We start from the raw sequence: 45,146 nt of genomic DNA, 5'->3' as shown, positions 1-45,146 counted from the left end.
CTCGACATTGATGCAGGGGACGCAACTTGTGAAATACGGTGGTGCCATTGCTGCCGTGGCCGGATTTGCCGATAGTGCCAACTATGTATTAGCGGCTCAAAGAACAGCCTCCCAGGGAGATAACCCATCCACAATATCCTATTATATTGCCGGAGGACTTGCATTTCTCTCAGCAGGTGCAGGTGTAAGCACACTTTACTTTGGCACTGCTTTCCTAGGGCCTGTAGGGTTTGCACTAATACTTGCACTTTCGGCCTACACGTTTGCTTCGATAGCTAAAAAAGATGAATCGTCCCCACTGGAAATCTGGGCACGCCAGTCCAGATGGGGGCTACCCGATTCGAATCGCGAGTGGCAGACCGCCGATGAAAGTGACAACTCCATAGGTGCTCTCAATGCAGCCCTATTGGGTATTACTGCGCACGTTTCAATAGACATAACATTCAAAGAAACACACCCACCAAAAACGATAGAGCCGTTCGTCACGCTGAGGGACAGCTTCTCGATTCCACTCGAAACACGTCTGAACTACACAATAACCATTCCTAACTTTGTTCACGGACAGGCAAGATACGAATGGACGGTGGTAGTTTATTCACCGGGTAGAAACACAGTACCGACAGTGTACTCGGGAGACAGCGACAAGGCAAAAACCGAGTTGCATGAGAGCACCGGTAGTTCAGAGGATAGTTCTCACCAAGGAAAGACTCTAAGAATAGAAGGGAGTACACCAACCGCAGATTTCAAAACTATCGACGCCTTTGAGTTAACAGTCAGCTATTGGCCCGACAAGGACGACACCACAAATTTCGCGAAATTAGTAAAAAAACAAGACAAACTGGACGTAAGGGGATAAAAATGAAAAAACCTATCCTGGTTCCTCCATGCTCAGGCTGGAAAGAGGACTTCCATCCTCCATTCATCTCTTCCAATGTCGCACCATCCCCCACACTATTAAGTGCAAACTACCAAGACGACACCTACCTGGAAGTATCACGACATTCAATAAGTGCTCGAGAGATACTGCTTTTGCTAGCACTAGCCACTATTCCAGTTCTTATCCTGATCACTTACGCAGTAGTCGATAGCGTAATATATAGTCTGTACAATCTTATGCTGGCCGGAATCCTTACACTACTTGCAGGCATATGGCAGACAACTTTATTCCTTCGCGCAGCCAGCATGCCCCCGCGCGATGAACCAATACGTTTCAACCGTGCCCGTCAAAAAATTTACGCCTACAATTTCAATTTCTGTTGGTGGAACCCCTTCATTCCATGGCCAATAAAAATCGTCAGTTACGACTGGAAGGATGTACGCGCAGAACGCTGGAGAAAACAAGCCGTAACCCACCAAGGCTCGCACCTCGTAAAGACAGGGATCATGTTGTCCATCGTGGCGCCAGGCACCAACAACGTCATCGACCGATTCCCCTTGAACAACGCTTACGGTGAAGCATCGATTTGGGCCTATATATGCACTTACATGCAACATGGCCCCTCCGCTGTCCCACCCGCCCCGCTCAATAGAGACCACAACGATATCCTCTGGTGCCAATTCGCCATGCGTCTGGCACCAGAAGTCAAGTGGCCAGAAGCGATAGACCACGAATCGCGAACGGCCCCACAAACCGCTCCACTTGCACAGGTGGAGTCGCCATGAAGCCTGTCGTCCTCGTCGGCCATCGCCAACTTTGCCCTCTCCACGGGGAAGGCACTGTCATCAGTGGCGCGGCCAATGCCACAGTGAATGGTCGTGCAATCGCACGCATGGGGGATGAGCTCAGCTGCGGTGCGGTCATCGAGACTGGTGCCGCGCATACGCTAATTGAGGGCAGCCCCGCGGCGCGCCAGGGAGACAAGACAAGCCATGGCGGCACACTGATAGAAGGTGACCCCACCTGGCTGATCGAATAGGGCTAGTGCTGTGCGGCAGGCTAGCGTCGTCGAGCAAGATCATCATGACGGGCGCCACGCTATTCCCCCTGTGCGTGAAGAAGGGACTGATAACCCGGCCACAAGCAAACACACCTCGGCCTCGCGCAGAAGCTCCTGGCCTTTGCACGTGAATCAGGCCTCGTACGGCAGGAAGACCAGATTACCTATGTGATTTTCATGGCGCTGCTGGGTGAGGGCCTGACGAGCGATCCCGTCTGGCAAGCCGCCATAAATGACGCCCTCGACAAGCAAACGTCGCTTGTCGAGTCGGTAAAAACCTACCTGCATGAACAGCTTCGCTGAGGACATCGGATGTTCGACTTCAACAAATTGCTCGAAATCACTCGACAAAACTGCGAGGCCCTGGAGGCCCCCTTCGCCAGCGGGCCCGCCGTCCATTGCACGCGCACCTTCACTATCCTGCCCCTGCGCTATGCGGCCGTTGGCGGCACTACCGGCCAACGCCTGCGCTTGCCCAGCCTGCCCGATCACCTGCGCCATCCCTACAGCGTTGCCACGCTCCAGCATGCCGACTATGCCATTCGGCCACTGCGCCAAGGCTTCCTGTACGTCATGGAGAAACGCAAGCACAGCGGGCAGCACAGCCTGCACCCGCCCTATCGCATTGCGGCGAACGGTTCATTGTCGCTGGTTGCTCCCGGGCAGTCCGAGCCGGACGCCACAGACGCCCACACCCTGCGCGACATGATTCGCAACACGGCCTTGGCGTTCAATGTCCATGACCTCGAAGACCTGGCTGAACTGCGCCTGTTCTACAGCCCCGACCCGCTGACCGAAGCGGCCCAGCAGCAACTGCTGCGTCGACGCGACAGGCTGCCGCCCGTGGATGTTGCCGCCTTCACCGGCCTTGGCTGCCCGACGCCCAGGCCTTATGTGCTGCGCCATGACCAGCTGGATCTGGTCGCCGATTTCGCTGCGGAAACCGACAGCTCATTGCGCAAGCTGCTGGACAACCAGCTGTTCAGTGAAACCAGCGTCCACTCGCTGACAGCAGCCCGGTACATGCTGGGCCCGGTTGCCGGCAAACCCGAGGCCCGTGGTATCGCGGTGGTGGTGGAGGATGCCATCGGCATCACCCAGCAACTCAATGCCTGGCGCAACGCGGGCATGGAGCACCTGAAGGATTGGCTGGAAGCCACGGAGTCGATCGCGGGAAAACCCGGCCCCAGCAACGAGCGCAAGGTGCTGGTCGCCCAGGCCTTCACCGAACTGCATCAGCAATTCAGTGAGCGCAAGGTCGCCGCGCTGGTCGACCGTCACAAAGAGGCCATGCGCGCCCACCTCGCCGGTGCCGATCAGGGCGCCAACCCGCAGATGGCCGCCTGGTGGGCGCAGGCCAAGGAGGGCATTCTCGATACCGCAGCCGCACTCAGGCGCCAGGACCTTGAGGCCCGGGCGAACAACAGCGAGTTCGCCCGGCAGTTCGAAGCGCGCTACCTGCCACACGTCGACCTCAAGGCCATGCACGACCAGCTTGCCTGGTTCGAATCCCACGGCCTCGAAGCGCAGCGTCTGGCCGACGTGCGGGCCGACGACCATCTCGTCTGGCTGCAATCTGAGCAACTGCTCGCGGCCCTGGCCTACTACGACGAGAACGACCTGCGCAGCGGCCTGTGCTTCGCTCACCAGACCGGGCTCAGCGTGGTCGGCATGGAGGGCGTGTCAGCCGGGGCGCGGCTGCTCGCCCAGTGGTGGCATGCCGACACGCTGACGCCCGACAACCTGGCCCTGCGTTCCTTCGTCTTCAACCAGCGCGCCATTGCCGAGGTGCTGGAGCAGACACGCCAGGCGTTGCAAGCGCTGCCACCGGAATACGATCACTGGCAGCAGGTGGACACCTCGCTCAAGTACGCCAAGGAACTCGCCTCGCAGTTCGGCCGGGTGGACGGCCATCTCGACCAGCTGGCCCAGCACAGCGCCCTCAACACCGCCGGCGCCTTGGCCTGGCTGGGTCAACTGGGGCGCCAGAGCCTGCAGGCCGGCGCCCCCGGCAACATGGATCGCCTGCTGTACCGGCGCCTGGGCACTTACCTCATTGCCTCGCTGGGCGAGCAAGCCATCAACCTGCGCCTGAGTGAACACGCACTCGAGGGTGACACCCCCTCGCGAGGACGGGTGGCGGCCCCCATGGTCCGACGCCTTGATCGCGCCTATGTGGAGACGTTGCAGGGCGCTCATGCTCATTCGTTCTATCGGCTCCGGCTGGCCAGTGGGCTGCTCCTTCTGGAGGCGGGACTGCTCCTGTTGCAGGGGCAGCGGGATGACAAGGACCGGCGCTTCTGGAGCGAGGTGGTGGCCGCAGGATTGGCCAGTGCGGCGGCGGGGTTCGAGCTACTGGCGGTGGGGACCGAACAGACCCTGCTGGGCGTCGGGCGGAACAGCGCGATTGCGCGGGGAGCGGACATCAGCCTGGGGCGTTATCGGCTATGGGGGGCGGGATTGGCGACGGTGGGTGGCGTTGTCAGTATTGCGTGGGACGTTTCAGATGCGAGAGAAGCCGACGTTCGATCTAAATCATTGCTGGCGACGACTTATTGGCTGCGAGCTGGATCTACGACCGCCCTACTTTTGGGGCAGGGAGGAATAGCGTTTTCACAAGCGAGTGCGTTTTTCCAATGGCTATCAATGAGTGCCAACCAAACATGGAGAAGCAGCTTATACGCTACCCTTTCCACTCTTTCCGCACGGCTAGCCGCGAACCGAGCAGCAATGATGTTTCTGAGTCGCTTGAGCTGGATAGGCGGCGCAATTGTACTCGGCACCACTATAACCTTACTCATCATCGATGATGACGCACTGGAGAAGTGGTGCAGCAAATGTTGCTTCCGCCTTAAATCATCCAACAAAGGATACATAAAGGACACCGAAGAACTCGAAGCCTTATTCAGCGCCATGAGTGAGGTCATATAATGTATTTTGTTGAATGGCTTGCATGGCTGGCCGCCATTGACCCCAAAGAAGAACGCGAAGCCTTTAAAAAGCAGAACAGAACAATTAAGAACAGAGGGGTGTACGAAAGCGAAGACGAAGAATACGTTGCAGCCGCAAAAAAATCAGTATGCAAAACCCCAAAAAGCCGTGGCCCAGTCTACGTGTACAACGAGCATGTGCTCGAAATGCGCTGCGGCATGTGGGAGGACAAGCGCGGGCTGATCAGCATATTATCTCTCACCATAATAATGCTGATAATCAGCGGACTAGAAATTGCTTCCCACTCGATAATGATATTGATCGATCTTGCTTCTAATTATCAGGGAGAGCCGTATGGTGAGAGGCTATATCTAGCAGTTTTCTTTCTCAGCACAACCCTCTGCATCTTGTGGTTTTACCTGAAATATGTTTTCCGTTTCACACGCTTTGAAATGTTCACATCACGCCACTTGTTGATACGCTTCAACCGCACCACCCAACAAGTCTACCTCCACCGCCCGCCATACTGCGGAGGGATCGTCACGCTCCCGTGGAACGGCGTATCGTCCAGCGGCTCTGATAAAAAGTATGCTCCGCCAGGTGGCATGGGCATGCCTCTGGAACTCATATGGTCGCCCGTGTTCACTGGCACACTGCGTCCCGAACTGATCTGGGTAGGCAAATCCGCCAATAATTTCGCGGAGCTTCAAGCCGAATGGGAGTTCATCCGTCGCTTCATGGATGAGGGCCCAGAGGGTCTACCGCGCCCCCACATCACCTCGCACTTCCCCTGGCCCTGGCAAGCCTTCACGCCTCAATTCGAAGGCCTGACCCACTACTTCCGCAGTTCCTCACGCGTCCTCAAATGCGGCCTACTGCTGCTCTCTCCTGCCTTCCTAATCATCGGAACAGGCCACTGGGTGAGTCTTCTGCTGTGCTGGAAACCTCGCTGGCCCAGGATCATCCGTGAAGCCGGCCTGCCGGGAAAACCCGTCCCGGCAGTGACCACCGTTGACGATTACCCACCTCATATTCAGGAGAGACTGCGGGAGAACGCCTACCTCTGGACTATACGCCCAGGCAAACGACCGGAGAGGAAACCCCGTGTCTCTAAACGTCGGCCCAAAAGCCAAAGTCAAACTCCCAATATCGAGAAGGATGCGCCCCATGAGGTCGACAGTATCGATCAGCCGTAGACCCAGGCTGTTGGTCGGCATGGAGGGCGTGTCAGCCGGTGCTCGCCAGTGGTGGCGTCCGCCGGCACTCACCCCAGGCCTTGGTGAGCACAGCATCATGGCCGCAATGTTAAACGTCATGTACTGGCCAGACCGAAACTCTCCTGAGGCCTACGCACACTTAGAAATCCAGGCGGTCAACGAATGACTAAAATCAATGAACATCTACCTAGCCACCCCCTAGGTTGGAAATATGATCTAGCTCTTCCCCACGAAGAGCCGACCCAACGATTAAATTCACTCCTACTACCACCCACACCAAACAAAATAAATAATACTTATATAGAGATCCCAAGATCAACACTAAAAATCAGGGGCATCGGCCTCATCGGTGGAAGCATCGCCATGCTGCTGGGTTTACTACCAATCTTAACCTTAGTTCATACCACATTAATCGAAGGAGAGAAAATTGGATTAGACTTCGCAATAATTCTAACCATAATTACCGCTGCCTACTGGGTAACGATACCTCTCGTACGCCTGGACATTGAGCTACCGCGCGACGAGCCAATCCGTTATAACCGGCTCCGACAAAAAGTTTATTTTTACGAGTACCGACAAGACAGGGTTCGGGTACTCAGCAAAAAACACTGGGGGGTACGCCCTGTCGTTTATAACTGGAGCGACCTCATCGCCGAGGTCTATAGCCTTTATGCGCCGATGGGCAACGGCGGACTCGTTGAGAATATCGTCATCGCCGTACGCAAGACAGGTACCAACGAAATAATCGACCGCCTGTTCTTCAGTCATGACCTTGAGGATGGCAAGCAATACTGGGAGATCATCAGACTCTTCATGCAACAGGGCCCCGACGCCCTTCCCACCTTTGTTCGCCCACCCCGCGATTGGGACAATGACTTCGAACTCACCCCCATTCGCCGATTGGCCCCCAGGGTGCAATGGCCGGAAGCGATAGACCGTGAGTCCCGTACTGGCCCTACAGCAGGAGAACCCACATGAAACCAGTCGTCCTTGTAGGCCACCTGCACGAGTGCCCGCTGCATGGCGCGGGTGTGGTGGAATCCGGCAGTGAAACCTATCAGTTCAATGGCAAACCCGTTGCCCGGGTCGGGGACCGTATCAGCTGTGGGGCGCTGATCGAGACAGGGGCCGCGCACTTTCTCATCGATGGCAAGTGCGTTGCACGCCAGGGCGATCGCACCAGTCATGGTGGCACGCTTGTCGAGGGGGACTCGGGGTGGCTTCTCGACTGACAGGTGCTTGTGCCTTGGGGCAAGAGACGCCATGCACCTGCAACCACCAAATCCCAGGCACAAAAAAAGAGGCCTTTCGGCCTCTTCTTTGTGATCCCAGCGACGCACTGTGGATCGAATTTGGAGCGGGAAACGAGACTCGAACTCGCGACCCCGACCTTGGCAAGGTCGTGCTCTACCAACTGAGCTATTCCCGCGTCGGGATGGGTGCCATTCTAGCGATTTCCAGAACGGCGTCAACCCCTTGATTCAAAAAAACTTTTACTTCTGCTCCGAACCTTCGCGCAGGTGCGGCCAGGCGGCCAGCAGGTAGTGCACCATCGAGATCAGGGTCAGGCCCGCCGCCACCAGCAGCAGCCCATAGCCCAGCACCACCCAGAAGGTCAGCAGCGGCGGGTTGGCCAGCAGGATCACCAGCGCCAGCATCTGCGCGGCGGTTTTCCACTTGCCCAGGTTCGACACCGCCACGTGGGCGCGGGCGCCGAGCTCGGCCATCCACTCGCGCAGCGCCGAGACGACGATCTCGCGGCCGATGATCACCGCCGCCGGCAGCGTCAGCCAGAAGTTGGCGTGCACCTGCACCAGCAGGACCAGGGCCACGGCGACCATCAGCTTGTCGGCCACTGGGTCGAGGAAGGCGCCGAACGGGGTGCTCTGCTGCAACCGACGCGCCAGGTAGCCGTCGAGCCAGTCGGTGGCGGCGGCGATGGCGAACACCGTGCTGGCGGCCATGTAGCTCCAGTGATAGGGCACATAGAACAGCAGGATGAAGATCGGGATGAGCAGGACGCGTAGAACGGTGAGCAGGTTTGGAATATTCATCGGTACGACTGGCTGCGAGTTGAACCCGGCATTCTACTCGCTATGCAGGCTGGCATAAATCGACTCGGCAAGCTTTTTACTGATGCCGGGGGCTTTGGCGATCTCGTCGATACTGGCGCGGTTGAGCTCCTGCAGGCCGCCGAAATGTTTCAGCAGGTCGCGACGGCGCTTGGGGCCGACCCCGGCGACGTCCTCCAGGCTCGAGGTGCGCCGGGCCTTGCCGCGCCGGGCGCGGTGGCCGGTGATGGCGAAGCGGTGGGCTTCGTCGCGGATCTGCTGGATCAGGTGCAGGGCCGGCGAGTCGCCCTTGAGGGTGAACTCGTGGGCCACGTCGTTAAGGTACAGGGTCTCGAAGCCGGCCTTGCGGGTCACGCCCTTGGCCACCCCCAGCAGCGTCAGGTCAGCAAAGCCCAGTTCCTGCATCACGTCGCGGGCCATGTTCAACTGACCCTTGCCGCCGTCCACCAGCAGCACGTCAGGTAGCTTGCCCTCGCCGTCCTTGATCCGCCCATAGCGGCGCTGCAAGGCCTGGTGCATGGCCGCGTAGTCGTCGCCAGCGGTGACGCCCTCGATATTGAAGCGGCGGTAGTCGGACTTGAGCGGGCCTTCGGGGCCGAACACCACGCAGCTGGCCACAGTGGCTTCGCCGCTGGAGTGGCTGATGTCGTAGCACTCCAGGCGCTGCGGCACCTCGTCCAGGTCGAGCACCTGGGCCAGCGCCTCGAAGCGCGCGGCCATGTGCTGGCGGTTGGCCAGGCGGGCATTGAGGGCCTGCTCGGCGTTGGTCACCGCCAACTGCTGCCAGCGCGCGCGGGTGCCGCGCACCCGGTGGCTGATGCTGATCTCGCGGCCGCGCAGGGTCTGCAGCGCCTCGCTGATGGCGGCGAAGTCATCGTGCACCACGTTGACGATCAGCTCGCCCGGCAGCTCGCGCTCGGCGTTACCCAGGTAGTACTGGGAGAGGAACGCGGCCATGACTTCGGCCACCTCTTCCTCGATGCCCACCTGCGGGAAGAAGTTCTTGCTGCCCAGCACCCGGCCACCACGCACGCTGATCAGGTGCACGCAAGCGCCGCCCGGGTTGACGAAGGCCGCCACCACGTCGACATCACCCGAACCGCCTTCCATGTACTGCTGGTCCTGGACCCGGCGCAGCAGGGCGATCTGGTCGCGCAGCTCGGCGGCCTTCTCGAAGTTCAGGGCCATGGCGGCCTTTTCCATCTCGGCGCTGAGCTCGTTGCCCAGCTGCTGGCTGCGGCCTTCGAGGAACATCACCGAGTGGCGCACGTCCTCGGCGTACTCCTCGGCGGCGACCAGCCCCACACACGGCCCCTTGCAGCGCTTGATCTGGTACTGCAGACACGGGCGGGTGCGGTTGGCGTAGTAGCTGTCCTCGCACTGGCGCACCGAGAACGCCTTCTGCAACAGGCTCAGGCTCTCGCGGATGGCACCGGCGCTGGGGTACGGGCCGAAATAACGGCCCTTGGCCTTCTTCGCGCCACGGTGGATGCCCAGGCGCGGGAACTCACCGTCGGACAGGAACACGTACGGGTAGGACTTATCGTCACGCAGCAGGATGTTGTAGGGCGGCCGCCATTCCTTGATCAGCGTCTGCTCGAGCAGCAGCGCCTCGGTCTCGTTGGCGGTGATGGTGGTTTCGACCTGGGCGATGCGCCCCACCAGGGCAGCCGTCTTCGGCGCCAGCCCGGTCTTGCGAAAATAGCTGGCCAGGCGCTTCTTGAGGTTCTTGGCCTTGCCCACGTACAACAGCCGGGCCTCGGCGTCGAACATCCGGTACACGCCCGGGCGACCGCTGCAGGTCGCCAGGAACGCGCTTGCATCAAAAGGTTGTGACATGAGGTGTGCTTACAGACTTGCGTCGACCATACCGTGGCGGACGGCCAGCAAGGTCAGTTCGACGTCGCTGGTGACCGAGAGTTTTTCGAAGATTCGATAACGGTAAGTATTGACGGTCTTGGGGGACAGACACAACTTGTCAGAGATGATCTGTACCTTCTGGCAGCCGACGATCATCAGCGCAATCTGGATTTCCCGCTCGGACAGCGCATCGAACGGCGAGCCCTGGGGCTGGAACGACTTGAGCGCCAGCTGCTGGGCGATCTGCGGGCTGATGTAGCGCTGGCCGGCAAAGGCCAGGCGGATCGCCTGGACCATTTCGTCGAGCCCGGCGCCCTTGGTGAGGTAGCCCGCGGCCCCCGCCTGCAACAGGCGGGTGGGGAACGGGTCTTCCTCGCACACGGTCACCGCGACCACCTTGATGTCCGGATGACTGCGCAACAGCTTGCGCGTGGCTTCCAGACCACCGATCCCTGGCATCTTCACGTCCATCAGGACCACGTCCGGCTTGAGCTCACGGGCCAGCTTGAGGGCGGACTCGCCGGAGTCCGCCTCCCCCACCACCTGCAGCCCGTCGATGTCGGCCAGCATGCGTGTGATGCCGGTACGCACCAGATCGTGATCGTCGACCACCAGGACCCTAATCAAGCAGACACCTCGTCAGTGGGGCGATTGGATCCCGCCACCTTAACAAAATTTTTCACAACGAACCTAGCGCAAAGCGTCATGGAAATATGCCTGCCGGTCAGGCCGGCGCATGCGCAGCACATCCGAACCGCCCTCTTCGCCCGCCAGGCGGTTGAGCAGGTGCCAGACCGCGGCCTGGTCGGCCGGGGGCAGCCGGCGAAAGGCGCCGAGCAGCCGGTTCTCGTCGGACGTAAGGCTATCCAGCGGCGCGGGGGTGTGCACGCCGCTCAGCACATAGAGTGCATCGACGCCCTTGCTGGCAACCGCCGCGAGGTAGTCCATGCGCGGCGTGCGTTCGCCGCTCTCGTACTTGCCCTGGGCGTTGGGCTCGACACCGCCGATATCGCCAAAGATACGCTGGGTCAGCCCCAGGCGTTCGCGCTCTTCTCTGAGTCGCGGACCGAATCCGTTCATCTGCTTGCCTCCTTTGCATGAATGGAAGAAGGGTGCATCCCGCACCCGAGTGAATGCCTGTGCAGTCCTCCGGCACTATGCCAATTGGATCCAATCCTTGCAAGCCATCATTGCGCCACGGTCCGACGACAGGGGGACACGGGAGCGTCCGACGACAACTGGAAACAGCCCTAGCCAACATCTGCAACTACTAACAAAGGCAACGGAAAAGCGTATATCGAAGCGCCACCAAAGCGGCGTAGAAAGTGGTGAAAACCACCATTTTGACGTCATTTTATCGACACTAACATGGATATAGATTTTTTGACGCCTAACTTTCATCCAACTTTAACTTATTGTTTTTGAATGATTTTTTAACTTTCATACAGAACTTTTAGAATTTTCAAATCTCACAAGACAACAACACTTGCCGAACTATCGGAAAACTCCTTAGGATATAAAAAGACCACCAAGAAACAGCCTGCATCGCTACCGTTCTAGCGCGGCTTGATCCTGCGCGTCTGGCATTTCCATAACTTCTTGAACTGAGTATCTCGGCCGGCCTTGCGCCGCGCCTGGGGAGAGGGATCTATGAACATCAGTATCTTCGGACTTGGCTATGTGGGGGCGGTCTGCGCCGGCTGCCTGTCGGCACGCGGACACCAGGTACTGGGGGTGGACGTCGCCCAGGCGAAGATCGACATGATCAACCAGGGCCGCTCGCCCATCGTCGAGCCGGGCCTGGAGCAGCTGCTGCTCGACGGCGTGCGCCAAGGCCGCCTGCGCGGCACCACCGATGTCCAGGCGGCGATCCTGGCCACCGAGCTGTCGCTACTGTGCGTCGGCACGCCGAGCAAGGCCAACGGCGACCTCGACCTGGTGTACATGGAAGCGGTGTGCCGGGAGATCGGCGCGGCCCTGCGCGACAAGGCCAGCCGCCATACCGTGGTGGTGCGCAGCACGGTGCTGCCGGGCACGGTGAAGAACGTGGTCATCCCACTCCTCGAACAGGCCTCGGGCAAGCAGGCCGGTCGTGATTTCGGCGTGGCGGTCAACCCGGAGTTCCTGCGCGAGAGCACGGCGATCCAGGACTACGACTTCCCGGCCATGACCGTGATCGGCGAGCTCGACAGCCGTTCGGGCGACCTGCTCGCCGCGCTGTACGAAGGCCTCGACGCCCCGGTGATCCGCAAGTCGATCGAGGTCGCCGAGCTGATCAAGTACACCTGCAACGTCTGGCACGCCACCAAGGTCAGTTTCGCCAACGAAATCGGCAACATCGCCAAGGCCTCGGGGGTCGACGGCCGCGAAGTGATGGACGTGGTCTGCCAGGACTACAAGCTCAACCTGTCGCGCTACTACCTGCGCCCGGGCTTCGCCTTCGGCGGCTCGTGCCTGCCCAAGGACGTGCGCGCCCTCACCTACCGCGCCAGCCAGCTGGACGTGGCGCACCCGCTGCTGGCCTCGATCATGGACAGCAACCGCAATCAGGTACAGAACGCCTTCGACCTGGTGACCCGGGCCGGCAAGCGCCGCATCGCCCTGCTCGGGCTAGCCTTCAAGGCCAACAGCGACGACCTGCGCGAAAGCCCGCTGGTAACCCTGGCCGAGCAGCTGATCGGCAAGGGCTACGACCTGCGCATCTTCGACGCCAACGTCGACCACGCCCGTCAGTTCGGCGCCAACCGCCAGTACATCGAGCAGCAGATCCCCCACATCAGCGCCCTGCTGCGCAGCGACCTGCAGCAGGTGATCGACGAGGCCGAGGTGATCGTGCTGGGCAACAACGACGAGCGCTTCGTCCAGGCCCTGGACGTCGGCAACGGCAAGCAGGTGATCGACCTGGTCGGCTTCATGGCCGGCAGCAGCGACGCCCAACGCCACGGCATCTGCTGGTAAGGCACGCCGCCGCCCGCCGTCACGGCGGGCCCCGACCCAAGGAGCTACAACGCCATGGAACGACAGCAACAGCGGCCTTTCGCGGCCCCGGGGTACATGCGCGCGGCGGCCGGTTTCTGCGCCTGGGCGCTGCTCGCCGGGCTGATAGCCCTGGCCGCGCAGATGGTCGCGCCACAGTACCTGGACCCCGGCCACCACCAGTTCATCTTCATCATCGGCACCCTGGGCATGTGGCGCTATGGCAACGCCATCGTCCACTACCTGCGTGGCATGTACTTCCTGCACTGGCGCTTCCCGCGCCTGCGCCGCCGGGTCGAGCGCCTGGGTGACGCGGCCTTGCCGTCGCACATGTTCATGGTGGTGACCAGTTTTCGCATCCCCACCCACACCACCTTCAAGGTGTACCAGTCGGTGTTCCAGGAGGTGCAGCGGCTGAAGGTGCCGTGCACGGTGATCGCCTCGATCGTCGAGAAGGGCGACGAGCAGTTCATCAAGGACATCATGCGCGACGAGGTCCGGGGCCGCGACGATATCGGCCTGGTGATCGTCCGCGCCCGCGGCACCGGCAAGCGCGATGGCCTGGCCCACGCCTTCCGCGCGCTGTCGCGGCAGATGCCGCTGGACGACGCGGTGGTCGGCGTGGTCGACGGCGACACCATGATGCTGCCCGGCTGCGTCGAGCGGGCGGTCAAGCTGTTCGCCGTGCTGCCCGACGTCGGCGGCCTGACCACCAACGAGTTCTGCGAGGTCGAGGGCAGCCGCTGGATGCGCCAGTGGCACTCGATGCGTTTCGTCCAGCGGCACATCAACATGTGCTCGATGGCCCTGTCGCACCGGGTGCTGACCCTCACCGGGCGGCTGTCGTTCTTCCGCGCCGGGGTGATGACCGACCCGGACTTCATCCGTGACGTCGAGGCGGATTTTCTCGAACACTGGCGCCTGGGCCGCTTCCAGTTCCTCACCGGCGACGACAAGTCGAGCTGGCTGAGCCTGATGCGCGCCGGCTGGGACACCTTCTACGTGCCCGACAGCCACACCCTGACCGTCGAGCACCCACCCAGCGACAGTTTCTGGGTGGCCACCCGCCAGTTGATGTTCCGCTGGTACGGCAACTCGCTGCGGCAGAACTTTCGCGCCACCGCCCTGCTCGGCCGCGCGCGCCTGGGGCTGTTCACCCTGTACGTGCTGCTCGACCAGCGGGTGTCGATGTGGACCTGCCTGATGGGCCTGACCGCCTCGGTGCTGGCCGGCCTGGTGTTCGGCATCCAGTACCTGCTGGTGTACCTGTTCTGGGTGCTGGTCTCACGCAGCCTGGTGACGGTGCTGTTCGTCTTCGCAGGGCACCCGGTCAGCCCGATGTACCCGTTCGTTCTCTATTACAACCAGATCGTCGGTTCGCTGATGAAGGTCTACGCGATGTTCCACATGGACCAGCAACGCTGGACGCGGCAGAAGACCACCCTGGCCACCGGCAGCGTCGACTTCGACGCCAGCCTCAACCGCTGGTCCTCGAAGGCGATGCTGTGCTCCTCAATCGCCATCTTCTTCGGGGTCATCACCGTTCTCCTGGAACTCACGCAACGTTAAGGAAAGGCGCCTGCACATGAGTACTTCGAATACCCCGGCGGCCCCGGGCAAGACCGCGGCCAACATCGTCCACGAGGCCATCGACGAGCGTCAGTACGTGCGCACCCGCATGCACGCCCGGGTGCGCCTGTCCGGCGCCGGACGCGAACCGTTCGAGGCCGACCTTGCCGATATCTCGCTGGGCGGCATCGGCCTGCTGCACGAGGCGCAGCTGAGCGTCGGCGCGCTGTACGACGCCTCGATCCAGCTGCGCCTGAACCAGGTGGACCTGTCGATCGATGGCAAGGTGCGCATCGTCTCCCAGCGCGGCAAGGAGGTCGGCGCGCAGTTCGTCGACCTCGACGCGCAGAAGCGCGACATCCTGCGCTACCTGATCAGCGCCTACCTGTCGGGCGAAGTCGCCGACATCAACGGCCTGTTTAACGTGATGCAACGCGAGAACTACATCAAGGCGCGCAAGCACCAGCAGGCCAGCGCCCGCACCCCGGGCGAGCGCCTCAAGGCCGTGGCCGGCACCGCGCTGTACGCCGCCGCGGGCCTGGCCGCCCTGGGCTTCGTCGGCTACAAGGGCTACCTGCTGTTCTTCCGTGTTCCGGCGCTGCAGGCCACGGTGGCCGGCAATGCCCAGGTCATCAGCATGCCGGACAACGGCTACGTGAAGTACCTGCTTCCGGCCGGCGCCACCGAGGTGCAGGCCGGCCAGCCGCTGGCGAACATCTCCACCCAGCTGGCCACCAGCTTCACCAGCCCGGCTGACATGAAGGCCCTGGCCGACCTCGCCCCGGGCGACCTTCAGGCGCTGCTGGGCCGCGCCAGCGTCGAGACGGTGATCAACAGCCCGTGCGACTGCCAGGTCTGGTACCCGGCGCCGCCGCTGGACGGCTATGGCTACAAGGCCGCGCCGATGATGCACCTGCTGCCGAAGAACGAGGGCTTGTTCGTGCGCGCTAACGTGCCGTTCGACAAGCTCGCCGATGTCAGCCGCGTGCGCTCGGTGGACATGCAGGTGTTCGGCCTCGACCAGCACTTCAGCGGCACGGTGGTCGACGCCCGATCCGACGAGCTGAACCACAACCTGGCGCTGACCATCCAGCCGGACAGCCCGCTGCCGGCGGCGGCCTACCAGAAGGCCGTGGCGGTCGACCTGTACCTGGGCCTGCCGTTCGGCAGCGGCAACTGAGGGCCGCACATGAACGCCAAGAACGCCCCGCGCCTGTTGCTGGCCGGCCTCGGCCTGGCCTGGGCCGGCAGCGGCTGGGCCGGGCAGAGCCTGGAGCAGATCCGCTACGCGCTGTACAAGGACCCGAGCGCCGACGTCACGAGCGACCTGCGCGCCCTCGCCGAGCGCGGCGACCTGGCCTCCAAGCAGCTGCTCGGCGATGTGCTGGCCAACAGCGACAGTGCCAACCGCCAGGATATCGTGAGCCTGTACCAGGAGGCCTTCGCCGACGGCCACGGCCAGATCCCGGCGCTGGCCTCGCTGGCGCGCCTGCTCGACCGCACCCCGCGCCTGCAGCGCAGTCACGAAGCATGGGTGCGCCAGGCCCTGACCCGCTACCCCAACGACCGTGATCCGCGCAGCACCAGCACCAGCCTGGAGGTGTTCCTGGTGTATCCGCAGCAGTTCCCCGGCGAGCGCGCCGGCGAACTGCTGGCGCTGTACGAACAGAGCTGCCTGCTCAACTGCCGTCCCGAGCTGTACCGCGCCGTGGTCGCCGAGCGCCAGGGCGACCGCGCCGCAGCCGAGCGCTGGTACCGGCAGGCGGCACGCATTGACCCGCGTGGCATCGAGCGCTACTACCGCTTCCTCGGCGAGCGTCAGGACCCGGCCTTCCTCGCCTTCGCCCGCAGCCTGGAGCCGGAGATGGCCAGCCTGCCGGTGGAGGTGGTGCAGCGCATCGGCGCGCTGCTGGACAGCATCCATGGTACCACCCGCGCCGAGCTGGACGCCGAGCGCGAGCAGCGCCAGAGCCGCGCCATGGGCCCCAAGGTCGAGCCGACGCCCGAGCAACTGGCCCGCGACAAGGCCAACGAGCAGCTGCGCGCCGACGGCATCGCCGAGGCCCAGCGCTGGCTGGACAACGCCGTTGCCCGTGGCTACCTGCCGGCACAGGTGTCCAAGGCCAACTTCATGATCTCCAACCCCACCGAGCACAACGCCGAGCAGACCCAGGCGCTGATCGCCCAGGTGCGGGCCAAGGACCCGACCCGGGCCAAGGCGCTGGACGCGGCGTTCTACATGGTCAACAACTGGCTGACCCTGGATCCGCAAAAGTCCCAGGCGCTGATCGACGAACTGATCGCCGCCCATTACCCCGACGCGCAGCTGCTGCTGGGCGACCTGTACAGCAAGGGCGGCCTCGACCAGCCCGACCAGGAACGCGCCCTGACCATCTGGCAGCGGCAGGCCGAACAGGGCTCGACCGCGGCCTGGTACCGCATGGCCACCGTGCACCTGCGCGGCCGGGCCATCTGCCACGACCCGGTCAAGGCCTACACCTATGCCCGCATCGCCCTCGACCTGGGCGAGACCCGCGCCCGCGGCCTGATCAAACGGCTGGACAAGACCTTGCCCAAGGATGACATCGAGCGCGCCCTGGCCGCGCGCAACGATCTGTTGAAGGAGGCCACCCTGTGAAAGCCCACCCATCCCTGCTCGGCGCCCTGCTCGCCCTGGCGCCCTTGGCGGCGCCGGCGGGCGAGGAAGTCACCGGCCCCGAGGCCGACAGCAGCGCGCCGGTGCGCGTCGCGACCCTAGACGGTAGCGAGCCGGTGATCACCTCGGAGTTCTTCAACAAGCTCACCGTGCAGACCGGCTACGGGCCGCAGGACTCCCAGGTCGGCCGCGACCGCGAAAGCTTCTACAGTCTGCGCTACGAGCCGTCGTTCGCCTGGTACTCGCCGGAAAAACGTTGGGCCAAATGGATGGTCTATGGTCGCCTGTGGCTGAACTACGACTCCAGCCAGTCGAGCAACCTGGCCAACGAGTCGACCAACAACAACGAACGCGAGCAACCCGAGGGCTGGTACGCCGAGCTGCGCGAGCTGTACGTCAAGCGCAACCTGATCGGCGACGACCCGCGCTTCTCGCTGTCGATCGGTCGCCAACGGTTCTACGACGACTACGGCATCTGGTGGGACGACAGCCTGGAGTCGCTGCGCTTCAACTACCAGGACACCTTCAGCGACGCCTTCGTCGCGGTCGGGCAGAAATTTCGCAACTACAACACCGACGTCAACTCGCTGGCCGCAAGCGAAGCGCGCACGCTGTACCTGATGGGCCAGTACGCCTATCGCTGGAGCCCGAACAACCAGGTCGGCGTGCGCCTGATGCAGGAGAACGACCGCAGCGGCCACGACGCCGACGACCGCTACGACTTCACGGGTTGGCGCTACGGGTTGTTCTTCAAAGGCGACAACCTGCCGCTGGCCAGCGACTACCACCTGGAACTGGCGGCGCTGGACGGCACGATGGACAACACCGCCGGCAACGGCGTCACCAGCAGCGGCCACGGCAGCCGCGGCTGGGCAGCGCTGGGCGAGGTCGGCACGCGTTTCGAGACATTGCCCTGGACCCCGCGCGTGGCCCTGCGCGGCGGCCTGACCGACAAGCCGGACGACGACAACGACGGCTTCCGGCTCAACCCGATCCAGTCCGACCGCATCACCCGCCAGGGCTCGTACAGCACGCGCCTGACCAGCTCGTTCGTCGCCCTCGACCTGCGCAACCTGAGCTACTACGGCTTCGCCCTGGAGACCCGGCCCACGTCGCGCAGCGCCCTGGATCTGCGGGTGACCCAGCTCAACCTGCGCGATGAAGCCGGCGCCCTGCCGATCCGCATGGCCGCCGATGCCCGCGCCCGGCGCCAGAGCGACCTGAACGCCGGCCGGCACGGCAAGGGCGACAACGTCGGCCAGATGATCGACCTCAACTACTACTGGAAGATGTTCCCGGTAGCCCTCGACGGCAAGCACCTGGACGTCAACACCCTGGTCAGCGCCAGCTACCTCAACGCAGGCAACGCGCTGGACACCGGCGACGACTACCAGCTGAGTGTCGGCGTGGTGATCAGCTACTAAGGACCGGCCAGCATGATCTTCGCCTCCAACGTCTTCCTGTTCCTCTATCTGCCGCTGTTCCTGGCCATCTACTACCTGGCTCGGCCGCAGTGGCGCTCGCTGGTGATCGTCGCCGCCAGCTACGTGTTCTACGCCTGGTGGCGCCCGGACTTCCTGCTGCTGTTCGTCGCCATCACCGCCTGGAACTACGGCTTCGGCCTGTTCATCAAGGCGCGCCTGGACGCCGGCGACAAACGCCGCGCCCTGCGCCTGCTGTGGCTCGGCGTGGCCGGCAACCTGGCCACGCTCGGCTACTTCAAGTACGCCAACTTCGGCGCCGAGGTGCTGGCCCTGCTGCTGGCGCCGCTGGGCATCAACACCTGGACCCTGGAGAACATCTTCCTGCCGCTGGGCATCTCGTTCTATGTGTTCCATGCCCTGAGCTACATCGTCGACATCTATCGCAAGGACGCCACGCCCACCCGCAGCTTCATCGACTTCGCCGCCTTCGTCGCGCTGTTCCCGCACCTGGTGGCGGGGCCGATCCTGCGCTACAGCCAGCTCGCGCCGCAGCTGCACCAGCGCAACCACTCGCTGGAGCTGTTCTCGCTGGGCGTGTGCCGCTTCATGCTCGGTTTCATCATGAAGGTGCTGATCGCCGACCGCCTGGCGCCGATCAACGTGCTGTTCGTCGGCGAAGGCACCCTGCAGTTCAGCGATGCCTGGTTCGGCCTGGTGGTCTCGACCCTGCAGCTGTACTTCGACTTCGCCGGCTACAGCCACATGGCCCTGGGCCTGGCGCTGATGATGGGTTTCCGCTTCCCGGAAAACTTCAACCAGCCCTATGTGTCGCAGAGCATCACCGAGTTCTGGTCGCGCTGGCACATGACCCTGGCGCATTTCCTGCGTGACTACGTGTACCTGCCGCTGGTGCGCAAGCGCGTGGCCGGTGCCCTGCCGGCGCTGGTGTGGACCATGCTGCTGTCGGGCCTGTGGCACGGGGCCAGTTTCGCCTTCATCTGCTGGGGGCTGTTCTTCGGCATCGGCATGGTGCTGGAGCGCAGGTTCAACCTGGCGACCAAGGTCAGCACGCCCTACCACCTGGGCCGCAACCTGCGCACCGCGCTGCTGATCATCCTGAGCATGCCGCTGTTCTTCACCATGGACCTGCGCCACAGCCTGCAGATCTACCAGGCGCTGCTGGGCCTCAACGGTCTCGGTTCGCTGGAGCTCTACGTGCTCGGCGCCTCGAAGATGGCCATGGCCTTCGCCTTGGTGGCGGTCGCCTGGCTGATCCTGGCCGGGATCAACAACGTGCGCTTCTACGCCGGCAACAAGGAAGGCTACTTCATGCGTCACGTCGGCGTGCTGCACAGCCTGCTGCTGTGGGGGGGCTTTCTGCTGGCGTTGAGCAGCCTGGCGGCCAGTTCGTTCTCGCCGTTCCTGTATTTCCAGTTCTAGGAGAGTGCCATGTACCCGGTGATGAATTCGGCCGGCAAGGCCAACGGTGTGGTCTTCGCCCTGGCGCTGGCGGCGATGTTCGTCTACTCGCTGCCGCCGGTGCTGAACTTCGCCCGCGCCCAGACCGACAGCTGGAACCTGTTCGTCGACGGCAAACTGCTGCGCAAGTTCGAACAGGTCTACGACCAGCGCCTGTTCCTGCGCGAGCCTTCGCAGCGACTGTGGGCCGACGCCCAGTTCCAGCTGTTCGGCGAGGGCACCAAGGGCGTGGTGCTGGGCAAGGACGGCTGGCTCTACACCAACCAGGAATACCGCGTGCCCAACGACCTGGACGCCAGCCTGGCGAGCCAGCTGGAGCAGATCGTCAAGGTCCAAAGGCAACTGGCCGAGCACGGCAAGCACCTGGTGCTGCTGCCGCTGCCGATGAAACTGGATATCTACGCCAGCCACGCCGCGCACGCCTTCGATCCGCGAGTGCACAGCCTCTACGACCGCTTCGTCGCCGACCTGCAGCTACGCCGGCTGGACGTGGTGCCGCTACGCGACGCCTACCTGCGCAACCTGGCCGGCCCACGGCTGTTCCTCAAGTCCGACACCCACTGGAGCCCGGACGGCGCGCGCCTGTCGGCCTATGAACTGGCACGCCAGCGCCCGCAGTTGCTCGGCGACCAGGTGTACGTGTCGCGCAAGGCCGGCGACAAGACGGTCAAGGGCGACCTGATGAACTACCTGCAGTTCGACCACGCCCGCCTGGCGCCGCAGTTCGGCCCCAACCCGATCGAGCTGTACGAGACCCTCCAGGCCGAACAGGACAGCGACGCGCTGTTCGTCGAACAAACGCAAAGCCTGCTGCTGGTGGGCACCAGCTACAGCAAGATCGACGACTGGAACTTCGTCGGGTTCCTCAAAGAGGCGCTCAACCGCGACCTGCTGTCCATCGCCGTGGAGGCCCGCGGGCCGTTCGAGGCGATGAACCAGTTCCTCGCCGGCGACCAATTGCAGAACCCGCAGATCGACACCGTGGTCTGGGAGTTCCCCCTGCGCACCCTGTTGGCCCACCGTCCCGGCGCGCTGGCCCGCAGCGCCCAGCCCGGGCATTTCTGACGTCCCTAGGAGAACCTGATGAAGCTTTCGCCCCTGTTCACAGCCCTGGCCCTGGCCACCGCCAGCCACGCCGCCCTGGCCGCCGAAGGCAATGCCGACCTGTACGACGCCGTGGCCCCGGCCGATTCTGCGTTCGTGCGCGTGCTCAACCTGTCCGACGGCAACGTCGAGGTGGCCCTCAGCGGCAAGCTCAACCCGCAGAAGGTCGCCCCCGGTCAGCTCAGCGGCTACCGCTTCGTGCCGGCCGGCGTGCACAGGATCGGCATCGGCGCCAAGGCCATCGAACCGACCCTGGCGGCCAACGCCGCCAGCACCGTGGTCTACGACGGCAAGCAGCTGCAGTTGATCGCCGACCAGTACGTCAACGAGCCGAAGAAGGCCCAGGTGGCTTTCTACAACCTGACTCCAACCCAGGCCACGCTGCGCACCGCCGACGGCAAGCACGAGGTGGTCAAGGCCCTGGCCAGCGGCCAGACCGGCGCGCGCATGGTCAACGAAATCAAGATAGATTTCGCCGCCTATGTCGGCAGCCAGGAAGTGGCCAGCTTCGACGAGCTGTTCCTCAAGAAGGGCCGCTCGTACAGCTATGTGCTGCTGCCAGGCAACCGCAGCCTGAGCCTGGCCAACAGCATCGACCCGACCGAGTGACGCCGTGCCGCACGCAAGGATGACTGGCCCATGAACACCCTCCTCCCCCTCGGCCTCGCGGCCACACTGGCCCTGCTCGGCACGCAGGCAAAGGCCGCCGAGCCCGCCCGGCCCGGCTGCGAAAACCTGCAGTGCATGGTCTGCCCGGCCCTGGCCGAACCGCAGCACTATGCCGAAGGGCGCATGAAGCTGATGCGCCAGATCGTCCCCGGCAAGGAGCGCTGGCTGTTCCGCTCGATGGTCGACCTGACCAATGACTTTGGCATTCCCGCGCCCATGCGCCCGGAGTTCGCCCGGCTGATGGACGCGTTCCACCGCCAGGGCATCCAGGTGGCCATGGCGATCCAGCCGACCCGCGGCCTGATGCACCGCGACAAGCTCTATGCCGAGCAACTGCACGGGTTCGACTTTGCGCGTGCCAGCCGCAACCTCGACAGCTACTTGGGACAACTGCGCCAGGCCGGCGCGGTGGTGGCGCCGATGATGCAGCTGGTGCGCCAGCCGCCCCAGGCTGAATACTTCTTCCGCCGCGACCACCACTGGACCCCGGCCGGCGCCGAGGCAACGGCCAGGCTCATGGCCGAGGAGATCCGCCGCCAGCCGTTCTACGACAGCCTGACCAGGAAGCGCTACAGCACCGAGCCCGGCGTGATGGTACCCAAGGACGGCACCCTGAACCTGGCCCTGAGCTACATCTGCGGCAACAACTACGGTTTCCAGTACGTGCGCGGCTACCAGACCGTGCCGGTGGCCGACAGCAGCGACGCCCTGTTCGACGAGGCGCCCGACCCCGAGGTGATCCTGGTCGGCGACAGCAACGCCGCGGCCCGCGAGGACGAGAGCAAGCAGTTCAACTTCGACGGCTACCTGAAGCAATACCTGGAGGCGGATGTCCTCAACTACGCCCTGCCCGGCGTGGGCGAGGACGGCTCGCTGCTGGAGTACCTGCTGTCCGCCGACTACAAGCCCGAGGCGCCGCCCAAGCTGATCGTCTGGGAACTGCCGGCCAACTACCGACTGGATTCACCGTTGATGTACCGCCAGTTGATGCCGGCGATACACGGCGGCTGCAAGGCGTCCAGGGAAATCCTTGGCACGAAATTGCAGCGTCCGCCACTCAAGGTCGGCGAGCGCATAGAGTTGCTGAGCAATGCCGGCGGCGCCCGACAGGCCGTGTCCAAGGGCTTTCTCGATATCCGCCTGAGCGACAGGAGCGTCAAGGACTTCTACATCATCGTCTATTACGACAATGGCGCCCGCGACAAGGTGTGGTTCCGCCGCGAGGCGGCCGTAAGCGGTGGCCAGTACTACCTGGAACTGAGCAAGGCCCCCGAGTTCGCCGGCGCCAACCTGCTCTCGGTGTTCCTCGAACCGACCAAGGCCGGCACCGCCGCCACCGACGTGGAGACCCGCCTGTGCCTGTGAAACCGGCCCCTGGGGTGCTCCTGCTACTTGCAATCGCCCTGCTGCCCCTCCCCACCCACGCGGCTCAATCGATCTGGCCCGCCCGCGCCACCGCGCAATCGGCCATGATCGCCGACTACCGCACCCTCACCTGCAACAAGGCGCCGCCACCGCCCTACACCGCCAGCCTGCACCTGCAGAGCAAGTACGACCCGCGCGACGCCAGCAAGTCCACCCTGCGCGCCAGCCCCGACGCCGACAGCGAGCGGGTCGCCCGGCAGCTCAAGCAGTTCGTCGGAGGCCTGATCCAGGCCGGCAAGCGCTTCCAGAGCGCCAGCAAGCCGCAGCAGGCCAACATGGCCCTGGCCTGCCAGGACCAGTGGCTGGAGCACTGGGCGCAAGCGGGTGCCCTGCTCGACCCGGACGCCAGCAACACCGGCATGGCCGCGCGCAAGTGGGCCCTGGCGGCCATGGCCGGCGCGGTACTGCTGACCCAGGCCGCGGCCGACGGCAAGACGCCGCTCAGCCCCGTGCAACGACGCTGGTTCACCCAGCTCGGCGAGCAGGTGATTCGCGAATACGACCCGCGCCGCCAGTCCACCACGGTCTACTTCAACAACCACGACTACTGGGCCGCCTGGGCGGTGGCCGCCGCCGGCATGCTGGTGGACCGCGACGACTTCATCCGCTGGGCCGACGGCAACCTGCGCCGGGGCCTGGCCCAGGCCGTGCGCAGCGGTGACCAGGCCTACCTGCCGCTGGAAGTGGCACGCAGCAAGCTGGCCGCCAACTACAGCCAGTACGCCCTGGTGCCGCTGGTGCTGCTCGGCGAATCGGCCCGGGCCAACGGCCTGGCCTGGAGCGAGGACGACCAGCGCACCCTCGACCAGCTGGCCACCTTCGCCGCCCGCAGCGTGCTCGCCCCGGACTCCCTGCCCCAGCTCAAGGGTCAGCGCCAGGCCGACGTCGCGCCCTACAAGCTGGCCTGGCTGATCCCGTTCCTGGCCCGCCGGCCCGGGCATGCCCTCGCCCGCCAGCTCTACGACAGCGAGGACGGCGAAGTGGACAACTACAGCCAGATCGGCGGCCCGCTCAAGCCGGCCTACCCCAACCTGCCTTGATCAAGGACGCTCCCATGGCACCGTTCAGCCGCATTTCCCTCACCTGCCTGGCCGCCCTGCTGCTGGCGGCGACCGCCCAGGCCGCGCCGGTGCTGGACACATTGCCCCAGGCGCAGTATCAGCAGCAGCTGGAGCAACTGCGCCACCAGGCCCGCCAGGCGGTGACCTTCGAGCAGGCGCGCCGCCCGCCACCCGCGGGCCGCGCCAGCGTCAGCCTGCAACCGATGTTCTCGTCCCAGGCCGGCAGTTGGCCGTTCGAGCCGTTCGTCAACAACGGCCTGTTCCGCGCCATCGCCGGTTACCAGGCGCATCACCCGCAGGCCGTGGTGCTGCGCGGTGGCAGCATCACCCTGGCGCAACTGCACGATGCACTGCACGACCCTCGGGTCCTCAAGCGCTACAAGGACGGCTACCTGCTCAGCTACCCGTTGATGATCGGCGCCGATGCGGGGCTGCTGCTAGAGGGCACGAGCCTCTACCTGTACAGCTTCTCCGGCACCGCGCTGATCAACCAGGGCTGGCTGGGCCTGAACCAATCGACGCTGGAGAGCCTGGCCGGCGACAAGCCCGGCAACACTGACCGCGCCTGGCGGCCCTTCGTGGTGGCCTGGGCTGGCAGCCATACGCAGGTGATCGGCTCGACGCTCAAACGCCTGGGCTACAACGCCAACCTGTCCCGCGGCCTGAGCACCGCGCTCAGCCCCCAGCAGCCGGCCAGCACGCGCCCCACCACGCTGCTGGTGGAGGCCAGCCACTTCAGCGAGCTGTCCAGCGCGGTGGAGTTGCAGCACAGCCAGGCGACCGTCGTCGACAGCCGCTTCGAAGGCTCGCAGCAGTACGCCATCGACGCCCGCGACAGCCAGCTGAGCCTGCGTGGCAACCAGCTGCGCGGCGTCGACAACAACAGCGGCGTGCGCCTGCGTGGCCAGACCCGGGCATTGGTCGAAAACAACCTGATCCTCGGCGCCGCCAAGGCCGCCATCGAGATCAGCGACCAGCGCGGCGCCGTGCTGCTGACCGGCAACCGTATCGGTGACAGCCGTGGTCATGGCATCCAGCTGCGCAACCTCGCGCCGACGGCCGAAGCCCCGTTGCTGATCGACGACAACCTGCTGGCCAGCAGCCAGGGCAGCGCGGTGGACGCCAGCGAGGTCACGGGCCTGACGCTGGTGGGTAACCGGATCGGCAATACGCCGGAGTACGCCATCAGCCTGCGCAACACTACGCCACAGCCCGGGCCGCTGGTGATCAGCGACAACCGTCTGGGACAGGTGGGCAAGGCGGTGGTGCGGGTCGAGGGGGTGCGCGAGGTCGAGCTGGGGGGCAACCGCTTCGATGGCAAGGCGCTGCTGCAGAACCTGCTGGCCGGCGACCTGCTGGCGTTGCAGGGGCCGGTGCTGGAGGCGATGCTGGTTCAGGGGCGGATGGTCAGGGTGCGCCAGAACTGAAATACACCGCCCCCTGTAGGAGCGGCCTTGTGCCGCGAAAGGGCCGCAACGCGGCCCCGGCGATCTTTGCTTCAACGCTGAAATCCTGGGGCCGCTGCGCGCCCCTTTCGCGGCACAAGGCCGCTCCTACAACGGATCGCGTCAGGGCACCGGGCGCTGCATCCGCACGAAACACTCGTCCATACCGACCTCGACGAACCCTCGGCGCTGGTACAGGCGCCGCGCCGGGTTGCTGCTGAACACCATCAACCGCAGCCAAGGCAACCCGCGCTGCGCGGTCCAGCCAGCCAACTGCTCCAGCACCCAGCCGCCCACGCCCCGGCCGCGCTGCTCGGGCAACAGGTGCAACTCGCGGATATACAGCGCCTGGCGGTCCTGGCTCAGGCTACAAAAGCCCAGCACCCGGTCGTCCTCGATCACCAGCCACTGTTCGCGCCAGCCCCAGGCTTCGTCGAAGGCTTCCTCGATCCACAACAGATCGAATTCACGGTAATACGGCAACATGGCGCGGCGCGTGAGGTCACGGGCCAACGTGAGGTGTTCGTCGCTGGCGGGGATCAGCTCAAGGGGCATAGCACACCGGCGAACTGGCCGGGCCACGGCGTTCCAGTTCGTCCTCCAGCCACCGGGCCAGGACCTGGGCGTTGTTGTGCTCGGTGTCCTTGCCGGCGTACAGCAAGGTCAGGTCGCCTTTGCCGGCCAGGTCCAGCAGCGGGTACCAGTGCTCGGGGTGGGCGGCCAGTTCCTGCTGGTAGCGCCGGGTAAAACCGGCAAAATCGAATTCGCCAGCATGATAAGCCTTGCGCAGTGCGTCGGACGGCGCCACTTCGCGTAGCCACTGCCCGTGCAGGTCTTCCTTGCGCGTGTTGCGAGGCCACAGGCGGTCGACCAGCACACGTTGGCCATCGCTCGCCATGACGGGATCGTACACCCGCTTGCAACAGATCATCGGAAACTCGCTTGGCAGTTGCGTAGTGCCTTCTAGACTAGAGGTTCCGTTGACCGAGGTCACGCGGGAGTAACAGATTGTTTCTAGGATAGGAAACCTTCCCTTTCTCCGTCGAAGCCCCCGGAGCCATCATGACAACTCCCTTGCTGGTCAGCCAGGATGCGCTGCCCAAGCTCGACTCCCGCCCCCATCTGTCCCACCGCCCCGGACGCGCCACCCTCACCCTGTTCTTCAGCCTTCTGCTGGCCGGCCTGGCCTACACCTTCTGGAGCCTCAAGCAGGATGTCAGCGCCAGCGGCACCGTGGTCACCACCGTCACCCCCTTCCTGCTGCTGGGCCTGGCCCTGCTGATCGCCCTGGGCTTCGAGTTCGTCAACGGCTTCCACGACACCGCCAACGCCGTGGCCACGGTGATCTACACCCATTCGCTGCCAGCGCCGGTGGCGGTGGTCTGGTCGGGGTTGTGCAATTTCCTCGGCGTGCTGCTCTCCAGCGGCGCGGTGGCCTTCGGCATCATCGCCCTGCTGCCGGTGGAACTGATCCTGCAAGTCGGCTCGTCGACCGGCTTCGCCATGGTCTTCGCCCTGCTGCTGGCGGCGATCATCTGGAACCTCGGCACCTGGTGGCTGGGCTTGCCGGCATCGTCCTCGCACACCCTGATCGGCTCGATCATCGGCGTCGGCGTGGCCAACGCGCTGATGCACGGGCGCGACGGCACCAGCGGCGTGGACTGGACCCAGGCCAGCAAGGTCGGCTACGCGCTACTGTTCTCGCCGCTGATCGGCTTCGCCTGCGCTGCCTTGCTGCTGCTCGCCCTGCGCGCGCTGGTCAAGCGCCGCGAGCTGTACCAGGCACCGGAAGGACAGACGCCGCCGCCCTGGTGGATCCGCGGGGTGCTAATTCTCACCTGTACCGGCGTGTCGTTCGCCCACGGTTCCAACGATGGCCAGAAAGGCATGGGCCTGATCATGCTGATCCTGGTCGGCACCCTGCCGATGGCCTATGCGCTGAACAAGACCATGCCCAACGAGCAGGCCCTGCAGTTCTCGGCGGTCGCCGAGGTCACCCGCCAGGCCCTGGTGCGCGCAGCGCCAGCCCCCGCGCCGGTCGATCCGCGCCAGGTGCTGACCGCGTTCATCGGCGAGCCCAAGGCCAGCGCCGAGCTGGTCCCGGCGCTGGCCGCGCTGACCGGCATGATCGGCGAGGAGGTCAAAGGCTACGGCTCGCTCAAGCGCGTGCCGGCCGAGGCCATGGCCAACGTGCGCAACGACATGTACCTGACCAGCGAGGCGATCCGCCTGATCGACAAGCACCAACTGGCCCGCTACGACGCCGACACCAGCCGCCATGTGCAGCTGTTCAAGCGCCAACTGGACGACGCCACCCGCTATATCCCGCTGTGGGTCAAGGTGGCGGTGGCCATCGCCCTGGGCCTGGGCACCATGGTCGGCTGGCGGCGCATCGTGGTGACGGTGGGCGAGAAGATCGGCAAGACCCACCTGAGCTATGCCCAGGGCGCTTCGGCCGAGGTGGTGGCGATGTGTACCATTGGCGCGGCGGACATGTTCGGCCTTCCGGTGTCGACCACCCACGTGCTCAGCTCCGGCGTGGCCGGAACCATGGTGGCCAATGGGTCGGGGATTCAACGCAAGACGCTGGTCAACCTGCTGATGGCCTGGGTGCTGACCTTGCCGGCGGCGATGTTGCTGGCGGGTTGCTTGTACTGGTTGCTGAACCAGATTCTCTGAATGTCGCTGAATCTGCAGGCGATCGCGCAGGAAACAAAGTTGTAAACATTACCAGCGTGGGAGCGGGCTTGCCCCGCGATAGCGATACTGAATTTTCCGACGCTATCGCGGGGCAAACCGCTCCCACAGATCCCCTGTCAGGCCGGGATCTTCAAACCGCGCTGGACCGCCGGGCGCTCGAGGAACTTGGCCAGCACCCGCTGAACTTCCTTGAACTCGTCGAACCCCACCAACTCGCGCGCGTTGTAGCGCTCCACCAAATTGCGCACCCAAGGAAAGATGGCGATATCGGCGATGCTGTACGCATCGACCATCCACTCCCGCCCCTGCAGGTGCCGGTCAAGCACGCCCAGCAGGCGCCTGGACTCATTGACGTAGCGGTCACGCGGCCGCTTGTCCTCGTACGCCTTGCCGGCAAAGAAGTGGAAGAACCCCACCTGGCCGAACATCGGCCCGATGCCGCCCATCTGGAACATCAGCCACTGCAAGGTCTGGTAGCGCTGGGCAGGATCCTGGCTGAGCAACTGCCCGCTCTTCTCGGCCAGGTACTGCAGGATCGCCCCCGACTCGAACAATGGCAGCGGCTGGCCACCTGGGCCATTGGGGTCGAGGATTGCCGGAATCTTGTTGTTGGCGCTCAGGGAGATGAACTCGGGGCTCAGCTGGTCGTCGTTGTCGAAACTGATCTTGTGCACCTCGTAAGGCAGGCCGATCTCTTCGAGCATGATCGAGACCTTGACGCCGTTGGGCGTGGCCAGCGAATACAGCTGCAGGCGCTCGGGATGCCGGGCCGGCCATTTGCGGGTGATGGGGAATACGGAAAGATCGGTCATGTTCGCGCCCTGAAGGTTGAGGGACTCAATTTAAAAACTGCCGGGCGCCCTGACCATCACCCAGTCTCGGTGCCGCTCGTCACCGCAGGGAAAGATCGCCTCGCCCACCTTGCGAAAGCCATTGCGCCCGTAGAACCGGATGGCCCTGGCGTTGAGCTCGTTGACGGTCAGGCGAACCGGACCACGGGTGTGGGCCAGGGTAGCCTCGAGCAGTGACTGCGCGGCGCCTGTGCCGTGAGCGGCGGGCAACAGGTAGCAGCGGGAAATCTCCACCAGATGATCGGCAGCGGCGATACCCAATTCGCCGGGCGCCAGGTCGAGCATGCTGTAGCCCAGCACCTGGCCGTCCTGCTCGACCACCAGCAGGCGCTTGTGCGGGTGGCACAGGTGCGCCTGGAAATGCTCCGGCTGCAGGTTGTGGGCGATGTAGTGCTGCTGCGCCGCCGGAGCGCTGTCGGGCGGGCTGGCCAGGGCGAAGGTGGCCTGGCCGATATGGCTCAGGGCTGTACAGTCGTCGCTGCGGGCCGGGCGGATCTGGTAGGGCATGGCAACATCCTGTCGGGCAGCCGGATCGCCCTCGACAATGCCAGCCCCTCCCGGCCAGTGCAAGGCTCAAGCGTCGCCGTGGGCCTGGCGCTTGAGCTTCTCGGTATCGACCCGCACGAACACCGAGTCAGCGGTGACGGTCAGCACATCCCCGGCCCAGACCTCGCAGATCACCCGGCTCTTGCGCCCCACCTCACCCTCGACTCGCGCCTTGAGCAGCAGCTCGACGCCCATCGGGGTGGGTTTGAGGTAGGTCAGGCTCAGTTGACCGGTGACGCAGTCGATACGCGGCAGGCTGCCGGGCTCGCGGCCTTCGGCGCGATAGTGGTGGGCCATGGCGGTCCAGTTGGAGTGGCAATCGACCAGCATGGCCAACAGGCCGCCGTAGACCAGGCCGGGCCAGCCGATGAAGGTCGGATCAGGGGAATGACGGCACAGCAGGTGGACGCCATCATCATCCCAGTGACTCTGCACGTGCAGGCCGCTCGGGTGGGAGCACCCGCAGCCATAGCAGGTGCCATCAGGGGCGGCCAGTTGTTGCAGGGAGAGGGTTTGCTCGGTCATACGCGTCCTTGGCTTGTTGGAGTTAGGAAGGAGGCTGACTGCCGATGGTAGCGCCCTGCCCGCTCCACGCCAATGAGCGCGGCCCCGAGGGCGGCACAGGCTACCCATCAAGATCAGGAAGAAAACGAATGACGGCAATCGAATAATTCGTTTGCGGGATGTATCCCCGCCACGCTTGGATACGATCTGACTCGAACAACAGGCCGCGTGCAGATGAATCAGGAAAGTATCAGCCAGTCCATCGCCATCGTTCACCCGATCACCCTTTCCCACGGCCGCAACGCCGAAGTCTGGGACACCGCCGGCAAGCGCTACATCGACTTCGTCGGCGGCATCGGCGTGCTCAACCTGGGCCACTGCAACCCGGCGGTGGTCGAGGCCATCCAGCAGCAGGCCGCGCGCCTGACCCACTACGCCTTCAACGCCGCGCCCCACGGCCCGTACCTGGAACTGATGGAGCGCCTGCGCCAGTTCGTCCCGGTCAGCTACCCGCTGGCGGGCATGCTCACCAACAGCGGCGCGGAAGCAGCGGAGAACGCCCTCAAGGTCGCCCGCGGCGCCACCGGCAAACGGGCCATCGTCGCCTTCGACGGCGGCTTCCACGGCCGTACCCTGGCCACCCTCAACCTCAACGGCAAGGTCGCCCCGTACAAGCAGCGCGTGGGCGATCTGCCCGGCCCGGTCTATCACCTGCCCTACCCCAGCGCGGACACCGGCGTGAGCTGCGAGCAGGCGCTCAAGGCCATGGAGCGCCTGTTCAGCGTGGAGCTGGCGGTGGAGGACGTGGCCGCGTTCATTTTCGAGCCGGTGCAGGGCGAAGGCGGCTTCCTCGCCCTCGACCCGGCCTTCGCCCAGGCCCTGCGCCGGTTCTGCGACGAGCACGGGATCCTGATCATCATCGACGAGATCCAGTCCGGTTTCGGCCGCACCGGCCAGCGCTTCGCCTTCCCCCGGCTGGGTATCGAGCCGGACCTGTTGCTGCTGGCCAAGAGCATCGCCGGCGGCATGCCGCTGGGCGCGGTGGTCGGACGGCGGGCGATCATGGACGCGCTGCCCAAGGGCGGGCTGGGCGGGACCTATTCGGGCAATCCGATCGCCTGCGCGGCGGCGCTGGCGAGCCTGGCGCAGATGACCGACGCGAACATCTCCACCTGGGGCGAACGGCAGGAACAGGCCATCGCGGCGCGTCATGCGCGCTGGAAAGCGTCTGGAAGGTGCGCCGCGCTCGGGCGCCTGACCGGCACAGGGGCCATGCGCGGGCTGGAGCTGGTCAACCCGGACGGCAGTCCGGCACCGGCGCAACTGGCCAAGGTGCTGGAGGCGGCGCGCGGCAAAGGTCTGCTGCTGATGCCCAGCGGCAAGGCGCGGCATATCATCCGCCTGCTGGCACCGCTGACCATCGAGCCCGAGGTGCTCGAGGAAGGGCTGGATATCCTCGAGCAGTGCCTGATGGAGCTGGGCTGAGGGTTACAGACCCAGTTCTTCAGGGGTGGGCATGTCGCACTCGAAGGCGATCCAGCCGCCTTCGAGCTCGGCGTGGCCGTTGACGATCGGGCCGTAGTAGCTCAGGCCGTTCTCCAAGGTGACGCAGATGTGCGTGGCGCCTTTCTCCGGCGCCCCGAGTGTACCGACGAAATGCACTTTCTTCAGCACCTCGGTCACCGCCTCAAGGCCCACGCGCATGTTGGTGTTCTCCGAGGCCTCGGTATCGCCCCCACGGTCTTCGGCGCTGATGGTCACGGTGGCGGTGTACGGGTACTTGGTACTCAAGCGGGGTTACCTCAACAGGTGTATTAGGCGTATGGCCGCGTAGAGTACGGCAGGCGTTCCCGGTTGTCTCTACCGACCTCATCGCGGGGCAAGCCCGCTCCCACGCCCGCCATCGAGCATGGCCTCCCCTGCCCTGATCTGTTAGGGTGCCCGGCGATGCACGCCACACCACGCGAGGATACCGAGTGAGCGCCGAACAACCCCTGATCGCCGACCTGTTCGAGGTCGACAAACGCTTGACCCTCAAGCCCGTCGTGGACTTCAACGCCTACCTGCGCAACGCTTTCGGCGACGGCCCCTGCCGCTGCCACCGTTGCGTAGAGGGCAATGGCGACGAGAACGGCTACGAGCACCGTCACAGCTTCGAACTGGAAGGCCGCACTCTGCACCGGCGCTTCGCCAGCACCGCCGGCAGCGACGTGCTGATGGCGCTGAAGAAGGCCTGGCTGTCCTACACCAAGGCCGAGCTGATTACCGTCGGTACCCTGGACATGACCACCCTCAAGTCGTTCACCGATACCGCCCTGCACGAGCGTCTGCTGGCCCTGCTGCCGGCCAGCGGCCTGGCCCGCGAAAGCGAAGGCCAATGGCAACTGCAGGTACTCGCCGACTGACGGTCGCCCCGGCAGGATTCTCCCGCTCTGCTACCTTGGGAGAATCCTCACCCACAGGTGATCCGACCATGGCCCGCACGACCCCCATCGAGCTGTACCGCAACATCGGTATCGTTGCCCACGTGGATGCCGGCAAGACCACCACCACCGAGCGGATCCTGTTTTACACCGGGGTCAACCACAAGATGGGCGAGGTGCACGACGGCGCCGCGACCATGGACTGGATGGCCCAGGAGCAGGAGCGCGGCATCACCATCACCTCGGCGGCCACCACGGCCTTCTGGCAAGGCTCGACCAAGCAGTTCGAGCACAAGTACCGCTTCAACATCATCGACACCCCCGGCCACGTCGACTTCACCATCGAGGTCGAGCGCTCGCTGCGCGTGCTCGATGGCGCGGTGGTGGTGTTCAGCGGCGCCGACGGCGTCGAGCCGCAATCCGAGACCGTATGGCGCCAGGCCAACAAGTACCATGTGCCGCGCCTGGCCTACATCAACAAGATGGACCGCCAGGGCGCCGACTTCCTGCGGGTGGTGAAGCAGATCGACCAGCGCCTGGGCCACCATCCGGTGCCGATCCAGCTGGCCATCGGCAGCGAGGAAAACTTCATCGGCCAGATCGACCTGGTGAAGATGAAGGCCATCTACTGGAACGACGCCGACCAGGGCACCAGCTACCGCGAAGAAGCGATTCCCGCCGAGTTACAGGCCCTGGCCGACGAATGGCGCGCTCATATGATCGAGGCGGCGGCGGATGCCAGCGAAGAGCTGACCCTGAAATTCCTCGACGGCGAAGAATTCACCACCGAGGAAATCAAGGCCGCCCTGCGCCAGCGCACCATCGCCAACGAGATCGTGCCGACCATCCTCGGCTCGTCGTTCAAGAACAAGGGCGTGCCGCTGATGCTCGACGCGGTGATCGACTACCTGCCCGCCCCCAGCGAGATCCCGGCGATCAAGGGCACCGACCCGGACGACGATGAAAAACACCTGGAACGCCACGCCGACGACAAGGAACCCTTCTCGGCCTTGGCCTTCAAGATCGCCACCGACCCGTTCGTCGGCACCCTGACCTTCGCCCGGGTGTATTCCGGCGTGCTCAGCTCCGGCAACGCCGTGCTCAATTCGGTCAAGGGCAAGAAGGAACGAATCGGCCGCATGGTGCAGATGCACGCCAACCAGCGCGCCGAGATCAAGGACGTATGCGCCGGCGACATCGCCGCGCTGATCGGCATGAAGGACGTCACCACCGGCGACACCTTGTGCGACATGGACAAGCCGATCATCCTCGAACGCATGGACTTCCCCGACCCGGTGATCTCGGTAGCGGTGGAGCCCAAGACCAAGGGCGACCAGGAGAAGATGGGCATCGCCCTGGGCAAGCTGGCCCAGGAGGACCCCTCGTTCCGGGTCAAGACCGACGAGGAGACCGGCCAGACCATCATCTCCGGCATGGGCGAGCTGCACCTGGACATCATCGTCGATCGCATGCGCCGCGAGTTCAACGTCGAGGCCAATATCGGCAAGCCGCAGGTGGCCTACCGCGAGAAGATCCGCAACACCTGCGAGATCGAAGGCCGCTTCGTCCGCCAGTCCGGCGGGCGTGGCCAGTACGGGCATTGCTGGATCCGCTTCGCCCCGGGAGACGAGGGCAAGGAAGGGCTTGAGTTCATCAACGAGGTCGTCGGCGGCGTGGTGCCACGCGAGTACATCCCGGCGATCCAGAAAGGCATCGAGGAGCAGATGAAGAACGGCGTGCTCGCCGGCTATCCGCTGATCAACCTCAAGGCGGCGGTGTATGACGGCTCGTACCACGACGTCGACTCCAACGAGATGGCCTACAAGATCGCCGCGTCCATGGCCACCAAGCAGTTGTCGCAGAAAGGCGGCGCGGTGCTGCTGGAGCCGGTGATGAAGGTCGAGGTGGTGACGCCCGAGGAGTACCAGGGCGACATCCTCGGCGACCTGAGCCGGCGCCGGGGGATGATCCAGGACGGCGACGAGACCCCGGCCGGCAAGGTGATCCGCGCCGAGGTGCCGTTGGGCGAGATGTTCGGCTACGCCACCTCGATGCGCTCGATGACCCAGGGGCGGGCCAGTTTCTCGATGGAGTTCACCCGCTATGCCGAAGCACCGGCGAGCATCGCCGATGCCATCGTGAAGAAGAATCGCGGGGAAGCCTGAGTTCAGCGGCCCCTGTGGGAGCGGCCTTGCGTCGCGAAAGGGCCGCAAAGCGGCCCCTGCAATTCATGCATCACCACCGAAAACCTGGGGCTGCGTTGCAGCCCTTTCGCGACGCAAGGCCGCTCCCACAAAGACTGCGCCCGCGGCCGGCATTCAGTGCTGCTCACCCGCCCGCTTGAGCAGCTTCTTGCAGCGCTCCGACAGGTGCACCACCCGCAACTGCTTGCCCGCCTTGGCATACCGCTCGCGCAAGGTCTGCAACGCAGCTATCGCCGAGTAATCGACAAAGCTCAGGTGCTGGCAATCCAGGGTAACCCTGGCCGGATCATTGGCCGGATCGAACTGGTTGAGAAACGGCGTGGTCGAGGCGAAGAACAGCGTGCCATGCACCTGGTACTGCTTGGTCCCCTCGGCGTCCACATGACTGTCGGCGTACAGTTCCCGCGCATGCTGCCAGGCAAAGTTGACCGCGGCGATGACGATGCCAAACAGCACCGCCGTGGCCAGATCAGTGAACACCGTGACCACGGTCACCGCGATGATCGCCAGCACATCGCTCACCGGCACCTTGTGCAGCACCCGTAGCGAGGCCCAGGCGAAGGTCTGCTGCGCCACCACGAACATCACCCCCACCAGCGCGGCCAGCGGAATGCGCTCGATCAGCGGCGACAGGAGCAGGATGAACAGCAGGATCATCACCCCGGCCACCACGCCCGACAGGCGCCCACGGCCATTGGAGCTGAGGTTGATCACGGTCTGGCCAATCATCGCGCAGCCGCCCATGCCGCCACACAGCCCCGAGACCATGTTGGCCGCGCCCAGGGCCACGCACTCGCGGTCCGGATAGCCCCGGCTCTCGGTGATCTCGTCAGTGAGGTTCAGAGTCAGCAGGGTTTCAAGCAGGCCGACCATGGCCATCAGGAATGCGTAAGGCGCGATGATCTTCAGGGTCTCGAGGTTCCAAGGCACCTCCGGCAGGGTCAGGTGCGGCAAGCCACCGGCGATATGGGCCATGTCGCCGAGGGTACGTGTCGGCAGGCCGAGCAGGTAGACCAGCAGGCCGACACCGAGGATCGCCACCAACGCCGGCGGCACCGCACGGGTCAGCTTCGGCAGGATGTAGACCACCAGCATGGTCAGGGCCACCAGGCCGATCATCAGGTACAGGGGCGTCCCGCTGAGCCAGTGCTCGCCATCCTTGAAGTGCTCCAGCTGGGCCAGGGCGATGACGATGGCCAGGCCGTTGACGAAACCGAGCATCACTGGATAAGGCACCAGGCGCACCAGCTTGCCCAGGCGCAACGCGCCGAACAGGATCATCACCACCCCGCCGAGCAGCACCGTGGCCAGCAGGTACTGGGCGCCGTGCTGCACCACCAGGGCGACGATCACCACCGCCATGGAGCCGGCGGCGCCGGAGATCATGCCGGGACGGCCACCGAACAAGGCAGTCAGGGTGCAAATGATGAAGGCGCCGTACAACCCCATCAACGGATTGAGGTGCGCCACCAAGGCGAAGGCGATGCACTCAGGTACCAGGGCGAACGAAGTGGTGAGGCCGGCGAGCAGGTCGGCACGTAGTCGGGCGGGTTTCATGAAGGTCCTGTAAACAACCTCAAGCGCCCACGCTGTGGAGACTTGAGTAATAAGCCTGAAAATCGAGGGCGCGATGTTACGGAATTTGTCTGACAGCAGCCACCGTCAATCCGCACGGCAAGTTGCACGCAAATTTGCCATCATGTCCATTCCACCCGCGGAGATCATGGACATGCCGCTACGCCCCCTGCTCGCCTCCCTGCTGCTGGCCGCCAGCCTCACCGCCCAGGCCGCCACCGAGGTCATTCCCCTGCAACACCGCGGCAGCGCCGAACTGCTGCCTGCCGCCCAGTCGTTCCTGGGCAAGGACGGCAGCGTCAGCACCTTCGAGGACAAGCTGATCGTCAACGCCAGCCAGGAACGCATCGACGACCTGCGCGCCCTGCTGCAACAGCTCGACACCGCGCCCAAACGCCTGCTGATCAGCGTCGACAACAACGACAGCAACTTCCAGGACAACCGCGGCAACGCCCGCGTGATCCGCTACGGCACCGCCAACCGCGAAGGCGGCATGCAGCAGGTGCAGGCCAGCGACGGTCAGCCGGCACTGATCCAGGTGGGCCAGAGCATCCCCGTCACCAGCACCGCCACCGACGGTTACGGGCGCATCCAGAGCAACACCGAATACCGCAATGTGACCCAGGGCTTCTACGTCACGCCACGCCTGAGCGGCGACACGGTTCGTCTGCAAATCAGCACCAATAATGATCGAATGAGCCAGGAACGTGCCGATGTAGTGAAAGTGCAGAGCACCGACACGACCGTCACCGGCAAGCTCGGCGAGTGGATCACCCTGGCCGGGTTCAACCAGCAGAGCCAATCCGAACGCAGCGCGTCAAGCCTCAGTTACAGCACCCAGCGCGGTGAAAACATGACGTTGCGGGTAAAAGTCGACCTTCTCGACTGAACCCAGGCAATTCAAGGCCTCGACCCAAGGCCTTGAAACTGACCGCCAAGTCGCATTAGACCAAATATGTAGTAAGCCGAAAAAAGCACTACAAAACATTTGACAGGCTCTTTTCGGCAAGGGCATGATGGCCTCGCTCCCGCTAATCAGAGGCCCTGGCAAGGGTCTTCGAGGTGCGCTCCTCCCACCGTGGAGGCACCTCGTGTCCATACGGCCCACAAGGCGGTTCGACGGGATTGCGACTGCAACGAAGAAGTTGTCCCGAGGGACGGAAGCGCATCACCGCAGTTCTGGCAATCGCGTCGCACCGCAGCAAGGCAACCACGAGCCGACCTGCAGGGCACACCTTCGCCTGGCCTGCACAACCCTTCCCCTTCGAGCCTCCTGCGTTCGCCGCCGCACTCCCCCGGACAGGACAGCCGCCTGGCTTCTGATCCGCGTATCCGAGCATCAGCACAATTACACTCAAGATCGATGCGACGAGGTTTATTTCCATGGCACTGACACGCGAACAGCAAATTGCAGCCCTCGAGAAAGACTGGGCCGAAAACCCGCGCTGGAAAGGCGTGACCCGTACCTACACCGCCGCTGATGTCGTTCGCCTGCGTGGCTCGCTGCAGCCAGAGCACACCTTTGCTCGCCAAGGCGCAGAAAAACTGTGGAAGCTGGTCACCGAAGGTGCCCACCCGTCCTTCCGCCCAGAAAAAGATTTCGTCAACTGCATGGGCGCCCTGACCGGTGGCCAGGCAGTGCAGCAGGTAAAAGCCGGCATCCAGGCCATCTACCTGTCCGGCTGGCAGGTTGCCGCCGACAACAACTCGGCCGAGTCGATGTACCCCGACCAGTCGCTGTACCCGGTCGACTCGGTACCGACCGTGGTCAAGCGCATCAACAACGCCTTCCGCCGCGCCGACCAGATCCAGTGGAAAGCCGGCAAGAACCCGGGCGACGATGGCTACATCGACTACTTCGCACCGATCGTGGCTGACGCCGAAGCCGGTTTCGGCGGCGTGCTGAACGCCTACGAGCTGATGAAGAACATGATTGAAGCGGGCGCCGCCGGCGTGCACTTCGAAGACCAGCTGGCCTCGGTGAAGAAATGCGGCCACATGGGCGGCAAGGTCCTGGTACCGACCCAGGAAGCCGTGCAGAAGCTGGTTGCAGCGCGTCTGGCTGCCGACGTTTCGGGCGTGCCGACCATCATCCTGGCCCGTACCGACGCCAACGCCGCCGATCTGCTGACCAGCGACTGCGACCCGTACGACCAACCGTTCGTGATCGGCGAGCGTACCCGTGAAGGCTTCTACAAGGTGCGCGCCGGCCTCGACCAGGCCATCGCCCGCGGCCTGGCCTACGCCCCGTACGCCGACCTGATCTGGTGCGAAACCGCCAAGCCGGACCTGGAAGAAGCCCGCCGCTTCGCCGAGGCGATCAAGAAGGAATACCCGGACCAGATCCTGTCGTACAACTGCTCGCCTTCCTTCAACTGGAAGAAGAACCTGGACGACGCCACCATCGCCAAGTTCCAGCGCGAGCTGTCGGCCATGGGCTACAAGCACCAGTTCATCACCCTGGCCGGCATCCACAACATGTGGCACGGCATGTTCAACCTGGCGCACGACTACGCCCGCAACGACATGACCGCCTACGTGAAGCTGCAGGAGCAGGAATTCGCCGACGCGAGCAAAGGCTACACCTTCGTGGCGCACCAGCAGGAAGTCGGTACCGGCTACTTCGACGACATGACCACCGTGATCCAGGGTGGCGCCTCGTCGGTGACCGCACTGACCGGTTCGACCGAGGAAGAGCAGTTCCACTGAGTTCGGTGAGCTGTTGAGCAAGGCCCGGGATTCGCGAGGATTCCGGGCCTTGTTCATTTTCAGGCCAAGCCCAGCCCCTCTGTAGGAGCGGCCTTGTGCCGCGAAAGGGGTGCGAAGCGGCCCTAGGGGTTCAGCGTTGACGCAAAGATCGCTGGGGCCGCCTTGCGGCCCTTTCGCGGCACAAGGCCGCTCCTACAGGGATCGCGCCACCAGCAAAACTGCAGATCAGGTCTAAGCTTGTGGCTACCCCACAGCAAGGACTGCCCATGCCCCGCCCTGGCCACCTGCTCATCGCCGCCGTCGCAGCCGCCGCCTTCTATCTATATGCGCTGGCCAGCGACAACGCCCTGCTTGGCCTGCTGGTCAAACCCATTCCGGTGCTCGCCCTGATTGCCTGGCTGGGCACCTTCCCCGCCACACCCTATCGCCGCTGGATCATCCTCGGCCTGGCTTTCTCGGTGCTCGGCGACATTCTCCTGGCGATCCCCCGGGACTTGTTCGTGTTCGGCCTTGGGGCGTTTCTCTGCGCGCACCTGGCCTACCTGCGCGGCTATTGCAGCCTCACGCGGCGTCCGGCCTACCCGGCCCTGGCCTTCGCCGTGTTGATAGGCGGTTCGCTGTTCGGCCTGCTCGCCGGCCATGGCCTGGGCCCACTGCTGATCCCAGTGGCACTGTACGCCCTGACCATCGGCGCCATGCTCTGGCGCGCCTTGGCCTGCGGCGGACTGGCCGCGCTGGGCGCCTGCGCTTTCGTGTTCTCCGACAGCGTCATCGGCATCGACCGCTTCGTCAGTCCGTTCGCCGCTGCCGAGTACCTGATCATCCTCTTCTACTGGCTCGGCCAGTGGCTGATCGCCGCGTCGGTCAGCCGCGACGCAAGCGACAAAGTATTGATCCAGAGCGGTACGCACAGTGCCGGAAGCTGCTAGAACGAGAGTTTTTCGCATTTGCAAGAGGGGCGCTCGGCAGATGAACTTTGCAAGGGCCAGAACAGCTAAAACATTACAGCTCAGGTTAAATGATATTAATTATCATTACGCAACTAGCCCGTCATTACGCGGGGTAAGAAACATAATTAACAAATCCGCGCGCAATGCCCGAAACTCAAGGGTTTCAGCCAGTTACGAAAGATTTTTGTTCTTAAACCTACGAATAAATTTGCAACGGAAATTTTACTTGCACTGGGTTTACCCATAAAATCAGCGCGATTGATTCAGCTGCGACATTTGGTCACTGCGTCTGCGACACCACGTCGCCGCTCTACTTTATTTCAGACTGCAGAGCTGGGTCTCTGTATAAGGATTTCTAGCATGTCCGATTCGGCAGGACTCATCGCCCACAACTGGGGCTTTGCCATCTTCCTCCTGGGTGTCGTCGGCCTGTGTGCCTTCATGCTCGGCCTGTCCAGCCTGCTCGGTAGCAAGGCCTGGGGTCGCGCCAAGAACGAACCCTTCGAATCCGGCATGCTGCCCGTCGGCAGCGCCCGTCTGCGCCTGTCCGCCAAATTCTATCTGGTCGCGATGCTGTTCGTGATCTTCGATATCGAAGCCCTCTTCCTGTATGCATGGTCTGTGTCCGTCCGCGAAAGCGGCTGGACCGGATTCGTCGAAGCTCTCATTTTCATAGCAATTCTGTTGGCAGGTCTTGTCTACCTATGGCGCGTCGGGGCGCTCGATTGGGCTCCCGAAGGTCGCCGCAAGCGGCAAGCGAAGCTGAAACAATGAGGCTTTGGCATGCAATACAATCTCACCAGAATCGATCCGGACGCACCCAACGAGCAGTATCCGGTCGGTGAGCGGGAAACCGTCACCGATCAACTGCTGGAAGACCAGGTCCACAAGAACATCTACATGGGGAAACTCGAAGATGTGCTGCGTGGCGCGGTCAACTGGGGTCGCAAGAACTCCCTCTGGCCGTACAACTTCGGCCTTTCCTGCTGCTACGTGGAAATGACCACGGCCTTCACGGCGCCCCACGACATCGCCCGCTTCGGCGCCGAAGTCATCCGGGCCTCGCCGCGCCAGGCCGACTTCATGGTCATCGCCGGTACCTGCTTCGTCAAAATGGCGCCGATCATCCAGCGCCTGTACGAGCAGATGCTTGAGCCCAAGTGGGTCATCTCCATGGGTTCGTGCGCCAACTCCGGCGGCATGTACGACATCTACTCGGTCGTTCAGGGGGTCGACAAGTTCCTCCCCGTGGACGTCTATGTGCCTGGCTGCCCGCCGCGCCCCGAGGCATTCCTGCAAGGCCTGATGCTGCTGCAGGAGTCGATCGGCCAAGAACGACGCCCGCTTTCCTGGGTGGTTGGTGATCAAGGCATCTACCGTGCCGAGATGCCCGCCCAGAAAGACCTGCGTCGTGAACAGCGCATTGCGGTAACCAACCTGCGCAGCCCCGACGAAGTCTGATCCAGCGACCTGCCGCCCGCTCCCGAAGGAGCCGGCGGCCTGGCTTCATTCTTAACGCTGACCCAAAGCGACCGAGACCATGACAGCGGACAACGCTATTTTTATTCCGCCCTACAAGGCTGACGACCAGGATGTGGTCGTCGAACTGCACAACCGTTTTGGCGCCGACGCATTCGTCGCCCAGGAAACCCGCACCGGCATGCCGGTACTGTGGGTAAAACGTGCCCAGCTCAAGGAAGTGCTCAGCTTCCTGCGCGGCGTCGCCAAGCCGTACAGCATGCTGTACGACCTGCACGGCGTCGACGAGCGCCTGCGCACCCAGCGCCGTGGCCTGCCCGCCGCCGATTTCAGCGTGTTCTACCACCTGCTGTCGGTCGAACGTAACAGCGACGTGATGATCAAGGTGTCGCTCAGCGAAGGCGACCTGAACCTGCCGACCGTGACCGGCATCTGGCCGAACGCCAACTGGTACGAGCGCGAAGTCTGGGACATGTTCGGCATCGACTTTGCCGGCCACCCGCACCTGAGCCGTATCATGATGCCGCCGACCTGGGAAGGTCACCCGCTGCGCAAGGACTACCCGGCCCGCGCCACCGAGTTCGACCCCTACAGCCTGACCCTGGCCAAGCAGCAGCTTGAAGAGGAATCGGCGCGCTTCAACCCGGAAGCCTGGGGCATGAAGCGTCACGGCGCCAACGAGGACTACATGTTCCTCAACCTCGGCCCGAACCACCCTTCGGCCCACGGTGCCTTCCGTATCGTCCTGCAGCTGGACGGTGAAGAGATCGTCGACTGCGTACCGGACATCGGCTACCACCACCGTGGTGCCGAGAAGATGGCCGAGCGTCAATCCTGGCACAGCTTCATTCCGTACACCGACCGTATCGACTACCTCGGCGGGGTGATGAACAACCTGCCGTACGTCCTGGCGGTAGAAAAGCTGGCCGGCATCCAGGTACCACAGAAAGTCGACGTGATTCGCATCATGCTCGCCGAATTCTTCCGTATCACCAGCCACCTGCTGTTCCTGGGTACCTACATCCAGGACGTCGGCGCCATGACCCCGGTGTTCTTCACCTTCACCGACCGCCAGCGCGCCTACACCGTGATCGAGGCGATCACCGGTTTCCGCCTGCACCCGGCCTGGTACCGCATCGGTGGCGTCGCCCACGACCTGCCGCGCGGCTGGGACAAGCTGGTCAAGGACTTCGTCGAATGGCTGCCCAAGCGCCTCGACGAGTACACCAAGGCGGCCCTGCAGAACAGCATCCTCAAGGGCCGTACCATTGGTGTCGCCGCCTACAACACCAAGGAAGCCCTGGAATGGGGCACCACCGGTGCCGGCCTGCGCTCCACCGGTTGCGACTTCGACCTGCGTAAGGCACGCCCCTACTCCGGCTACGAGAACTTCGAGTTCGAAGTGCCGCTGGCCCACAACGGCGATGCCTACGATCGCTGCATGGTCCGCGTCGAGGAGATGCGCCAGAGTATCCGCATCATCGACCAGTGCCTGCGCAACATGCCGGAAGGCCCGTACAAGGCGGACCATCCGCTGACCACGCCGCCGCCGAAAGAGCGCACCCTGCAGCACATCGAGACCCTGATCACCCACTTCCTGCAAGTCTCGTGGGGCCCGGTCATGCCGGCCAACGAGTCGTTCCAGATGATCGAGGCGACCAAGGGCATCAACAGTTACTACCTGACGAGCGACGGCGGCACCATGAGCTACCGCACCCGGATCCGTACCCCGAGCTACCCGCACCTGCAACAGATCCCTTCGGTGATCAAAGGCAGCATGGTCGCGGACCTCATCGCGTACCTGGGCAGTATCGACTTCGTTATGGCTGACGTGGACCGCTAAGCATGAACAGCACGCTTATCCAAACCGACCGTTTCGCCCTGAGCGAAACCGAGCGCTCGGCCATCGAGCACGAGATGCACCACTACGAGGACCCGCGCGCGGCGTCCATCGAAGCCCTGAAGATCGTCCAGAAAGAGCGCGGCTGGGTGCCGGACGGCGCCATCTACGCCATCGGCGAAGTGCTGGGCATCCCCGCCAGCGACGTCGAGGGCGTGGCCACCTTCTACAGCCAGATCTTCCGTCAGCCAGTCGGCCGCCACATCATCCGCGTGTGCGACAGCATGGTCTGCTACATCGGTGGCCACGAATCGGTGGTCAGCCAGATCCAGAGCGAGCTGGGCATCGGCCTCGGCCAGACCACAGCAGACGGGCGTTTCACCCTGCTGCCAGTGTGCTGCCTGGGCAACTGCGACAAGGCCCCGGCGCTGATGATCGACGACGACACCTTTGGCGACGTGCAGCCTGCCGGCGTCTCCAAGCTGCTGGAGGGTTACGTATGACCATCACTTCCTTCGGCCCGGCCAACCGCATCGCGCGTTCGGCCGAAACCCACCCGCTGACCTGGCGCCTGCGCGACGACGGCGAGCCGATCTGGCTGACCGAGTACGAGTCGAAGAACGGCTACGCCGCTGCCCGCAAGGCACTGGCCGAGATGTCCGCCGACGACATCGTCCAGAGCGTCAAGGACTCCGGCCTCAAGGGCCGTGGCGGCGCGGGCTTCCCCACTGGCGTGAAGTGGGGCCTGATGCCCAAAGACGAATCCATGAACATCCGCTACCTGCTGTGCAACGCGGATGAAATGGAGCCGAACACCTGGAAGGACCGCATGCTGATGGAGCAACAGCCCCATCTGCTGGTCGAGGGCATGCTGATCAGCGCCCGCGCCCTGAAGGCCTACCGTGGCTACATCTTCCTGCGTGGCGAATACACCACCGCGGCGAAGAACCTCAACCGCGCCATCGACGAAGCCAAGGCCGCAGGCCTGCTGGGCAAGAACATCCTCGGTTCGGGCTTCGATTTCGAGCTGTTCGTGCACACCGGTGCCGGCCGCTACATCTGCGGTGAAGAGACCGCGCTGATCAACTCGCTCGAAGGCCGCCGCGCCAACCCGCGCTCCAAGCCGCCCTTCCCTGCCGCCGTCGGCGTGTGGGGCAAGCCGACCTGCGTGAACAACGTCGAGACCCTGTGCAACGTGCCGGCCATCGTCGCCAACGGCAACGACTGGTACAAATCGCTGGCCCGCGAAGGCAGCGAGGACCACGGCACCAAGCTGATGGGCTTCTCCGGCAAGGTGAAGAACCCGGGCCTGTGGGAACTGCCGTTCGGCGTCACCGCCCGCGAGCTGTTCGAAGACTACGCCGGCGGCATGCGCGACGGCTTCAAGCTCAAGTGCTGGCAGCCAGGCGGCGCCGGTACCGGCTTCCTGCTGCCCGAGCACCTCGATGCGCAGATGTACGCCGGTGGCATCGCCAAGGTCGGCACCCGCATGGGTACGGGCCTGGCCATGGCGGTCGACGACAGCATCAACATGGTCTCG

General features: G+C 63.9%; 41 protein-coding genes, 1 tRNA gene and 1 pseudogene (1 of these 43 running past the window's edge). 31 read left to right on the top strand and 12 right to left on the bottom strand.

All coding sequences use genetic code 11. From position 1 onward, the window contains the following. The 8 genes and pseudogenes from V0R62_RS09550 to V0R62_RS09515 all read left to right on the top strand — a co-directional run. Nucleotides 1-856 (top strand): annotated as a pseudogene (locus V0R62_RS09550) (hypothetical protein); the annotation flags it as partial. Nucleotides 857-858: 2 nt separating this feature from the next. After that, entirely contained in the window at nucleotides 859-1,662 is an 804-nt protein-coding gene (locus V0R62_RS09545; RefSeq protein ID WP_330103554.1) for a DUF6708 domain-containing protein, read from the top strand. Continuing rightward, the gene (locus V0R62_RS09540; protein WP_330103553.1) at nucleotides 1,659-1,916 is read left to right on the top strand and encodes a PAAR domain-containing protein; all 258 of its coding nucleotides are present in this window, start codon (nucleotides 1,659-1,661) and stop codon (nucleotides 1,914-1,916) included. Before V0R62_RS09545 ends, V0R62_RS09540 begins: the two co-directional genes overlap by 4 nt. A gap of 198 nt (nucleotides 1,917-2,114) precedes the next feature. Next, nucleotides 2,115-2,240, top strand: a complete 126-nt coding sequence (locus V0R62_RS09535) for a hypothetical protein (RefSeq protein WP_330103552.1) — start codon at nucleotides 2,115-2,117, stop codon at nucleotides 2,238-2,240. A gap of 9 nt (nucleotides 2,241-2,249) precedes the next feature. Continuing rightward, nucleotides 2,250-4,868 (top strand): T6SS effector BTH_I2691 family protein, encoded by a 2,619-nt coding sequence (locus V0R62_RS09530; RefSeq protein WP_330103551.1) that lies wholly within the window; start codon nucleotides 2,250-2,252, stop codon nucleotides 4,866-4,868. Next, complete coding sequence (locus V0R62_RS09525; protein WP_330103550.1) at nucleotides 4,868-6,064, top strand: DUF6708 domain-containing protein; 1,197 nt, start codon at nucleotides 4,868-4,870, stop codon at nucleotides 6,062-6,064. The genes V0R62_RS09530 and V0R62_RS09525 overlap by 1 nt, the downstream gene beginning before the upstream one ends. Before the next feature lie 183 nt (nucleotides 6,065-6,247). Next, nucleotides 6,248-7,063: a DUF6708 domain-containing protein gene (locus V0R62_RS09520; protein ID WP_330103549.1), complete on the top strand. Its 816-nt coding sequence runs from the start codon at nucleotides 6,248-6,250 to the stop codon at nucleotides 7,061-7,063. After that, nucleotides 7,060-7,317: a PAAR domain-containing protein gene (locus tag V0R62_RS09515; protein ID WP_330103548.1), complete on the top strand. Its 258-nt coding sequence runs from the start codon at nucleotides 7,060-7,062 to the stop codon at nucleotides 7,315-7,317. The genes V0R62_RS09520 and V0R62_RS09515 overlap by 4 nt, the downstream gene beginning before the upstream one ends. Nucleotides 7,318-7,438: 121 nt before the next feature. On the opposite strand, the gene V0R62_RS09510 is transcribed toward V0R62_RS09515, so the two are convergent. The 5 genes from V0R62_RS09510 to V0R62_RS09490 all read right to left on the bottom strand — a co-directional run bounded on the left by V0R62_RS09510 (nucleotide 7,439) and on the right by V0R62_RS09490 (nucleotide 11,097). Beyond that, a tRNA-Gly gene (locus V0R62_RS09510) sits at nucleotides 7,439-7,514 on the bottom strand. Nucleotides 7,515-7,578: 64 nt separating this feature from the next. Next, entirely contained in the window at nucleotides 7,579-8,139 is a 561-nt protein-coding gene (pgsA, locus tag V0R62_RS09505) for a CDP-diacylglycerol--glycerol-3-phosphate 3-phosphatidyltransferase (protein WP_028692524.1), read from the bottom strand. Between the two features lie 33 nt (nucleotides 8,140-8,172). Then, the gene (uvrC, locus tag V0R62_RS09500) at nucleotides 8,173-9,996 is read right to left on the bottom strand and encodes an excinuclease ABC subunit UvrC (protein WP_198745421.1); all 1,824 of its coding nucleotides are present in this window, start codon (nucleotides 9,994-9,996) and stop codon (nucleotides 8,173-8,175) included. A gap of 9 nt (nucleotides 9,997-10,005) precedes the next feature. Continuing rightward, on the bottom strand, nucleotides 10,006-10,644 hold the full coding sequence (gacA, locus tag V0R62_RS09495; RefSeq protein ID WP_028692526.1) for a response regulator transcription factor GacA: 639 nt from the start codon (nucleotides 10,642-10,644) through the stop codon (nucleotides 10,006-10,008). 63 nt (nucleotides 10,645-10,707) lie between these two features. Continuing rightward, nucleotides 10,708-11,097, bottom strand: coding sequence for a helix-turn-helix domain-containing protein (locus V0R62_RS09490; protein ID WP_330103547.1), 390 nt, complete (start codon nucleotides 11,095-11,097; stop codon nucleotides 10,708-10,710). Between the two features lie 570 nt (nucleotides 11,098-11,667). Between V0R62_RS09490 and V0R62_RS09485 the strand changes: the two genes are divergently transcribed. The 11 genes from V0R62_RS09485 to V0R62_RS09435 are packed head-to-tail and all read left to right on the top strand — an operon-like array spanning nucleotide 11,668 to nucleotide 25,807. Continuing rightward, entirely contained in the window at nucleotides 11,668-12,975 is a 1,308-nt protein-coding gene (locus tag V0R62_RS09485) for a nucleotide sugar dehydrogenase (protein ID WP_330103546.1), read from the top strand. Between the two features lie 54 nt (nucleotides 12,976-13,029). Next, entirely contained in the window at nucleotides 13,030-14,562 is a 1,533-nt protein-coding gene (locus tag V0R62_RS09480; RefSeq protein ID WP_330103545.1) for a glycosyltransferase, read from the top strand. A gap of 16 nt (nucleotides 14,563-14,578) precedes the next feature. Next, nucleotides 14,579-15,742: a PilZ domain-containing protein gene (locus tag V0R62_RS09475; protein WP_330103544.1), complete on the top strand. Its 1,164-nt coding sequence runs from the start codon at nucleotides 14,579-14,581 to the stop codon at nucleotides 15,740-15,742. A gap of 9 nt (nucleotides 15,743-15,751) precedes the next feature. Continuing rightward, nucleotides 15,752-17,200: an SEL1-like repeat protein gene (locus V0R62_RS09470; RefSeq protein ID WP_330103543.1), complete on the top strand. Its 1,449-nt coding sequence runs from the start codon at nucleotides 15,752-15,754 to the stop codon at nucleotides 17,198-17,200. Continuing rightward, nucleotides 17,197-18,642, top strand: a complete 1,446-nt coding sequence (locus V0R62_RS09465) for an alginate export family protein (protein ID WP_330103542.1) — start codon at nucleotides 17,197-17,199, stop codon at nucleotides 18,640-18,642. The genes V0R62_RS09470 and V0R62_RS09465 overlap by 4 nt, the downstream gene beginning before the upstream one ends. A 12-nt stretch (nucleotides 18,643-18,654) precedes the next feature. After that, complete coding sequence (locus V0R62_RS09460; RefSeq protein WP_330103541.1) at nucleotides 18,655-20,082, top strand: MBOAT family O-acyltransferase; 1,428 nt, start codon at nucleotides 18,655-18,657, stop codon at nucleotides 20,080-20,082. Between the two features lie 9 nt (nucleotides 20,083-20,091). Next, nucleotides 20,092-21,186, top strand: coding sequence for an alginate O-acetyltransferase (locus tag V0R62_RS09455; RefSeq protein WP_330103540.1), 1,095 nt, complete (start codon nucleotides 20,092-20,094; stop codon nucleotides 21,184-21,186). An 18-nt stretch (nucleotides 21,187-21,204) separates the two neighbouring features. Further along, a complete protein-coding gene (locus V0R62_RS09450) occupies nucleotides 21,205-21,834 on the top strand; it encodes an alginate O-acetyltransferase AlgF (protein ID WP_330103539.1) in 630 nt (209 codons plus the stop codon). 30 nt (nucleotides 21,835-21,864) lie between these two features. Continuing rightward, nucleotides 21,865-23,259: an alginate O-acetyltransferase AlgX-related protein gene (locus tag V0R62_RS09445; RefSeq protein ID WP_330103538.1), complete on the top strand. Its 1,395-nt coding sequence runs from the start codon at nucleotides 21,865-21,867 to the stop codon at nucleotides 23,257-23,259. After that, complete coding sequence (locus tag V0R62_RS09440) at nucleotides 23,250-24,359, top strand: polysaccharide lyase (protein ID WP_330103537.1); 1,110 nt, start codon at nucleotides 23,250-23,252, stop codon at nucleotides 24,357-24,359. The genes V0R62_RS09445 and V0R62_RS09440 overlap by 10 nt, the downstream gene beginning before the upstream one ends. A gap of 14 nt (nucleotides 24,360-24,373) precedes the next feature. Further along, nucleotides 24,374-25,807 carry a right-handed parallel beta-helix repeat-containing protein gene (locus tag V0R62_RS09435; RefSeq protein ID WP_330103536.1) on the top strand — a complete coding sequence of 478 codons (1,434 nt, stop codon included), beginning with the start codon at nucleotides 24,374-24,376 and terminating at the stop codon, nucleotides 25,805-25,807. Between the two features lie 141 nt (nucleotides 25,808-25,948). Here the strand turns inward: V0R62_RS09435 and V0R62_RS09430 are convergent, their stop codons facing one another. Beyond that, nucleotides 25,949-26,380: a GNAT family N-acetyltransferase gene (locus V0R62_RS09430; protein ID WP_330103535.1), complete on the bottom strand. Its 432-nt coding sequence runs from the start codon at nucleotides 26,378-26,380 to the stop codon at nucleotides 25,949-25,951. Further along, nucleotides 26,370-26,756, bottom strand: coding sequence for a DUF488 domain-containing protein (locus V0R62_RS09425; RefSeq protein WP_330103534.1), 387 nt, complete (start codon nucleotides 26,754-26,756; stop codon nucleotides 26,370-26,372). Before V0R62_RS09425 ends, V0R62_RS09430 begins: the two co-directional genes overlap by 11 nt. Nucleotides 26,757-26,887: 131 nt before the next feature. On the opposite strand from V0R62_RS09425, the gene V0R62_RS09420 reads away from it, so the two are divergent. Then, nucleotides 26,888-28,504 carry an inorganic phosphate transporter gene (locus V0R62_RS09420; RefSeq protein ID WP_330103533.1) on the top strand — a complete coding sequence of 539 codons (1,617 nt, stop codon included), beginning with the start codon at nucleotides 26,888-26,890 and terminating at the stop codon, nucleotides 28,502-28,504. A 137-nt stretch (nucleotides 28,505-28,641) separates the two neighbouring features. Here V0R62_RS09420 and V0R62_RS09415 read toward each other — a convergent pair whose 3' ends face one another. From V0R62_RS09415 to V0R62_RS09405, 3 genes are all read right to left on the bottom strand, one after another. Further along, nucleotides 28,642-29,337, bottom strand: coding sequence for a glutathione S-transferase N-terminal domain-containing protein (locus V0R62_RS09415; RefSeq protein ID WP_330103532.1), 696 nt, complete (start codon nucleotides 29,335-29,337; stop codon nucleotides 28,642-28,644). 30 nt (nucleotides 29,338-29,367) lie between these two features. Further along, nucleotides 29,368-29,883 carry a GNAT family N-acetyltransferase gene (locus V0R62_RS09410; RefSeq protein ID WP_330103531.1) on the bottom strand — a complete coding sequence of 172 codons (516 nt, stop codon included), beginning with the start codon at nucleotides 29,881-29,883 and terminating at the stop codon, nucleotides 29,368-29,370. A gap of 66 nt (nucleotides 29,884-29,949) precedes the next feature. Further along, a complete protein-coding gene (locus V0R62_RS09405; protein WP_050704732.1) occupies nucleotides 29,950-30,447 on the bottom strand; it encodes a PaaI family thioesterase in 498 nt (165 codons plus the stop codon). A 213-nt stretch (nucleotides 30,448-30,660) separates the two neighbouring features. Between V0R62_RS09405 and V0R62_RS09400 the strand changes: the two genes are divergently transcribed. Then, nucleotides 30,661-31,911, top strand: a complete 1,251-nt coding sequence (locus tag V0R62_RS09400) for a 2-aminoadipate transaminase (protein ID WP_330103530.1) — start codon at nucleotides 30,661-30,663, stop codon at nucleotides 31,909-31,911. A gap of 3 nt (nucleotides 31,912-31,914) precedes the next feature. Here V0R62_RS09400 and V0R62_RS09395 read toward each other — a convergent pair whose 3' ends face one another. Next, complete coding sequence (locus V0R62_RS09395; protein ID WP_062359438.1) at nucleotides 31,915-32,217, bottom strand: hypothetical protein; 303 nt, start codon at nucleotides 32,215-32,217, stop codon at nucleotides 31,915-31,917. Between the two features lie 185 nt (nucleotides 32,218-32,402). On the opposite strand from V0R62_RS09395, the gene V0R62_RS09390 reads away from it, so the two are divergent. After that, nucleotides 32,403-32,831 carry a hypothetical protein gene (locus V0R62_RS09390; protein WP_330103529.1) on the top strand — a complete coding sequence of 143 codons (429 nt, stop codon included), beginning with the start codon at nucleotides 32,403-32,405 and terminating at the stop codon, nucleotides 32,829-32,831. 68 nt (nucleotides 32,832-32,899) lie between these two features. Then, nucleotides 32,900-35,014, top strand: coding sequence for an elongation factor G (fusA, locus tag V0R62_RS09385; RefSeq protein WP_330103528.1), 2,115 nt, complete (start codon nucleotides 32,900-32,902; stop codon nucleotides 35,012-35,014). Between the two features lie 153 nt (nucleotides 35,015-35,167). Here fusA and V0R62_RS09380 read toward each other — a convergent pair whose 3' ends face one another. Next, nucleotides 35,168-36,610, bottom strand: a complete 1,443-nt coding sequence (locus tag V0R62_RS09380) for a SulP family inorganic anion transporter (protein ID WP_330103527.1) — start codon at nucleotides 36,608-36,610, stop codon at nucleotides 35,168-35,170. A gap of 142 nt (nucleotides 36,611-36,752) precedes the next feature. On the opposite strand from V0R62_RS09380, the gene V0R62_RS09375 reads away from it, so the two are divergent. From V0R62_RS09375 to nuoF, 8 genes are all read left to right on the top strand, one after another. Then, the gene (locus tag V0R62_RS09375; RefSeq protein WP_330103526.1) at nucleotides 36,753-37,517 is read left to right on the top strand and encodes a secretin N-terminal domain-containing protein; all 765 of its coding nucleotides are present in this window, start codon (nucleotides 36,753-36,755) and stop codon (nucleotides 37,515-37,517) included. Between the two features lie 494 nt (nucleotides 37,518-38,011). After that, complete coding sequence (aceA, locus tag V0R62_RS09370; protein WP_050706488.1) at nucleotides 38,012-39,337, top strand: isocitrate lyase; 1,326 nt, start codon at nucleotides 38,012-38,014, stop codon at nucleotides 39,335-39,337. Nucleotides 39,338-39,603: 266 nt separating this feature from the next. Beyond that, on the top strand, nucleotides 39,604-40,266 hold the full coding sequence (locus V0R62_RS09365; RefSeq protein WP_330103525.1) for a lysoplasmalogenase: 663 nt from the start codon (nucleotides 39,604-39,606) through the stop codon (nucleotides 40,264-40,266). 381 nt (nucleotides 40,267-40,647) lie between these two features. Further along, on the top strand, nucleotides 40,648-41,061 hold the full coding sequence (locus V0R62_RS09360; RefSeq protein ID WP_028692461.1) for an NADH-quinone oxidoreductase subunit A: 414 nt from the start codon (nucleotides 40,648-40,650) through the stop codon (nucleotides 41,059-41,061). Between the two features lie 9 nt (nucleotides 41,062-41,070). Then, on the top strand, nucleotides 41,071-41,748 hold the full coding sequence (locus tag V0R62_RS09355; protein ID WP_008096180.1) for a NuoB/complex I 20 kDa subunit family protein: 678 nt from the start codon (nucleotides 41,071-41,073) through the stop codon (nucleotides 41,746-41,748). 79 nt (nucleotides 41,749-41,827) lie between these two features. After that, nucleotides 41,828-43,609, top strand: a complete 1,782-nt coding sequence (nuoC, locus tag V0R62_RS09350) for an NADH-quinone oxidoreductase subunit C/D (protein ID WP_167069927.1) — start codon at nucleotides 41,828-41,830, stop codon at nucleotides 43,607-43,609. Between the two features lie 2 nt (nucleotides 43,610-43,611). After that, a complete protein-coding gene (gene nuoE / locus V0R62_RS09345) occupies nucleotides 43,612-44,109 on the top strand; it encodes an NADH-quinone oxidoreductase subunit NuoE (protein WP_012313767.1) in 498 nt (165 codons plus the stop codon). Then, on the top strand, nucleotides 44,106-45,146 hold the 5' portion of the coding sequence (gene nuoF / locus V0R62_RS09340; protein WP_330103524.1) for an NADH-quinone oxidoreductase subunit NuoF. Its footprint extends 327 nt past the window's final position; only the first 1,041 of its 1,368 coding nucleotides appear in the window; its start codon is at nucleotides 44,106-44,108; its stop codon lies beyond the right edge, outside the window. Before nuoE ends, nuoF begins: the two co-directional genes overlap by 4 nt.

This window comes from Pseudomonas carassii (assembly GCF_036324045.1).
In the GTDB taxonomy this organism is placed as follows: domain Bacteria; phylum Pseudomonadota; class Gammaproteobacteria; order Pseudomonadales; family Pseudomonadaceae; genus Aquipseudomonas; species Aquipseudomonas peradeniyensis.
This window is presented reverse-complemented; position numbering and strand designations above follow the sequence as displayed.

Bases quoted from the DNA above. Each gene is read 5' to 3' on its own strand.
- pgsA (WP_028692524.1), bottom strand. From the start codon at position 8,139: ATGAATATTCCAAACCTGCTCACCGTTCTACGCGTCCTGCTCATCCCG.
- V0R62_RS09410 (WP_330103531.1), bottom strand. From the start codon at position 29,883: ATGCCCTACCAGATCCGCCCGGCCCGCAGCGACGACTGTACAGCCCTG.
- V0R62_RS09365 (WP_330103525.1), top strand. From the start codon at position 39,604: ATGCCCCGCCCTGGCCACCTGCTCATCGCCGCCGTCGCAGCCGCCGCC.
- V0R62_RS09545 (WP_330103554.1), top strand. From the start codon at position 859: ATGAAAAAACCTATCCTGGTTCCTCCATGCTCAGGCTGGAAAGAGGAC.
- V0R62_RS09420 (WP_330103533.1), top strand. From the start codon at position 26,888: ATGACAACTCCCTTGCTGGTCAGCCAGGATGCGCTGCCCAAGCTCGAC.
- V0R62_RS09435 (WP_330103536.1), top strand. From the start codon at position 24,374: ATGGCACCGTTCAGCCGCATTTCCCTCACCTGCCTGGCCGCCCTGCTG.
- V0R62_RS09525 (WP_330103550.1), top strand. From the start codon at position 4,868: ATGTATTTTGTTGAATGGCTTGCATGGCTGGCCGCCATTGACCCCAAA.
- V0R62_RS09535 (WP_330103552.1), top strand. From the start codon at position 2,115: ATGGCGCTGCTGGGTGAGGGCCTGACGAGCGATCCCGTCTGGCAAGCC.
- V0R62_RS09470 (WP_330103543.1), top strand. From the start codon at position 15,752: ATGAACGCCAAGAACGCCCCGCGCCTGTTGCTGGCCGGCCTCGGCCTG.
- aceA (WP_050706488.1), top strand. From the start codon at position 38,012: ATGGCACTGACACGCGAACAGCAAATTGCAGCCCTCGAGAAAGACTGG.
- V0R62_RS09480 (WP_330103545.1), top strand. From the start codon at position 13,030: ATGGAACGACAGCAACAGCGGCCTTTCGCGGCCCCGGGGTACATGCGC.
- V0R62_RS09380 (WP_330103527.1), bottom strand. From the start codon at position 36,610: ATGAAACCCGCCCGACTACGTGCCGACCTGCTCGCCGGCCTCACCACT.
- V0R62_RS09460 (WP_330103541.1), top strand. From the start codon at position 18,655: ATGATCTTCGCCTCCAACGTCTTCCTGTTCCTCTATCTGCCGCTGTTC.
- V0R62_RS09490 (WP_330103547.1), bottom strand. From the start codon at position 11,097: ATGAACGGATTCGGTCCGCGACTCAGAGAAGAGCGCGAACGCCTGGGG.
- V0R62_RS09360 (WP_028692461.1), top strand. From the start codon at position 40,648: ATGTCCGATTCGGCAGGACTCATCGCCCACAACTGGGGCTTTGCCATC.
- V0R62_RS09520 (WP_330103549.1), top strand. From the start codon at position 6,248: ATGACTAAAATCAATGAACATCTACCTAGCCACCCCCTAGGTTGGAAA.
- V0R62_RS09445 (WP_330103538.1), top strand. From the start codon at position 21,865: ATGAACACCCTCCTCCCCCTCGGCCTCGCGGCCACACTGGCCCTGCTC.
- V0R62_RS09475 (WP_330103544.1), top strand. From the start codon at position 14,579: ATGAGTACTTCGAATACCCCGGCGGCCCCGGGCAAGACCGCGGCCAAC.
- V0R62_RS09355 (WP_008096180.1), top strand. From the start codon at position 41,071: ATGCAATACAATCTCACCAGAATCGATCCGGACGCACCCAACGAGCAG.
- nuoE (WP_012313767.1), top strand. From the start codon at position 43,612: ATGAACAGCACGCTTATCCAAACCGACCGTTTCGCCCTGAGCGAAACC.
- V0R62_RS09450 (WP_330103539.1), top strand. From the start codon at position 21,205: ATGAAGCTTTCGCCCCTGTTCACAGCCCTGGCCCTGGCCACCGCCAGC.
- V0R62_RS09530 (WP_330103551.1), top strand. From the start codon at position 2,250: ATGTTCGACTTCAACAAATTGCTCGAAATCACTCGACAAAACTGCGAG.
- V0R62_RS09425 (WP_330103534.1), bottom strand. From the start codon at position 26,756: ATGATCTGTTGCAAGCGGGTGTACGATCCCGTCATGGCGAGCGATGGC.
- V0R62_RS09455 (WP_330103540.1), top strand. From the start codon at position 20,092: ATGTACCCGGTGATGAATTCGGCCGGCAAGGCCAACGGTGTGGTCTTC.
- V0R62_RS09400 (WP_330103530.1), top strand. From the start codon at position 30,661: ATGAATCAGGAAAGTATCAGCCAGTCCATCGCCATCGTTCACCCGATC.
- V0R62_RS09405 (WP_050704732.1), bottom strand. From the start codon at position 30,447: ATGACCGAGCAAACCCTCTCCCTGCAACAACTGGCCGCCCCTGATGGC.
- V0R62_RS09375 (WP_330103526.1), top strand. From the start codon at position 36,753: ATGTCCATTCCACCCGCGGAGATCATGGACATGCCGCTACGCCCCCTG.
- V0R62_RS09515 (WP_330103548.1), top strand. From the start codon at position 7,060: ATGAAACCAGTCGTCCTTGTAGGCCACCTGCACGAGTGCCCGCTGCAT.
- V0R62_RS09430 (WP_330103535.1), bottom strand. From the start codon at position 26,380: ATGCCCCTTGAGCTGATCCCCGCCAGCGACGAACACCTCACGTTGGCC.
- V0R62_RS09415 (WP_330103532.1), bottom strand. From the start codon at position 29,337: ATGACCGATCTTTCCGTATTCCCCATCACCCGCAAATGGCCGGCCCGG.
- uvrC (WP_198745421.1), bottom strand. From the start codon at position 9,996: ATGTCACAACCTTTTGATGCAAGCGCGTTCCTGGCGACCTGCAGCGGT.
- fusA (WP_330103528.1), top strand. From the start codon at position 32,900: ATGGCCCGCACGACCCCCATCGAGCTGTACCGCAACATCGGTATCGTT.
- nuoC (WP_167069927.1), top strand. From the start codon at position 41,828: ATGACAGCGGACAACGCTATTTTTATTCCGCCCTACAAGGCTGACGAC.
- V0R62_RS09485 (WP_330103546.1), top strand. From the start codon at position 11,668: ATGAACATCAGTATCTTCGGACTTGGCTATGTGGGGGCGGTCTGCGCC.
- V0R62_RS09540 (WP_330103553.1), top strand. From the start codon at position 1,659: ATGAAGCCTGTCGTCCTCGTCGGCCATCGCCAACTTTGCCCTCTCCAC.